Source organism: Kitasatospora sp. HPM-01-4, assembly GCF_051374625.1.
GTDB lineage: Bacteria > Actinomycetota > Actinomycetes > Streptomycetales > Streptomycetaceae > Kitasatospora.
In genome coordinates, this window is sequence record NZ_JBPQGP010000005.1 from 2,749,133 (window position 1) to 2,806,803 (window position 57,671).

Here is a 57,671-nt window from a genome sequence, read left to right on the forward strand (position 1 = left end):
GAGAGCCGAGTCTGGGCGTGCATCGTGAGGAGAGCGCAGCGGCGCTGCGCGCGACGAGGGATGTGCGTTCAGGCGAGAGCTGTCGGCACGCGACGCCGCGGGCCCTATTGCCGGTCGGTCTAAGTGCACTGGAACCCCGGCTGCGCGGGCACCGCGCGGCCGGGGTTCTCCCTTGCCCGGGGTGCGTCCGGTCCCGGCTCCGGCGCCGCTGCCCGTCTGAGAGACTGATCTTCTGTCAGGGGCGGGAGAGAGGACCACGGTGGCACGGCGACGCAGCTCGGGGGTACTGGCGGTTCTGGCCGAGGCGCAGCGCCAGCAGGCCAGGCAGCGGGAGGAGCAGCGCCGGGCCGCGGTGGCCGCCCAGCGGCAGTACGAGCGCGAGCAGCGCGAGGCCCAGCGGGCCGCCGCGCAGGGGCAGAAGGAGGCGCTGCGGGCGTACCAGCAGGGCCGCGAGGCGGACGCCGCCCGGCGCACCGCCGAGCTGGAGGAGCGGGTGGCCGCGCTGCGCGGGGTGCTCCGGAGCGGGCTCGGCGGGCCGGTGTTCGCGCTGACGGACCTGCAACGCCCGGTCGTGGTACCGCCGTTCGACCCCGGCCCGCTCGGGAACCCGGTCCCGATGCCGGACCGCTCCCGCTACCTGGTGCCGCCGCTGACGGGCGTGCAGGCCCTCAACCCGACCGCCCGGCGCCAGTACGACGAGCAGGTCGCCCATGCGCAGACCAGGTTCGAGCAGGACTGGCACGCCGCCCAGGCCGCCGAGGAGCAGCGGCGGCGGCAGCTCGACCGGTACCGGGCGCAGTACGAGGCCTGGGCCGCCGAGCGCCGCCGGGCCTCGGCCGGCCACGCCGAGCAGGCCGCCCGGCTGGCCGCCGAACTGCGCGGCGGCTCGGCGGACGCGGTGGCCGAGTTCTTCGAGACCGCGCTGGGCTGGCGCGAGGACTGGCCCGAGGGGTTCCCGCAGGACTGTGCGGCCGCCTGGGACGAGGCCGCGGGCCAGCTCGTCGTGGACTGGCGGCTGCCGGGCTTCGAGGTGGTCCCCGAGGTCGCCAGGTACCGCTACGTGAAGTCCACCGACCAGGAGAGCGAGGTCGCCAGGTCCGCCACCGAGCGCAGGGCGGTCTACCGCGAGGTGCTGGCGCAGTGCGCGCTGCGGGTGCTCGCCGAGCTGTTCCTGGCGGACGCCGGCGAGCGCCTCGCCTCGGTGGTGTTCAACGGCTACCTGGAGGCGGTCGACCCGGCCACCGGGCGCCAGGAGCAGCGCTACCTGGTCTCGGTGGCGGTCGAGCGGGCGGTCTTCGGCGCGGTCGCGCTCGACCGGGTCGATCCCGTCGAGTGCCTGGAGCACGGTCTGCGCGGCCGTCTCTCGCCCCGGCCGGAGAAGTCGGAGCCGGTACGGACCGAACGGCTCACCGAGGAGGTCGGCACCTTCCGGGCGGACGCCTCCGCGGAGGATCCCGACCTCTTCGAGATGGACCCGCTGGACTTCGAGAAGCTGCTCGCCGAGCTGTTCCGGCGGCTCGGCTACCAGACCCGCACCACCGAGCGCAGCGGGGACGACGGCGTGGACGTCATCGCCGAGAACCCTGACCCGATCACCGGCGGCCTGTACGTGATCCAGGCGAAGCGCTACCGCAAGACGGTCAGCCCGACCGCCGTCCGCGACCTGGACGCGACCATGGCCCACTTCGGCGCCAACAAGGGCATCCTGGTGACCACCTCGGGCTTCGGCCCCGGATCGCGCCGCTGGGTCGAGGGCAAGCCGCTGACCCTGATCGACGGACCGATGCTGGTCCAGCTGCTCAGGGAGAACGGCCTGCCGGGGCGGCTCGGCCCCGCCACGGTGTCCGTTCCGGCGCAGCCCGTACCGGCCCGGGCCGGGGCCGCCGCCGAACCGGTACTGCTCGCGCCCGGCGCGAACGTGGTCCTGCCGGCCGCCGAACTCGCCGAGCTGTCGGTGCGGTTCGGCTCCGCCGGAGCCGAGGCCGACCTCACGCTGCTCCTGCTCACCGCCCAGGGCACGGTCCGCGGCGACGGGGACTTCGTCTTCTACCACCAGCCCAGCGCCGAGCGCGGTGCCGTGGCGCTGCTTCCCAGGCAGGCCTCGGACGGCCGGAGCACCGAGGGTGCCACCGTCCGGCTGCCCTCGCTGCCGGCGGCGGTCCACCGGGTGGCGGTGTCGGTGAACATGGACACCGACTCGGGCGTCACCTGCGCCGAGCTGCGTGACGCGCTGCTGGAGGTGCACGGGGCCGGCGGCTCGGCCTGGGCCTTCCGGCCGCCGGCCGACCCGGCGGTCTCGGCCATGATCGTCGCCGAGCTGTACCGCTACCGGGCGGGCACGCCGGACGAGGTCTGGAAGCTCCGCGCGGTCGGCCAGGGCTGGGCCGACGGCCTGGCCGGCCTCGTCCGCGCCCATGGCGTGGACGTCTCCTGAGCCGGGCCCCGGCGCCGCGGAAGCACTACCCCTCCAGGTCCCTGACGTACTTCCACTCGCTCGCGCAGCGCTGGTACCCCAGCCAGGTGTTGATCGCGAGCATCGGCGCGTTGGTGGCGTCGTTGTTGGTGTAGGCGTCGGTGCAGCCGGCCGCGAGGGCGCGGTGCAGGGAGTGGGTCTTGGCGAGCTTGGCCAGGCCGCGGCCCCGGTACTCGGGGGCGGTGGTGGTGAAGGCGGACCAGTAGCGCCGGGCGCCGTCGGTCTGGACAGCCACCAGGGCGGCCGGCCTGCCGTGCAGGACGGCGACGGTGGTGAGGCCGCGGTCGAGGTCGGGGCGGTTCCAGAACTCGGCGAGCCAGTCCCGGTAGCCGCGGTCGGCCGCGCCCAGGTCGCCGGGCTCGTCACGGCCGCCCTCGATGTCCAGCAGGTAGAGCGGGTGCGGGTCGTCCACGTAGTCCTCGCCCGTGCGCAGTTCGACACCCGGCGGCGTCCCGGGGACGGGGCGCAGGCCGGCGGTGAGGTCGAGGTGGCCGAAGTGCGCGGTGCGTCCGGCCCGGTAGCCGCGGCGCTCGGCGAAACGGCGCGCGCCGGGCTCGTCGTCCACCCAGGCGTGGACCCGGGTCACCCCGTGTGCCGTCAGATGCCCTTCCGCCGCCGTGAGCAGGGCCCCGCCCGCACCCCGGCCCCGGTACTCGGGCAGCACGCTGATGTTGGCGCCGCCCTGGCCCTTCACGTCGGCGTCCGCGTGCACCGTGCAGCGGGCGGCGCCGACCACCCGGCCGTCCAGTTCGGCGAGCAGCAGCCGGTAGTGCCGGTCGGGGGCGGCCTCGGCGACGACCCAGCGGACGGCCTCGGGGGTCATCAGCAGGTGCGGGCGGCCCGCGCTGTACGCGGCGGAGGCCGCCTCGGCGTCCTCGCTTCGGAAGTCACGTATCGTCAGAGTCATAGGAGACCGAAGCTAGCCGGTGGACCGGCTCGGCGCCGCTGAATTTCCGCGGCCCCGAAAAGCTCAAGTTCAGCTCTGAGTTGGCGGGTTACGGGTTGGCAGCGGCCCCGCGGGGATAGACCCTCAGCAATGAGGCGCGGGAGCGCGACGACGCGCTCCCCGGTCCGATGACACGTACCGCTCATTCCACTGTTCCGCCTTTTCCCGTCTTTCCCACCTTTCCTGATCCCCACATTTCCGTCCGACGCTGTTCGGCGAGCCCTCCGAAGGGGGCGGATCCTTATGACGTCTGCTGCACGTACCTTTCCCCGGCTGGGAGTCGGCATCGGTTGGCGGGCCGAGATCGACACCGTGGTGGAGCGGCTGCCCGGCCTCGACTGGGTCGAGGTGGTCGCCGAGAACCTCTGCCCCGACCACCTGCGTGCCGGTGAACCGCCCGAGTCCCTGCGGGTGTTGAGGGAGCGCGGGGTGACCGTGGTCCCGCACGGGGTGGCGCTCGGCCTCGGCGGTGCCGAACCGCCCGACGCCGAGCGGCTGTCGCGGCTGGCCACGGCGGCCGAGGCCCTGGGCGCGCCGCTGGTCAGCGAGCACCTGGCGTTCGTCCGGGCGGGCGGCACCGAGGCGGGGCACCTGCTCCCGGTGCCGCGCACCAGGGACTCGCTGCGGGTGATCGCGGAGAACATCCGGATCGCCCAGTGCGAACTCCCGGTACCGCTGGTGCTGGAGAACATCGCGGCCCATCTCAGCTGGCCCGAGAACGAGTTCACCGAGGGCGAGTTCCTGGCCGAACTGGTCGAGCTGACCGGCGTCCGGCTGCTGCTCGACGTCGCCAACCTGCACACCAACCGGGTCAACCTGGGCCTGGACGTCGCCGCCGAACTCGACCGGCTGCCACTGGAGGCCGTCGCCTACGTCCATGTGGCGGGCGGGATCGAGCGGGACGGGGTCTGGCACGACACCCACGCCCACCCGGTGACCGAGCCCGTACTGGAGGTCCTGGCCCGGCTCTGCGCGCGGGCGGTGCCGCCCGGCGTCCTGCTGGAACGGGACGACCGCTACCCGCCGCCGGCCGAGCTCGCGGGCGAGCTCGCCGCGATCCGCGCCGTACTGGAAGGGGCCTTGCAGCATGTCTGAACACTTCGAGTACCTGGTCAGGGCGGGCGATCCGGAGCTGGTGGTGGCCCGGGCGCGGCTGGCGCGGCGGCAGGCCGAGCTGCTGTCCGCACTGGTCGCGGGCGGCCCGGTGCCGGAGGGCTTCGACCAGGAGCGGATACGCGTCCAGTCCCAGGTCCTGCTCGCCAAGCGCCGCGACACCGTGGCCAGGGTGGCGCCCGAGGTCGCCCGGCTCCTCGGTGACCAGTACCAGCCGCTGTTCCGCAGGTACGCACAGCAGGGCCCGGCCCTCGGGGGCCACCGGGCGGACGCGCGGGCCTTCGCCGAGTGGGCGGTCGACTGGGCCGCGGTCGGCGTCCCGAACTCGCCCTGGCGGCCCGCCCTGGAGCGCTGGCTGCGGCCCGCCGAACCGCCCCGCCGCCGCTGGCGCCGCTTCCACGGCTGACCGGCACCGACCGGACGGACTCCGCCCGGTGGTTCAACTCGACTACGGGGGAACAGAGATGTGGTACACCGAGTTCGCCGCCGCCACCATCCTGACGGTCGGCGCCGGCCTGTGGACGTCCGGCGCGCTGCAGCGGATGCGCCGGGTGCCGAATCCGCAGGGGCTGCCCGGTCGCGGCCTGCCGCTGCCGGAGACCGCCTTCCTCGCGGGCGGACCGGCCAGGGTGGCGGAGGTGGTGATCGTCCGGATGCAGCAGGAGGGCCGGCTGATCGTCTCCCGGGACGGCCTGGCCACCGTGACCGACGCCGAACCCACAGACCCGGCCGAAGCCGTGCTGATCGGGGCCGCCGGTCCCGGCCGGCAGCGCGAACTGGCCGTACTGCGCCGGGCGGTGATGCGTTCCGCGGAGATCCAGCGGATCGGCGACCGGCTGGCGGAGCGGGGGCTGATGCGGCGCCCCGAGCTGTACCGCGCCGCCGTCCGGGCCCGGCGGTTCCTGCAACTGTCGCTGCTGACGACCCTGGTACTGACCGTACTGACCACCGCGCTCTGGGCCTCCCAGCCCGGGACGGCGCGGGACACGAGCACACCGCCGTTCTTCGCCTTCCTCGGGCTGCTGCTGCTCGGAGCGGTCTGGCTGACCGCGACCAAGCCGGGCAGCGACCGGGTCACTCCGGCCGGACTGCGGCAGCTGAGCCTGATGAAGACCGGTTCCTCACCGTGGCGGCCGGCCGTCGTGGGAGCCGGCGTGGCCACCGCCGTGGTGCTGGGCGCGCTCGCGCTGGAGGGCGTGGAGTCCCTGGAGGACGAGGAGTTGCGCAGGGCCCTCAAGGAGCAGGCCCGCTCGTCGGTCGGCGGCGGTGCGGACGGCTCCGGTGCGGGCTTCGGATCCGACGCGGGCGCGGCGGCGGTCGCCTGGTGCTCGTCCTCCTCGCCCGACGGCGGTCCTGACGGCTCCCACGGCCCGTCCGGCGGCTCGCACGGCTCGTCCTGCGGATCGTCGAGCGGCGGCGGCTCCTCCCCGGGACACGGCGGCGCCTTCGGCCACAGCTGCTCCTCGGGCCACGGTTCGGGGCACGGCGGCTGCTCGTCGGGGCACAGCGGCTGCTCCTCCAGCGGCTGCTCCTCCAGCAGCTGTTCGTCCAGCAGTTGCGGTTCCGGCTGCGGTTCCTAACCATCGGATCGGTCACAGTTCGGTATCGCGAACCGGAAATTCACTTCCGCGAACGGCTCGTCAGGTCTAGAAACAGCCCCATGTGGTTGCTCTTGCTGATACCCGCTTGCCTCGCCGCCGCGCTCTCCTGCTTCCGGCTGGTCAGGGTCGCGGCAACCGCGGACGCGCTCTCCGGGGCCGAGACCGGCCGGCCCGGCGACGCCACCGGGATCGGGCTGTACGAGACCGCGTATCTGGCCGGAGGCCCGGCCCGGGTGGTCGATCTCGCCCTGGTGCTGATGGCCGCCCAGGGCCGCCTGCACCTGGCACACACCGGCTGGACCAGCGTGGTCGACCCGCAGGGCCGCGACCGGCTGGAGCGCGCGCTGATCGAGTGCATCGGCCCCGAGGGGCAGTGCCGGACCTCCGAGCTCCGCGAGCAACTCGCCGTCCACCCGGCCGTGCTGGAGATCGGCGGCCGGCTGGTGCTGGCCGGGCTCGCCACCCCGGCGGTCGTCCAGGAGGCCACGTCAGCGGCGGTCCGGCAGGTGCGGCAGGCACTGCTGCTGAGTCTGCTGCTGCTCGGGGTGTCCATGGCGCTGGCGCCCGACAGCGCGGACGCGGGGGCCGCCGTCGCCTGGTTCGCCCTGCCGCTGGTGCTCACCAGCGGCACTCTGCTGATGGCCCGGGTCGACGTCCACCCCTACACCCGCTGGGCCACCCAGGCCGGCCAGGAGGTGCTCCACGCGGTCCGGCCCGACCCCGCCGGCACCGAGCGGGAACTGCTCACCGCCGTCGCCATGGTCGGCCCGGCCGCCCTTCAGGACGCCCGCCTCCGCGCCGCCCTGCGCAACTGAGCCGCCACCGGCGGCTGCCGCAAGGCGCGGGGCCCTGCCTGGGCGACGGTGTGCACGACCGGCACACCGCGATCACATGATCGCTCAGGCAGGGCCCCGCGCCCCGGACGAACCGCTCAGACCAGGCCGCCGAGCAGCTCGGCGACCGGCTTGCGGCGGCCGGTGAAGAACGGGACCTCCTCGCGGACGTGCAGCCGGGCCCGGGACGGCCGCAGGTCGCGCATCAGGTCCACGATCCGGTGCAGCTCGTCCGCCTCGAAGGCGAGCAGCCACTCGTAGTCGCCGAGCGCGAACGAGGCGACCGTGTTGGCCCGCACGTCGGGGTAGCCACGGGCCATCTGGCCGTGCTCGGCCAGCATCGCCCGCCGCTCCTCGTCGGGCAGCAGGTACCACTCATAGGAACGCACGAACGGGTAGACGCAGACGTACTCGCGGGCCTGCTCGTCGGCGAGGAACGCCGGGATGTGCGACTTGTTGAACTCGGCCGGACGGTGCAGCGCCATGTTGGACCAGACCGGCTCCAGGGCCCGGCCGAAGCCCGTGCGACGGAAGCGGTTGTACGCCTCCTGCAGGTTGTCCGAGTCACCGGAGTGCCACCAGATCATCACGTCGGCGTCGGCGCGCAGGCCGGACACGTCGTAGGTGCCGCGCACCGTGACGTCCTTCGCGGCCAGCTGCTCGAAGAGCTCCTCGACCTCGGCCGCCAGCGCGGCGCGGTCCTCGGGCAGCTCGCTCTTGAGCTTGAACACCGACCACATGGTGTAGCGGATGACCTTGTTGAGGTCGCGGGCCTTCATCTTCGCGGGCTGCTGTTCAGCGGACTCAGTCATGCGCCCATTGTCCCTTCCGTAACGTGTGTGCCGGTCGCGGGGGTCAGTACCTGGTCGACCGCCCGACGTGCGTCGGCGATGCAGGCGGGGATCCCCACCCCGCCGTAGGCGGCGCCGCAGACCGCGAGGCCGCCGACCCGGGCCACCTGCGCGCGGATCCGCTCCACCCGGTCCAGGTGCCCCACCGGGTACTGCGGCAGACCGCCTCGCCAGCGGGTCACCGCACTGTCGTACGGCCGTGCGCGCAGGCCGACCGCCTCGCCGAGGTCGGCCAGCGAGCGGGCGACGAGCTCCTCGTCCGGCAGGTCGAGCGCCTCCTCCTCGCGGTGGCGGCCCAGTGAGGTGCGCAGTACGAAGGTGTCCGGTGCGGAGCGGTCCAGCCAGCCCCACTTGTTGGTGGAGAAGGTGGAAGCCTTGATCGACCGGCCGTCGGCCGGCGGCACCAGGAAGCCGCTGCCGGTCAGCGACCCGGTCAGGTCGGCGCGGCGGAAGGCCAGCGTGACCAGGGCCATGCCCGCGTACTCGACGGCCTCCAGTTCGGCCGCCGCGCCCGGGACGTCAGCGCGCAGCAGCCGGGCGGCCTGCGGCGCGGGGACGGCCAGCACCACCGCGTCGGCGTGCAGCACCTCGCCGCCGGTGACGACCCGCCAGCCCTCGGGGGTGCGGCGCAGCTCGTCCACCGGGCTGTCACGACGCAGGTCGGCGCCGGCCTTGCGGCAGGCGTCGGCGACCGCTTCGGGGAGCCTGCCGATACCGCCCTCGATCCCCTGGAACACCGGTCCGGTGGCGGTGGACCGCGCGGTCAGCTCATGTACCCCGTCGAGCAGCGAACCGCCGCCGCGGGCGATGGGCAGCAGCGCGGGGACGGCGGCGCGCAGCGAGATCTCGTCGGCGTGCCCGGCGTAGACCCCGCCGAGCAGCGGCTCCACCAGCCGGTCCACCACCTCGCGGCCGAGCCGGGCCGCGACGTACTCGCCGATCGAGACGTCCGACTCGACCGGGGCCGTGGCCGGCTCGTGCCTGACCCGGTCCAGGCCCGGCTCGGAGAGCACCCCGGAGACGGCCAGCGCGTCCAGGTCGCCGGGGACGCCCATCACCTGGCCGGCGGGCAGCGGCCGCAGCGCCCCCCTGGTCCAGATCGCGGCCTTCGCCGTGGTCGGCGGCTCCAGCGCCTCGGTGAGGCCGACCTGCCGGGCCAGTTCCACCGCTTCGGGGCGCCGGGCGAGCATCGACTCGGCGCCGAGGTCGACCCGTACTCCGCCGACCTCACCGGCCCGCAGCTTCCCGCCGAGCCGCCCGGACGCCTCCAGCAGCGTGACCTGGGCCTTGGCGCTCGCCGCGTAGGCGGCCGTCAGCCCGGCGATCCCGCCGCCGATCACCACGACATGAGGTTCAACCATGCTCGCAGTCTCGCAGAGCTTTACACCGGGGCCCTCAACCGGTGCGGCACAGCGGCTTGTCGAGCCGGTCGAGATCGATCTTCACTGGAAACGGCACGGGCCGATCGAGCGTCCCCCGGAAGATCCCGGCCGGTGCATAGGCCGAAGTCGACCTTTCGAGCTCGTGGACGTGAGCGACGGGAAGGCCCTTCTCCTCTCCGATGAGCCAGTAGTGCGGGACACCCGCCTCGGCGTACTTCCGCAGCTTCACGGTCCGATCCCGGTGGGCGGACTCCGGCGACGCCACCTCGACTACCAGAACCACCTCGTGTGGACCGAACCAGGTCCGGTCAGGCTCGAACGGGCCCGTGGTCACCACCAGGTCGGGCTCCGGGCGATTCCGCTTGTCGAGGCGGATGGTCATCTCCCGGCCGACTCTCATGCCTTCGGGGGTCTGAGCTTTGAGAGCAACGGCCAGCTCCGTGACCACCTCACCGTGCCACCAACGCTGCGAGGACATCCTGAACACGAGCGCCCCGTCGATCAGTTCGGTGTGCTGAGGAGCTTCGGTCAGCCGATCCAGGTCCTCGGCGAACCAGCCCTCCTCACGGGGCGGATACATCCAGTCGGGCAGCTCGCTCATGGCTCCAAGCTATCCGCCGGCGCCGGTCCGCTGCCACGGAATCACCTCGGGACCACCGGTGGAGAAACCGTCCGGGCGGAACTGTCACATCCGACCGCCCTGCCCCGTCCCCTTCCGGTAGAAGCCGTACGACGCGGGGAGACAGAGCGATGGAGAACACGGTGCTGGTGACCGGGGCGACCGGGGTGCTGGGGCGCGAGGTGGTGCGGCGACTGCGCGGGACCGGGGTGCCGGTACGGGCGCTGACCCGGCGGACGGCACCGCCCGAGGATTCCGAGGTCACCTGGTTCACCGGCGACCTGGCGGCCGGCACCGGACTGGACGCGGCACTCGACGGTGTCCGTACGGTCGTCCACTGCGCGAGCGACGCCCGGCACTTCAAGCAGGACGTCCCCGCGATGGAGAACCTGATCGCGGCGGCGGAGCGCGCCGGGGTCGCACACGTCGTCAACATCTCGATCGTCGGCGTCGACCGGATCCCCTACCCCTACTACGCGGTCAAGCTGCGGGGCGAGCGGATGCTGGCGGCGTCCGGGCTCGGCTGGACCAATCTGCGGGCCACCCAGTTCCCCGAGCTGCTCAACGCGGCGTTCGGGGTGCTGTCCAGGCTCCCGGTGGTCCCGGTGCCGTCGGGGACCGTATGCCAGCCGATGGACCAGGGTGAAGTGGCCGACCGGCTGGTCGAGTTGGCGCTCGGCGCACCGGCGGGCCGGGTGCCGGACCTGGCCGGACCCCGGGTGTACCCGGTGGCCGGGCTGGCCCGGAGCTGGCTGCGGGCGGCGGGCAGGCGCCGCCCGGTGCTGGCGGTGCGCATCCCGGGAAGGACCGGCGCGGCCTTCCGCTCCGGCGCGCACACCGCGCCGGACCGCGCGGTCGGCCGGCGCACCTGGGAGCAGTACCTGACCGACCGGGTCGCCCGCTAGGACGAGCGGGTCGGGCAGGCGCTCGGTGCGCGCCTGCCCGACCGCACGGAGAGGAGCTACCGCGCGCTGGTCTCGTGGACGAACTCGACCAGCCTGGTGAGGGCGTCCGGGTCCATGTTCGGCATGACGCCGTGGCCGAGGTTGAAGATGTGGCCGCTGCCGCCGAGGGCCTGGGCGGCGTGCAGCACCTCACGGGCCTTGGTCTCGACCACGCGGGTGGGTGCGAAGAGGACGGCCGGGTCGAGGTTGCCCTGGAGGGCCTTGCCCGGGCCGACCCGCTCGGCGGCGACGTTCAGCGGTACCCGCCAGTCCACCCCGACCACGTCCGCACCGGCCTGCCCCATCAGGTGCAGCAGTTCACCGGTGCCCACGCCGAAGTGGATCCGCGGCACGCCGTACGGGGCGACGGCCTCGAAGACCTTGGTGCTGGCGGGCATCACCGAGCGGCGGTAGTCGTCCGGTGCGAGCGCCCCGACCCAGGAGTCGAAGAGCTGGATCGCCGAGGCGCCCGCCTCGATCTGGATCTTCAGGAAGGCGGAGGTGATGTCGGCCAGCCGGTCGACCAGCGCGGCCCACAGCTCGGGCTGGCCGTACATCATGGCCTTGGTCTGCTCGTGGCTCTTCGACGGCCCGCCCTCGACCAGGTAGCTGGCCAGGGTGAAGGGGGCACCGGCGAAGCCGATCAGCGGGGTGGAACCGAGCTCCTCCACCAGCATGCCGACGGCCTCGGTGATGTACGGCATGTCGTCCGGCTCCAGCGGGCGCAGCCGCTGCAGGTCGTCGAAGGTGCGGATCGGGTCGGCGATCACCGGGCCGATCTTGGGCACGATGTCGACGTCCACACCGATGGCCTTCAGCGGCACCACGATGTCACTGAAGAAGATCGCCGCGTCCACCTTGTGCCGCCGCACCGGCTGGAGGGTGATCTCCTTCACCAGCTCGGGCCGGGTGCAGGACTCCAGCATCGGGATGCCCTCGCGTACCTTGAGGTACTCCGGCAGCGAGCGGCCGGCCTGGCGCATGAACCACACGGGCGTGTGCGGCACCGGCTCACGGCGCGCGGCACGCAGGAGTGCGGAGTCGTACGCCGCGCCCCGGCGCGCGGGGGTCTGCTGACCGGTCTGGGCTGGCGGGGTCGCCGCGGAAGTCTCACTCACGGTGCAAATCTTCGCATGTGCCCCGGACTGTGCCCCCGGCGGCGAGTCGTGCGTTCCTCCAAGATCTTCGAATGGACCGGATCCGGCGCGCCGCAGGTGCGAAATATGCTCGGATTGCGGCGCCGACCGACCTAGGCTTCCGCTCATGGCAGCGGTCGGCGGGCACCCCGCACAAGGTGGTGGAACGGGCAAGGAGTCGGCGCCGATCGAGTTCCGCGCAGCGGTCGAGGCACTCGGCACGGCGCGGCTGCGGCCCGAGGTACGGCTCTCGCCCACCCCGGCGCCCCGGCGGCTGGCCCCGTACTCGTACGCGCTCACCGCCACCGTCGAGGTGGAGGGCGAGGAGCTGGCGGACGGCCGCCTGGTGCTGCTGCACGACCCGGCCGGCCAGGAGGCCTGGCACGGCGACTTCCGGGTGGTCACCATGACCCGGGCGGAGCTGGAGCCCGAGATCGCCGACGACCCGATGCTCTCCGAGGTGGGCTGGTCCTGGCTGCTGGACTCGCTGCAGGCGCACGGCGCCGGGTACGCGGAGCCGGGCGGCACGGTGACCCACGCCTCCTCGCACTACTTCGGTGCGCTCTCCGACCGGGAGCCGTCCACCGAGATCGAGATCCGGGCGTCCTGGACCCCGGCGGACGGCCGGTTCGAGCGGCACCTGGCGGCCTGGGGCGATCTGCTCTGCGCCTGCGCCGGTCTGCCGCCGAGCGCGGTGGCACCGCTGCCGGACACCCAGTCACTCGGCGGGGTGGTCCCGATGCCCGCGAGGCGGCGCCCGCGGTCCCACTGAGGGGCGACGCGCGGCCCGTTCGGGGCCGGTACGGGGCAATGCCACCCGCAGGACTGACGGGGCGTGGCTTCGACCCCGGTCTGCGTCAATTCGCTGCCCGGTCCTGATCGGTGAGCGTCGATTCTGATCGATTCCGTGCGATTTCGGGGCATGTCGCATCAGTCACCTGCGCGATTTGTCCGTATTGTTACTCACTAGATCGTGATCTTTCGCTAAAGCCGGGCACGGTTGATGCCGAAGGTGTCTGTGACCCTTTCCAAGCGCGGAACACTCCGACCGCCCCCTCGGGGTTCCGTCCGCCACTCCCCGCAGGAGGCCCCTGGTGTCGGTCCTTCTTGAGCACCCCGCAAACGTGGTCGCATACCGTCCGACCAAGCCCACCGCGATGGTGGTCATCGCCGATCCCCGCGTCCGAAACACCGTCACCCGGCACCTGTGGGCGCTCGGCGTCCGCGATGTCATCGAGGTCTCCTCGATCGCCGAGGCCCGCCCCCGGGTCGCCACCCCGCGCGACATCTGCGTCGCCGACGTCCACCTCCCCGACGGCTCCGGACTGACCATCCTGGCCGAGACCCGCGCGGCGGGCTGGCCCAACGGCCTGGCGCTCTCCGCCGCCGACGACATCGGCGCGGTCCGCAGCGCGCTCGCGGGCGGCGTCAAGGGCTACGTGGTCACCGGCACCCGGACCAACATCGCCATGCCCGGTCGTCCCGGACTGCCGCTCGGTGCCGCCGGGCTGGGCGGCCGGATGCGGCGGCCCGGGATGCCGGGCATGCCCGGTGCGGTCGGTGCCCCGGGTGCGCCCGGCGCCCCCGGCGCTCCCGGGGTGCAGCCCGCCGCCTACCGCGAGCTGTCCGGCCGGGAGGTGGAGGTGCTGCGGCTGGTCGCCGAGGGCCAGTCCAACAAGGCGATCGGCGTCGCGATGGGCCTGTCCGCGCTGACGGTGAAGAGCCACCTGGCCCGGATCGCCCGCAAGCTGGGCACCGGCGACCGGGCGGGGATGGTCGCGGTCGCCCTGCGGACCGGCATCATCCACTGAGCCCCGCCGGTATCCGCGTGCCCGTCCAGCGGCCGACAGCAGCAGACCGATCGAGTGGCAGCCCGGAGGAACGTTTCCTCCGGGCTGCCGGTTTTCCCAGGCCCCCGGGTCAGGTCCGTCCGGGCGGGGGGCCATCCGGGGGAACTTGGGCGCGTCGTTGAGCGTGTCGGCTGGGCAGGCATATGTCCGAATACCGTCTGACCAGTCCGACAACCCTCCCGGTCGCAGGCGCCGTCGTACTCTTGGGGGGTGACCGACGCCGTAGCAGCCATCCCAGAAGAGACAGCCCCGGTCCCGCTCCTTGAACCCAGGGAGGGACTCCCACCCGTAGTGGTGGACGAGAGGGTGCTCGCCGAGACGATCGCCGCCTTCGGCGCGGGCAGCGGCCCGGTCGCCGTCGACGCCGAGCGGGCCTCCGGCTACCGCTACGGACAGCGGGCGTACCTGATCCAGCTGCGGCGCGCCGGCGCCGGTACCGCGCTGATCGACCCGATCGCCTGCCCTGACCTGAGCGCGCTCGGCACCGCGCTGGCCGACACCGAGTGGGTGGTGCACGCCGCCACCCAGGACCTGCCGTGTCTGGCCGAGGTCGGCATGCGGCCGCGCCGCCTGTTCGACACCGAGCTGGCCGGCCGGATCGCCGGCTTCCCCCGGGTCGGGCTCGGCCCGATGACCGAGAGCGTGCTCGGCCTCTCGCTGGCCAAGGAGCACTCGGCGGTGGACTGGTCCACCCGTCCGCTGCCGGAGCCCTGGCTGCGGTACGCCGCTCTGGACGTCGAGGTGCTGGTCGAGCTGCGGGACGCACTCGAACAGGAGCTGGACGCCCAGGGCAAGCTCGACTGGGCCCTGGAGGAGTTCGCTGCCATCGCCGACGCGCCGAGGCCGGCCCCCCGGGTCGACCCGTGGCGCCGCACCTCCCAGCTGCACAAGGTGCGCCGCCGACGCCAGCTGGCCGCCGTCCGGGAGCTCTGGCAGACCCGGGACCGGATCGCGCGGGAGCGGGACGTCTCGCCCGGGCGGGTGCTGCCGGACGCGGCGATCGTCAACGCCGCGCTGGCGATGCCGCAGAGCGTTCCGGCGCTGCAGGCGGTGCAGGGGTTCGGTCCCCGGGTGAACCGGCGGCAGCTGGAGCAGTGGCTGGCCGCACTGGCCCGGGCCCGGGAGATCCCGGAGGCCGAGCTGCCGCCGGCGGCGGCGCCGCACGACGGGCCGCCGCCGCCGCGGGCCTGGGCGGAGAAGGACCCGGTGGCCGCGGCGCGGCTCTCCGGCGCTCGGGCGGCGATCACCGAACTGGCCGAGACCAGGCGGCTTCCGGCCGAGAACCTGATCACTCCGGACCTGGTGCGGCGGGTCTCCTGGGAGCCGCCCACCCTGCTCACGGTGGAGGCGGTCGGGGCGGCGCTGCGGGCGCTGGGCGCCCGCCAGTGGCAGGTCGACCAGGTGGCTCCGGTGATCTCGGCGGCGTTCGTCAAGGCCGCCAACGGGGTGGTCAAGGGCGGCTGAGAGTCCGGGCCCTCGGGCAGCCGGTGTACGAACAGGGGCGCGGGGAGCCGCGCGAAGCAGAAAGCGGCGGTGCTCTGCTTCACGCGGCCCCCGCGCCCCTGTGGCGCACCCGGTCGCCCTGACGGCCTCCCCGGCCGTGTTCGACCGTCCGGCTGTCCGCTTGCCGGTGACGACGTGGTGCGGGACACATGGGGTGATCCGGGCGCTGCCCCTGGGCAAGGTAGTTACCGGCGGGTAGCATGGCCGTGAAGCAGCGCCGCTCCATCTGTGACGTCGACTGCGCTAAACGTCATGTCCCCTGGGAGGAGAGCCCCCGTGCCTCGTACCTCACGGGACGTCGTCTTCGTCGACGGCGTCCGCACCCCGTTCGGCAAGGCCGGCCCGAAGGGCATCTACCACGAGACCCGTGCCGACGACCTGGTCGTCAAGTGCATCCGTGAGCTCGTGCGCCGCAACCCGAACCTGCCCGTCGAGCGCATCGACGAGGTCGCCATCGCCGCGACCACGCAGATCGGCGACCAGGGCCTGACCATCGGCCGCACCGCCGGGCTGCTCGCCGGCCTGCCGAAGTCGGTTCCCGGCTACGCCATCGACCGGATGTGCGCCGGCGCGATGACCGCCGTCACCACCACCGCGGGCGGTATCGCCTTCGGCGCGTACGACATCGTCGTCGCCGGTGGCGTCGAGCACATGGGCCGCCACCCGATGGGCGAGGGCGTCGACCCGAACCCGCGCTTCGTCTCCGAGAAGCTGGTCGACGAGTCCGCCCTGTTCATGGGCATGACGGCGGAGAACCTGCACGACCGCTTCCCGCACATCACCAAGGAGCGCTGCGACGCCTACGCCGTGCGCTCCCAGGAGAAGGCCGCCAAGGCGTACGCCAACGGCGACATCCAGCCCGACCTGGTGCCGATCGCGGTCCGCAACACCAACCCCGAGGTCGGCGAGACCGGTTGGGGCCTGTCGACGGTCGACGAGCCGATGCGCCCGGGCACCACGATGGAGTCGCTGGCGGGCCTCAAGACCCCGTTCCGCCCGCACGGCAACATCACCGCGGGCAACGCGGCCGGTCTGAACGACGGTGCCACCGCCTCGCTGCTGGCCGCCGAGGACGTCGCCGAGGAGCTCGGCCTTCCGGTCAAGATGCGCCTGGTCTCCTACGCCTTCGCGGGTGTCGAGCCCGAGGTCATGGGCATCGGCCCGGTTCCGGCGACCGAGAAGGCCCTGGCCAAGGCCGGCCTGACGATCGAGGACATCGGCGCGTTCGAGATCAACGAGGCCTTCGCCGTCCAGGTGCTGGCCATGCTCGACCACTTCGGCATCGCCGACGACGACGAGCGCGTCAACCCGTACGGTGGCGCGATCGCCTTCGGCCACCCGCTGGCCTCCTCCGGCGTCCGTCTGATGACCCAGCTGGCCCGGCGCTTCGAGCAGCGCCCGGACGTCCGCTACGGTCTGACCTCCATGTGCATCGGCTTCGGCATGGGCGGAACGGTCATCTGGGAGAACCCCCACTGGAGCGGCGCGACCGACTCTGCCGAGTTCGAGGGTGGTAAGTGACGATGACGAGCACCACTGAGCTGCTGACCCGCGGCGCCGAGCTGTTCCCCGCCGAGGTCGTCACCACCGCGCACGTCCGCCACCTCGACCTGCCGCTGCAGGCCGGCAAGCTGGCTCTGATCACCCTGGACAACGGCTTCGACCACACCAAGCCGACCACCTTCGGCCCGGGCTCGCTGCTGAAGCTGTCCGCCGCGCTGGACCAGGTCGAGGCCGAGGCCGCCGAGCAGAAGATCGTCGCGGTCGCCGTCACCGGCAAGCCGTTCATCTTCGCGGTCGGCGCCGACCTCAAGGGCGTCGAGATCCTCAAGGAGCGAGAGGACGCGCTGGCCATCGGCAAGGGCGGCCACGAGGTCTTCAAGCGGATCGCCGCGCTGCCCGTCCCGAGCTTCGCCTTCTACAACGGCGCGGCGATGGGCGGCGGTGTCGAGGTCGGTCTGCACTGCACCTACCGCACCATCAGCTCGGGCGTCCCGGCGTTCTCGCTCCCCGAGGTCTTCCTGGGCCTGGTCCCGGGCTGGGGCGGCTGCACCATCCTGCCGAACCTGATCGGTCCGGCCAAGGCCGTCAAGGTCATCGTCGAGAACTCGATGGCCCAGAACAAGCAGCTCAAGGGCAAGGACGTCTTCGAGCTGGGCATCGCCGACGCGATCTTCGAGCCGGCCGACTTCCTGGAGCAGTCGCTGCTCTGGGCGGCCAAGGTGCTCAAGGGCGAGACCGTCGTCGAGCGCGAGGAGATCGACCGCGGCAAGGCCTGGGACGACGCCGTCGCCTGGGGCCGGATGGTCGCCGACGCCAAGGTGCACGGCGCCGCCCCGGCCGCGTACAAGGCGCTGGACATCATCCAGCAGGTCAAGGACCAGGACCTGCAGGCGGGCTTCGACGCCGAGGACGTGGCGCTGGCCGACCTCATCATGAGCGGCGAGCTGCGCAGCGGCATCTACGCGTTCAACCTGGTGCAGCGCCGGGCCAAGAAGCCCTTCGGTGCCCCGGACAAGTCGCTGGCCCGCCCGGTCACCAAGGTCGGCGTCGTGGGCGCGGGCCTGATGGCCTCGCAGCTGGCGCTGCTGTTCGCCCGCCGTCTGGAGGTGCCGGTGGTTCTCACCGACATCGACCAGGAGCGCATCGACAAGGGCGTCGGCTACGTCCACGGCGAGATCGACAAGCTGCTGGACAAGGGTCGGATCGGCAAGGACAAGGCCAACAAGCTCAAGGGCCTGGTCTCCGGCCACCTGGACAAGGCCGTTGCCTTCGGCGACGCGGACTTCGTGATCGAGGCCGTGTTCGAGGAGATGGGCGTCAAGCAGAACGTCTTCGCCGAGCTGGAGGCCGTGGTCTCGCCGACCACGATCCTGGCCACCAACACCTCCTCGCTGTCGGTCACCGAGATGGCCTCCAAGCTCCAGTACCCGGAGCGCGTGGTCGGCTTCCACTTCTTCAACCCGGTCGCGATCCTGCCGCTGCTGGAGATCGTCCGCGCGGAGAAGACCGACGACGCCTCGCTGGCCACCGCCTTCGCGGTCGCCAAGAAGCTGAAGAAGACCGCCGTCCTGGTCAAGGACGCCCCGGCGTTCGTGGTGAACCGGATCCTGACCCGCTTCATGGGCGAGATCCAGAACATCATCGACGAGGGCACCCCGATCGAGCAGGTGGAGAAGGCCGTTCTGCCGCTCGGCCTGCCGATGTCCCCGATCGTGCTCCTCGAGCTGGTCGGCCCGGCCATCGCGCTGCACGTCTCGGAGACCCTGCACGGCGCCTTCCCGGAGCGGTTCACCGTCTCGGAGAACCTCGGCAAGGTGGTCAAGGCCGGCAAGCGCGGCTTCTACACCTGGGTGGACGGCCAGCAGGTCCTCGACCCCGAGGTGCTGGCGCTGCTCTCCTTCGGCGACAGTGTGCTGACCGAGGAGCAGGTCCGCGAGCGGGCGCTGAACGCGGTCGCCGAGGAGATCGGCCTGATGTTGGACGAGGGCGTCGTCGGCGAGGCGCAGGACATCGACCTGTGCATGATCACCGGCGCCGGCTGGCCCTTCCACCTGGGCGGGATCACCCCGTACCTGGACCGTGAGGGCGTCTCGGAGCGCGTCAACGGCAAGCGCTTCCTGGCGCCGGGCGTGGCCTCCGTGCCGACCGCCTGAGCCGGACGGGCACCCTGGCGCGAGCCGAAGGGCAATCGAGGCCGGGCGCGCCCGGAGGCTGGTGAGGAACACCCCCTCGCGAGCCGAAGGGCGCGCCGGTGCCGAAAGCGACGAGCGCCGGGTCGAGAGCGCCCGGAGGCGAGTGAGGAAAACCCAGGGCCGGGGCCGCAGTTGCGGTCCCGGCCCGGTGGCGTCCCCGGGGCCGGAACCGAACTCATGGACGGTCAGTCGGCATTCGGTTAGGGTTGACCGTCCGTTTGCCCAGTCTCGACCAACCCGCAGAGGAATTCGGTATGCAGTACGGAGCGCCCCGCCGCCCCAGGGTTTTTCTGGCGGGTGACTCCGGTGTGGCGGACCACCCGGCCGGCCGCATTCCGGTGACCGGCTGGGGCCAGACCATGCGGCTGTTCCTGCATCCCGAGATCGAGGTGGTGAACTGCGCCCACCCCGACGCCAGTTCCAGGAGCTTCAGCGACCACGGCCGGCTGCAGTGGATCCTCGACCAACTGATGCCCGGTGACTACCTGTTGGTCTCCTTCGCGCTCGCGGACAAGAAGACCGACGCCGAGCTGCACACCAAGCCCTTCGGCTCGTACCAGGACTACCTGCGCCTGTACGTCGAGGGGGCGCGGGACCGGCTGGCCCACCCCGTGCTGGTGACCTGCTACGAGCGGCGGACCTTCGACCGGCACGGGAACCTGCGCTGGTCGCTGGGTGAGTACGCGATGGCCGTGCGCGAGCTGGCGGCCCAGACCTGCACCCCGCTGGTCGACCTGCACGCCCAGAGCCTGGACTGGTGGAACCAGCTGGGTGCCGAGGGCGCCAAGCAGATCTTCCTCCACCTGGCCCCGGGCGAGCACCAGAACTACCCCGAGGGCATCGCGGACGACGCCCGGCTGCGCCCGGTGGGCGCTGTCGAGTGCTCGCGCTTCGTCGCCAGGTCGCTGGCCGAGCAGGGCATCGTGCCGCCGCAGTGGGTGGTCAACCTGGAGCAGCCCCAGTTCCCGCCGGAGCTGCTGGGGTGGCTCGACGACGCCACGTACGAGGCCCTGGCGCACGGCCGTACCGCACCGACCGGGCCCACCCGGTGAGCGCCCGCCCCGCCCCGGCTCCGATCCGAGGAGAGTCCCGCTGATGGAGCATCTGATAGCCCGCGTCCAGGCGGCCCATCAGTCCCGCCCGGAGCTGTCGATGACGGTCGACCTGACCTCGGCGGCCGATCCGGCCGTTCCGCTGCTCCCCGGCCAGCAGCTGGACCTCACCCTGACGATCAACCCGGTCGGCAACGGCTACCGCTACTACGCCTACCTGATGGAGGAGCAGCTCACCGGGGTCGCCTCGGTGACGGCACACCGCGGGTTCGGGCACATGGAGAAGGCGAAGAAGTACGGCACCTACACCCCGGCGAACAGCCCGCGTACGCTGACCTTCTCGGTCCGGGTCAACGACGCCGTGCCCGGCGACGGCGTGCTGATGCCCACCGTCTCCGCCGGGGTGATCGCGGCAGAGGGCCAGAAGCTGAGCGGCTGCCCTCCGATCGTGCAGCGCGGGTACCGGGTCGTGTCGGCCTACGCCCCGCCGAAGCTGCTGGTGGTCGCGCCCGGGACGAACGGGATGCTGCCCGGTCTCGCTCATGAGCTGGGCCCGGACGCCCGGCTGGTCGGCGTCTCCCCGCCGAGGCGCGGCATGGTCGGCATCGGTCCCGACGGCACCGTCACCTACTACCCCGACCAGGGCTTCGTCGGCTACGACCGGCTCTTCTACACCGTGGAGAACGGCTCGCGCGGGATCGCCCGCGGCGAGATCACCGTCGTGGTGGGGCAGCCGTACGAGATGCCCGGAGTGCTCGCGGCCCCGACCGGACAGCTCTGGCCCGGGGCCATGGCGCAGCCCGGGACCATGGCGAGGTAGGAAGCACCCGTACGTGACCACCCAACGCGGCCGGATCGCCGTGGCCGCCGTCGCGGTCGCACTGGCGGTCCTCTGTGCCTATCTCGGTGTCCGGTACTCCGGCGGCTCCAAGGCGGCCGAGTGCGCGGACGGCTCCTTCTGCCTCTACGGCGGCAAGGACTCCCGCGGACCGGTGCTCTCCGGCGGCCCGCTCCAGGCCGGTGAGGAGCGGAGCGGGTCCGGCGGGCGCGCCGTCCGCTCCGTGCTCAACCGCGGCAAGTACTGGGCCTGCCTGTACGAGAAGGCGGCCTACGGCGGGGCGGTGAAGACCTTCGCGCCCGGGGCCGGGGAGGACTGGGACGGCTTCGCCGGGTCCCCCGGCGGCTTCGGCTCGGTCAAACCCGCCAAGTCCCAGGGCGGTTGCTTCAACGGCTACGAGCGCTGCCCCGAGCGCTCGCTCTGCCTGTTCCAGGACGTCAGCGGGCGCGGCGCGGTGAAGTCCTGGGCCGGCACCGTCTCCGGGTACGGGGCGGACTGGCCCGGGCACGCGGCCTCGGTCTGGAACCGCACGGTCCTCACCGCCTGTCTCTACCGCAGTGCGGGCTACACCGGCCGGTGGACGGTGGACGGGAAGCCGTACGCCGCCTTCGTCGTCCCGCCCGGCAGCAGTCTCACCCTCACCGGCCCGTACGCCCAGGCGGTGGGCTCGCACCGGCTGGTCGAAGACCCGGCCGCCTGCTGACCCGCGGCAGATTGGGATCCGATGAGTACGCACTCTCCTACCGGGCTGCGCAGGGGCGCCGGGCTGCGCCGGCTCGCCGTGGCCGGTGCCGCGGTGGCGCTGGCCGGGGCACTGCCGCCGCCGGCCTCGGCGGCGGGGATCGAGGATCTGCTGGGCCGGCCGTCCGCCGTCATCGCCGTGGCCCCGGGGATCACCCGGACCGTCTACCCTGGCGGTGACCACAGCTGGCTGGCCGTCAACGTGCTGCGGATCGACCCGGACGCGGCACCGCTCACCCTGCGCACCACGGTGGGCGAGTCCGCCGGCAGCGCCGAGCCGGTGAGCAAGCAGCTCACCCGGCCCGCTCTGGACCCGCCCGCGATCGCCGGGGTGAACGGCAGCTTCTTCGACTCCGACCTGCTGAAGCAGTACGACCTGCCCGAGGGCGACCCGGAGGGGATCTCGATCCAGGGCGGGAGGCTGCTGAGCGAGGCCAGCGGGGGCGGGGTGCTGCTGCTGCAGCACGGCCGCCCGTACATCACCACGGTGAGGACCGACATCACGCTGGCCGCGCCCGGGGCGACCACCGAGGTGCACGGCATCAACCGGCACCCCGGCCGGATCCCCTGGGAGATGTCGGTCGACCGCAGGAGCGACGGCCGGGCGGTCGGCTTCCAGGGGGACCTGGAGAGCGAGCCCGGCAGCCAGGTCTTCGCCAACGACGACGAGATCGTGCTGTTCACCCCGGAGTACGGCATTCCCACCCCGGATCCGCTGCCGGGCTCGGAGGTGCCGGCCGCCGCCGAGCCGGGCGTGGAGGTGGTGGTGGACCGGGGCGGCGTGGTGCGCTCCGTCCGTCAGGGGCGCGGCGGCACCACGGTCCCGGACGGGGGCGAGGTGTTCCAGGGCATCGGCAAGGGCGCCGAGTGGCTGACCGAGCACGCCCGGGTGGGTACGGTGCTCAGGCTCGACGAGAAGGTGACCGACGTCCGCTTCGGCGACGAGATCCCGCTCAGCCGCTCGCTGTTCGCCGTCTCGGGCCGACTGATCATGCGCCAGGACGGCAGGAACGCCTACACCGGCTCCGGCGGCGACCAGCACGCCAGGACGGTGGCCGGGGTGGACGGTACGGGCAAGGTCCTGATCGCCACCGTGGACGCCGACGACCAGCACCCCGGGATGGACTACAAGCAGCTCGGCGCCCTGCTGGCGGCTCTGGACGCGACGGACGCGCTGAACATCGACGGCGGCGGCTCGACCACCCTGGTGGTGAACGGCACTCTGGTGAACAAGCCCTCGGACGGTGTCGAACGCCCGGTCGCCGACTCGGTCTACGTCGGTCCCGGCGGTTACGGGGTCCCCGCGTGACCCGATCGGGGTGTCAACCGCCGCAGTTGGTATGCGGATTCCAGGCTCGACCCTGAGAGCGGGCGCTGGTTAGACTTCTCGGGCTTCCCCGGGGGAGGCGGACATCTACCAGGGGCAGGCCGGCGAATTCCATGACCTCAGCACTTCCCACACCCGTGCCGAATCTGGCGACCGTCGACCGGCGCGCGGTAGTCACCGGGACAGACACCTCAGGTCCGGTTCCGGTGGAGTACAAGTTCCGCCCCGCCGACGGCGACGCCCGGCATCTGATCGTCGTCTTCTCCGGTTTCAACGCCCCGAACGGCTACCACTTCGCCGGCCGCTCACTGAACGATCTGCGCGCCAACATCCTCTGGATCCGCGACCACTTCGACGAGCACTACAGCTACTACATGTGCCGGAACATGTCGTTCGACATCGAGTTCTCGGTGCTGAACCTCATCGAGCGGACGCTGGCCGGACTCGGTCTGACCCGTGACCAGGCCAGCCTGCTGGGCGTCTCCAAGGGCGGCAGCGCGGCCCTCTACTACGGGCTGAAACACGGTTTCCGGAACATCCTCACCGTCGTTCCGCAGTTCCTGGTCGGCGACTACGTCCGGGACCGTCCGGTAACCGGCCGCTACATGATGGGCGACGATATGCCGCAGCAGCATATCGACGCCCTCAACGGCGCGATCACCGAACTGCTGAAGGCGTACGGCGCGCAGGGGCACAACGTCTATCTGTTCACCTCCGAGGCGGACGAGCAGTATCCGATCGAGATCAGCCCCCACCTCAACCTGTTCTGGAACTGCGCCAATTTCAATCTGATCCGGACCGATTCCCCGATGGTCCGCCAGCACGGCGAGGTGTCCGGCTACAACCTGCCGATCATCTGCGGTGTGCTGGCCGCCCTCACCGACGGGGCCCAGCCGCGGATCGGCTTCCTGGAGAACGGCGACCAGTCCGTCGACGAGGGCGGCCGCCGCCACTTCCTCGGTGAACTGCGGCGCTCCGAGGCGCTGCTGGCGGTGCTGCACAAGCAGGACATCCGCGGCAACCACCTGCAGCTCAGCGGACACGCCTTCATCCCCGGCGACGCGGGCTACGGGCCGACCCAGAGCGTGAAGCAGCTGGTCCTGGAGAGCGGCAGCCGGGTGATCGAGCTCCCGCTCGCGTCGGCCGAGGCCAAGTACACCTACAGCCGCTACTACGACCGCTACGCCTGCGACTACCCCGACGCCGGGTTCGAGCCCGAGCAGAAGGCCGGGATACCGATGACCGGGATACCCGGCGGCTCGTACGAGCTGTCGATCCGGATCACCAGTCCGGCGGAGGGGATCGACCGGCGCACCCCGCTGGTCGCCCAGCGGCCGTTCGACCTGCGGCGCCCGGTGGGCGGGGTGGAGGTCTGCCTGGTCGGGGACGAGCAGGGCGTACGGCTGCTGCGCCGGCCGATCGTGGGCCACCTCTCCTCGGAGACCGCCTTCTCGGTGGAGAACTCCTGGCAGAAGGAGCGGGTCTTCCACGTGGAGGGGGTCTTCTTCGTCCACGGCCTGGAGGCCGCCGAGCGCGCGCACTCCTCGTACTACCTGGTGCTGCGGAACGCCCGGGCGACGTACTCGTACCGGCTCGGGATCTCGCGGAAGCCGGGCGCGGTGCGGGGGCATGTGCGGCGCGGGGACTTCGGCAACTACGAGTTCGGGTACTTCGCGACCTCGGGCTACAAGGGGATCGACCTGAAGAACGCGGCCGCCGGCGAGTACGAGGTGCTGATCTCGATGAGCCGAGGGGGCTCGCTCTTCTCGGCCGCCGCGGGGACGGTCACCCTCGGCTGAACCGACGGGGCGCGGGGGAGCCCGCCGCGACGGTGCGCCGGCTCCCCGCGCCCCTGACCGCCTACCCGCGGTCGAGTGCCTCGACGGCGTTGAAGACGCGTTCGCTGTTGCGGGTGTCGCGGGGCCCGAAGAAGGCCTCCACCCGCTCGCGGTAGGGGCTCCGCATCACGAAGCCGCCCGCCATCGAGGCGATCACCTCGTCGACCGCGTGCTCGACCGTGCGGCAGGCGGGGCCGAATCCGTCGGTGAGGATGTTCAGGTACCCGAGGCGGTAGTGCTTGCTGTAGAACTCCTCGAAGTCGAACGGGACGTAGATCAGCGGCGTCCCCATGTAGACCACGTCGAAGAACACCGACGAGTAGTCGGTGACCATCAGCGAGCACTCCTTGAGGGCGTCCTGGACGTCCCGGGTCGCCGGGTCGGCCACCTCGACCAGGGGGTGGCTGGTGCCGAAGTGGTGCAGGTAGGGCCGGATCTCGTAGTGCGGGAAGAACTCCAGCGTCACACCGAAGTGTTCGAGTGCCGCGAGCAGGCGCGGGTGCTTGATGAACTCGGAGAAGAAGCGGTAGTACTCCGAGGAGGCGAACGGGATCCTGGGTTGGGCCGCCCGGTTGTAGGAGGGGGCCACGATGTCCCGGCGCCAGGTGGGCATCAGCAGGATCCGCCGGTCCTTGCGGACCTGTTCCAGGGCGTCGAAGCGCGGCAGACCGGTCTGCGCCATCCGCCTCATGCCGTAGCCGAACTCCTCGGCGATGTAGCGGTTCTCGGCGGCGGCGGAGGTGACGAACATGTCCACGCTGGTCACGTGCCGCTGGGCGGACTGCGAGACGTCGTTGTAGATGACGCCGTGCTGCAGGAAGACCCGCTTGTAGCGCAGCAGGTCGCCGTAGGTGGCCAGGTAGGCGCGCTTGTGGGTGCCGCGCGGGGTGAGGTAGGCCTCCAGGTCGTACGGGCTGATCAGCTTGGTGGCGTGCAGCATGTAGAGCCGGTGCCGGGTGGAGCCGTGTGCCAGCACGTTGCCGTACTTCTTGACCTTGCCCCAGTCCGGGCTGGTCCGCTCGATCACGTAGTAGGCGTTGCGGCGCTTCCTGTTCGTCCGCATCCAGCGGAAGAAGTGCAGGCCGTTGTCCTGTGCGGTGTCCTGGCGCTCGCCGATGAGCCAGATGTCGCGGCCGTGCAGCAGCGGGTACGTCAGCCAGTAGCCGAGCCTGGTGCGCCAGCCCGTGCGGCCCGGCAGGCTCCGGCGGAGCTGGCGGGCACCGCGCCGCAGGGCGCCGCGGATCCGGCCGAAGGCCGACCGGGCGAGCACGTCCAGCCGGACGGTGCCGTGCGCGTCCACGGTCAGTTCGTAGCCGCGCCGCTCGATCCGGTGGACGCCCTTGTAGCGGTGCAGCGACATCCGCGCGGTGACCGGGATGTCCACCCGGTGCTCGCCGTCGTCGATCCGGACGAACAGCTCCTGCCGCCCCTGGCCCGCCTGGGCGAGGTGGCTGTCCCGCAGGCGGGCGTGGAAGCCCGCGTACAGGTCCTTCTCCTTGCGGACGTGCCAGCGGTCGCGCCGGTACGCCTGCTCCAGCGGAGCCGTGACCTCGCCGCGGGCCGAACGCAGCACCAGCTCAAGGCGGTTGTGCAGGGGTTCGGCGAGGTCCACGCCGGTCATCGAGAGCAGGCCCTCGAAGTGCAGCTCCCCGTCGAGGACCTCGGCCGCCTCCAGGTTCGCGCTCTGCTTGTCGACCCGCAGCAGACTGGACTCGGCCTGGGAGCCGGTGAGTTGGCGGTAGAGCCCGTCGGCGTCCGCGTAGAGCTGCGGACGGTCCGCCGGCGGTTCGCTCGGATCGCAGAAGACGTCCAGCAGGCCGGTCTTGGCGGCGTAGTGCAGCAGCCGGGACTGCGGCTGGACCGCGTACTGCCGGATCAGTTCGTCGGGGATCGGCGCGTACTGGGCGCAGACCGCCGGGAAGAGCTCGGCCAGGGCCGGCCGGCTCATGATCCGGTGCAGGCTGCGCAGGTACGGCTGGTAGTTGCGGACCACCATCCGGAAGACCGTCTCGCGGACCTTCGGCTCGTCCTGCTCGGTGAACGCCAGCAGGCCCAGGTGGAGTTGGAGCAGGTCGCGGGAGCGCTGCGGGTGGTTCCACGGCGAGTCCAGGAAGGAGCCGCGCTTCTCCTCCACCCGCTCCAGGTAGACCGTCTGGTCCACCAGGCTGATCTTGCGGGCCCGCAGCAGCGCGGGCAGGGCCAGCCAGGCCTCGTCGAAGTGCAGGCCCTCGCCGAAGCGCAGCCCGTACTCGGCCAGTTTGAGGGTCTTGAAGAGCTTGCCGCCGATGCCGTCGGCGAAGAGCAGGAAGGGGGTGTCGGTCAGGCTCCTGATCACCCGGTCGCCGTTGCCGAAGTAGCGCTGCCACGGCGGCGGGGTGGTGGACTGCACCGGGAACTGCGCCGTGTCGCCCATGACCACGTCGGCGACGTCCTGGCGGGCGGCCATCAGCAGGGTGTGCAGGGCGTTCCTGGCGAGGACGTCGTCGGCGTCCACGAACATCACCCAGGGCGCGCTGACCTTGCCGAGGCCGGCGTTGCGGGCCGCGCCGGCGCCCTGGCGGGCCTGGCTGATCACCGTGACGTTGGACCGGTACGCGGCGAAGGCCTCCAGGATCCCGGCCGTGCCGTCGGTGGAGCCGTCGTCGACCAGGATGACCTGGGTCCGTTCGATCCCGCGCTGCACGCCGATCGACCAGAGGCAGTCCAGCAGGGTGGCCTCGGCGTTGTGGCAGGGCACCACGACGGCCGCGGTGTACCGCTCCGGCTCCTGGGGCACCGCGGGGACGCCCGGCTCCCGGGTGTACCACTGCCAGTCCACGGTCGAGCGCTTGCGGGCCGCGACCAGCTCCAGGTGCTCGGCGGCGGTGCGCATGCAGAGGTTGCCGCTGACCGTCTCGTACGCCTCGAACAGGGCCTTGCCGACCTCGAAGCGGTACTCGTCGAGCTCGTGCCCGCGGATGCACAGCGCGGTGGTGTGGCGCTTGCCGTCCCACAGCACCTGCATCAGGAAGTTCCACCGGCCGCCGGCCTTCAGTGCCCGGCCGACCTCGTCGATGTCGACGACGGCCCGGTAGCGGATCACCCGCGAGTCGACCGAGACCAGCTCGACCGGGTACTCGTGGGCGACGCCCTTGCCCTTGCGGACCACGCCCTTGAGGGTCAGCTGGTCCTTGGCGCCGATCCGGCCGAACTGGTTGAGGATCTCCCCCGCCAGCTCGATCCGCTGGCCGTCCACCTGGAAGTACGCCACCTGGTTGAACAGCTTGGCGTCGGCGAACGCCGCGGTGTGCAGGCCGAGCAGGGTGGCGTCCAAGTGGTGCTCGGCGTCCGGCAGATGCAGCCCGGCGGCGCTCCAGTAGACCTTGCCGTCGCGCTCCACCACGTCGCTGGAGACCACCGCGCGGCGCTGGATGTAGTCGGCGGTGGCCACCGCCGCGTCCAGCAGCCCGTACCGCAGGCAGTAGGCCCGGATCCGCTCGATCACCCCGCAGCGCTCGTAAGCCTCCGGACTGAGGGTCTCCAGGTACTCGGCGGTGATCCGCTGGAAGGCGTCCCGGTACTCGGCGTCACCGCTGCGCAGCACGCCCATGTAGAGCTTCAGGTCGTGCGAGAGGAACTTCAGGTCCTTGCGGATCTTCAGGTCGTAGGCGCCGTGGGCGAGCAGGAACTCGTCCGCCTTGCGGTGCACCCAGACGCGGTCGGCGATGCTGCGGATCTCGCCGAGCCGCCGGGTGATCGAAGGGGTCTCGGAGCCGGTCTCGTACAGCCAGCGGTAGACCGGCCTCGGGATGATGACGATGCCGTTGGCGCAGGTGTACGCCACCGTGGAGAAGAGGGTGTCCTCGTAGAACACGCCCTCGGGGAAGCGGACGTTGCAGCGCAGCAGGTACTCGCGGCGGTACAGCTTGGCGGCGGCGATCGGGTCGGTGAGCAGGTCCGGGTAGTCCCTGATGCCGGAGAAGTGCCGCTCCTCGGGGTCGGCGTGCAGGTCCGCGGCCCAGACCTTGGGCTCGCCGGTCTCCACGTTGACCCGCACCGCGCGGCCGACGGTGAGGTCGGCGCCGGTGCGCAGCGCGGACTCCAGCAGGTCCTCGCAGGCCTTGTTGGGCAGCTCGTCGTCGGCGTCCAGGAACATCACGTAGGCGCCGGCGGCCGCCGCGACGCCGTCGTTGCGGGGCGCGCCGACGCCGCCGCTGTTGGCCTGGCGGGATATCAGCCGGATCCGCGGGTCGGCCTGGGCGAAGCCCTGGACCAGTTCGACGGTGTTGTCCGCCGAGTGGTCGTCGACCACCAGGATCTCGATCGCGTCGAGGGTCTGCAGCTGGGCCGACTGGATCGCGCGTCCGACCGTGCCCGCCGCGTTGTAGGCGGCGATCACCACCGAGACGGCCGGGGCGGGGGACGTCACGTACTCAGCTCTGCTGTGCAAGATGGCTCACCGGATGGTACGGAGGGACACGGTCGGGACGTCCTGTTCCGCCTGGAACGACCGGACGGGCTGCCTGTCCCGCTCCTGCTCGGTCCGGTCCGGCCGGCGCAGGCCCGCGGCGATCTCCAGGTCCCGGCGGCGCTTGCGCAGGGCCATGTCCGCCATGGTCCGCTCGAAGTCCTTGGTGGAGAGCCAGAACTTGTAGAGGATGGCGAGCTCGAAGACCGCCAGGCCCACCGAGACCACCATGGTGACCAGACCGATCCGGCCGACCAGCGGGGCGACGATGAAGACGCCCATCTGGAACTCGATACCGCTGATCAGGTGGGTGCGGATGCGGTGCCGCTTGAGGAAGTTCCGGGCCCGCATGTACCAGGGGAAGTTCTTCCGGAAGCCCTGGTGCAGGTCGACGATCTCGGCTTCCTGGGTCTCCAGGAGCACCTGGGCCTGGACTATCTCGGGCTGGGCGGTGTCGAGTTCGGGGTTGTCGCGGAGCAGGTCCTCCATGAACAGCAGCGACTTGCCGGTGACCCCGTCGGTGCTGCCGCCGCTGACCGTCTCCAGCTTCTTCCGCATGCCCTGGCGCATCTTGTAGATCTGCAGCGCGTTCACGTAGCGGATCATGTCGAGGAAGATGACCAGGATGGCCAGCCAGAAGTACATCTCGTCCGGGTTGGCACGGAACTGGCCCACCATCAGGCAGAGCGCGCAGATGACGACCCGGATCCGGTCGAAGACGTAGTCGAGCCAGGCGCCGAAGATGCTGCCGTTGCCGGTGAGCCGGGCCAGCTTCCCGTCCATGCAGTCGAGGATGAAGCTGAGGTGGTAGAGGCCGGCGCCGAGCAGCAGGGAGGTGCGGTCGCCGAGGGCGAACAGCCAGGCCGAGCCGAGGCCGAGGAAGAGTGCGGCCCAGGTGATCTGGTTGGGGGTGATCCTGGTGTGGCGGGCGACCCAGCGGACGAGCGGAGTGGCCACCGGGTCCACCAGGACCACGGTCCACCAGGCGTCACGCTTCTTGAGCGTCCGGTCCTTGACCTCGCCGAGGGTCATGGTTCTGCGGTGCGAGCCCCGCCCCGCCACCCGCGCCTCCGAAGAGTCGTCGTTCATGTCACCGGCCAACGCCACCGCTTGCCACGGCCCCTTCCTAGAACTTGGTGCTGGCCCCGTGGGATCGCGGTGCGGGTCGCTGGGTCTGGCGCCATGAGTTCAGCATGATCTCATGAACAGATTACCCGGCGGCGATGTCCGCTTGAATACGGCATTGCCAAGGAAAGGTCACACGTCAGCGCCCGTAAACGGGCGATTCGTCACTTCTTCAGCCGGTAGATGACGGTGTCCGCGTTCACGGCCACCACCTCGTACCTGCTGTCCAGCAGACTCTCGATCCGCGGTACCAGCACCGGCTGGTAGGGCGCGCGGCCCGAGTCGTCCACGACCACCTCGGGCAGGCCCTTGGACAGCTCCTGATCGAAGGTCTGCCAGGCGTCGGCGACGCTGTACTGCTCGCCGACGTGCTGGGCGTTGTCCTTGCCGCCGCTGTAGTTGGTCAGGAAACCCGCCGTCAGGTAGCGGGTCACCGGCTTGCGGTCGGACAGCCAGTACAGCTCCGGGTGCATGCCCCAGACCAGGACCGTGTCCGTGGGCGTGGTCTGCTTGGCGATCGTGGTGGCGACCTCGGTGGTGTGGGTCATCTTCTGGCCCGGCCAGAACAGCGCCAGGCCCCAGAACACCGTCGCCGCGACCGTCGTGTACACCAGCACCGGCCGCCAGCGGATCCGCGCGGTGGACACCGCGCCGACCCCGAGCAGCACCAGCGGCGGCATCAGCTGCAGGTAGTAGTGGCCGTAGAAGTGGAAGCCGGTGCAGACCGCGACCACCGAGGAGAGCAGCCAGATCCACAGGTCGCCGGTCGAACCGTGCTCCTCGCCGCCGGGCGTCCGGGCCGGGCGGCCCCGGTACTTCAGCCAGAGCCGGCGGCCCACCGGGGCCAGGAAGCCGAGCGTGGCGGCCAGCAGGATGCCCGCGTTGCCGAAGGCCCGGCCGAGCATCTGCAGCCAGGCGCCGTCCAGCGAGGCGTAGTCCCCGCTGCCGGTGACCACCCAGAACAGGAAGCCCTTGGGCTTGGTGAGGATCACCGCGACCAGCGCTATCGGCAGCGCGAAGCCGAAGCCGACCTTGGCCAGCGCGGGTTTCCAGGCCACCGAGCGGTGCCGGGCGTCCTGCCAGAGCATCCAGAGCACGGGCAGCAGCACCGCTCCGCCGGTCTGCTTGGTGAGCGAGCAGAGCGCCACCGCGATGCCGGCCGCCAGCCAGCGCCGCCGTTCGGCGTACCGGAAGGCGGCCACCATGGCCGGGAGCATGAAGACCTCGAAGGTCGCCGCCTGGGTGTCCTCCGGGGAGAGCCCGATGGAGACCAGCAGGTAGAGCGCGCCGGCGAAGGCGCCGGGGCGGTTGCCCCAGCGGCCGCGGGCGAGCGAGGCCAGCAGGATCGCGGTGCCCAGGTGCGCCACGATCGCCAGGACCCGCAGCGGCCAGAGCGAGAGCGAGCCGAAGACCGCGAAGCAGGCCTCGTACAGCCAGGGCAGCAGCGGGGGCTTGCGGTCCACCACGGTGTCGTAGAGGACGCCGCCGCCCGCCAGCATCCGGGCCTGGGTGGCCAGGTAGCCCTCGTCGGGGCTCCAGACCGGCCGGATGAAGGAGGGGATGTGGGTGACCACCGCCAGCAGGGCCAGCACCGGGACGACTCTGGTCCAGTACCCCGTGCGGACGTGCCCGAGCAGCCGCCGGTGGTTCGGGCGGCCGGTCAGACGGGCGGGCGATGCCACACGAGTGGGGGAGTCGAGCACAGGTGACAAACTACCCGGCGGGACCGACCCGGGTGGTGTCGGTCCCGCCTTTGAGTCAGATCGTCTGACAGTCGTCCGGTATGCCCGCGCTCGATCGAGCGTCAGCGAACCAGCGCCGCTGTGCCCTTCGTCACACCACCGGACACCGTGCCGTCAGGCCCCGACGGTGACCTGGTCGAGCCGGGCCACCGCCTCGGTGACCTTGCGGGCGATGTCCGGGGCGGTCAGGCCGATCTCGGCCATGATCTCCTCGCGCTTGGCGTGGTCGAGGAACTCCTGCGGGATGCCGAAGTCGCGCAGCGGCAGGTCCACGCCCGCGTCGCGCAGCGCCTGGGCGATCATGCAGCCGACCCCGCCCGCGCGGCCGTTGTCCTCGACGGTGACGACCATCCGGTGCTCGGCGGCCAGGCCCGGCAGCGCCGCGTCCACCGGCTTGACCCAGCGCGGGTCCACCACGGTGGAGGTGATGCCCTGGGCGGCCAGCAGCTCGGCGGCCTCCAGGCAGATCGTGGCCATGGCGCCGACCGAGACGATCAGGACGTCGGCGCGCTTGTCGCCGCCCCCCTCGGCCGGGAAGTCGGACGGGAGGGGCTCGCGGAGGACGTCCATGCCGCCGATCCGGCCCAGCGACGGGACGGCGGGGCCGACCGTGCCCTTGGAGTAGCGGACCACGGTGGGCGCGTCCCCGACCTCGACGGCCTCGCGCAGCTGAGCGCGGACCTGGTCGGCGTCGCGCGGCGCGGCGAGCCGCAGGCCCGGGACGACCTGCAGGATCGACATGTCCCACATGCCGTTGTGCGAGGCGCCGTCGGTGCCGGTGACGCCCGCGCGGTCGAGGACGAAGGTGACGCCCAGCTTGTGCAGGGCGACGTCCATCAGCACCTGGTCGAAGGCCCGGTTCAGGAAGGTCGCGTACACCGCGACCACCGGGTGCAGGCCGTTGGTGGCCAGGCCCGCGGCGGAGACGGCGGCGTGCTGCTCGGCGATGCCGACGTCGAAGATCCGGTCCGGGTACGCCTTGGCGAACGGGGCCAGACCCACCGGGTGCAGCATCGCGGCGGTGATCGCCACGATGTCCTTGCGCTCGCGGCCGAGGGCGACCATCTCCTCGCCGAAGACCGAGGTCCAGTCCTTGCCCGAGCTCTTCACCGGCAGGCCGGTGTCCGGGTGGATCACGCCCACCGCGTGGAAGCGGTCCTCGTCGTTCTGCTCGGCGGCGTGGTAGCCGCGGCCCTTCTCGGTGATGCAGTGCACGATCACCGGACCGCCGAAGCCGCGCGCCTTGGTGAAGGCCGACTCCAGCGCCGCCAGGTCGTGGCCGTCGATCGGGCCGATGTACTTCAGGCCGAGGTCCTCGAACATGCCCTGCGGGGCGATGAAGTCCTTCAGGCCCTTCTTGGCGCCGTGCAGGGTGTCGAACAGCGACTGGCCGACCACGGGGGTGCGCTGCAGCGCCTCCTTGCCCCAGGTCAGGAAGCGCTCGTAGTTCTGGGTGGTGCGCAGCGTGGCGAGGTGGTTGGCCAGGCCGCCGATGGTCGGCGAGTACGAGCGCTCGTTGTCGTTGACGACGATGACGACCGGCAGGTCCCTGCAGTCCGCGATGTTGTTGAGCGCCTCCCAGGCCATGCCGCCGGTGAGCGCGCCGTCGCCGATCACGGCGACCACCGGGCGGTCCTTGTGGCCCTGGAGCTTGTTGGCCTTGGCCAGGCCGTCGGCGTAGCCGAGGACGGTGGAGGCGTGCGAGTTCTCGATCACGTCGTGCTCGGACTCGGCGCGCGACGGGTAGCCGGAGAGGCCGCCCTTCATCTTCAGCCGGGAGAAGTCCTGGCGGCCGGTGAGCAGCTTGTGGACGTAGCTCTGATGGCCGGTGTCGAAGAGGATGCGGTCGCGCGGGGAGTCGAAGACCCGGTGCATCGCGATGGTGAGCTCCACCACGCCCAGGTTCGGCCCGAGGTGGCCGCCCGTCTTGGAGACCTCTTCGACCAGGAAGCCGCGGATCTCCTGGGCCAGCGCGGTCAGCTGCGGCATGGTGAGCCGGTCGAGATCGCGCGGTCCCCGAATGCGGGTCAGCAGGGCCACCCGTTCCTCCTCGTTCAAAGGGTCTCAGGCCCGCTCGGGCCCGACGGGCCTCGCTGCCCGTTGTACCGGCGCACTCGGCGGCTACCGCCGCGTCCGGCTGGTCGAGTCTAATGTCCACAACTCGGACTTCTGCGACGGGCCGTGCACCTTCCGCGCTTCCGATCCGAAGCCGCCGATTTTACCGCTCCGCGGACCCCGGCCGCCCAGGCACCGTCCGGCACCGCCTCAGGGGGTGCGGGCGGCACCGCGCGCAGGGGCACGGCGCGGCCCGTCGCGGGAGGTCACCGGGAGGAAGTCACCGGGAGGAGCTCACCGGGAGGAGCTCACCGGGAGGAGCTCACCGGGAGGAGGTCACCGCGGAAAGGCCCGGCGGGCGCGCCAGGTGGTGTGCTCCCGGGAGACGGCCTCCTCGGCGTCGGCCGCCAGTTTGGCCCAGGTGGACTCGGAGTCCTCCGCGCCGAGGTCCATGGTGGAGAGCTGCCCGGAGACGATCTCCAGCTCCCTGGCCGCCAGCAGGTACGCGGCGGCGAGCGGCCGCAGCTGCTTGAGCTGGGTCCAGGCGATCACCGCCGCGGCCGCGGCCGCGCAGGCGCCGAAGGCCTGCACCGAGAGCGCGCCGGCCACCTGGGCCACCGCCGCCGCACCACCGACGATCATCAGCGCGACGGTGGCCAGCCCCCAGGCCGCCGCCTGCGACTCGCAGGCCTCGGCCCGCGAGCGGTACCAGACGCGCTGCCCGTCCACCCGCACCCGCAGGTACCTGGTCCGGCGCGCCGGGAGATCGGCGGCCCGCAACTGCCGCATCGCGTCGGTGATCTCCGCCTGGGTGCCCGGCGGCACGATCTCCGGATCCTCGAACGCCCGCAGTACGTCGGCCAGCTGGAGCTGGTAGCGGCTCTCCGCCTCCAGCGAGTCGGCGGGGCCTTCGAAGGGCTGCGCCCGGACCGCGTACTTCCAGGACAGGGTCTTCACCGACTCGGCGGCGGCCCTGGCCTCGTACCAGCGGCCCTGCGGGTTGGCGCCCCGCAGCCGGTACCAGAAGTAGCCCGCGCCCAGGAAGGCGGCGACCGAGACCAGCGGGGTGAAGTCCGTGCCGTGGCCCGATCCCGGCAGCACGCTGACCACCGCGGCCGCGACCAGCAGCAGGATCTGCCAGCGGTACCAGCGCAGGGCCCGTGCCTGCCCCTGGAGGGAGGCCCGGTCGGCCGTCCAGAAGGGCTCGGGAAGAAGTTCGGCCTCGCCGCTGCCCGGTGGATCCTGCTGCACCATCTGCCACTCCCCCCATACCCGTCAGCGGGCAGTATGCCCAGCCTCAACTCCCGTACACGCCATGGTTTTCGGACAGCAGAGCGAGAGAAAAGAGACGGGCCGCGGGTCGTTACGACCCGCGGCCCGTGGAGGGGAGCCCGCACGCTCCCCTCGGTTCAGCCTCGACCTGCGGACTTCTGCGTCCGCCGGGAGACCGAGTCCAGGACGACGGCGCCGAGCAGCACCGCACCCGTGATCATGTACTGGATGGACTGGTTGACGTGCACCAGGTCCAGGCCGGTGATGATCGACTGGATCACCAGGATGCCGAGCAGCGCCGACCAGGTCTTGCCGCGCCCGCCGAAGAGGCTGGTGCCGCCGATGACGACCGCCGCGATGGAGTTCATCAGGACGTTGCCGCTGCCCAGCAGCTTGTCGCCGGAGCCCTGCTGGGAGGCGATGAACAGACCGCCGAGCGCCGCCATGCCGGCCGAGACCATGTAGACCGAGATCCGCACCCAGGCCACGTTGATGCCCGCGCGGCGGGCCGCCTCGACGCCGCCGCCGACCGCGAAGACCTGCCGGCCGTAGCCGGTGCGGCGCAGCACGAAGTCGCCGATGACGACCACCGCGAGGAAGATCACCAGCGGCAGCGGCAGGCCCTGGTTCTGGTTCAGCACGTACGCCGCGACCAGGGAGATCACCGCGACCACGGCGGTGCGCAGCCAGATCTCGCTCATCGGGCGGGCCGGCAGCTGGGCCGCCGCGCGGCGGCGGTGGTCCAGCACCTGTCCGGCGGCGAACAGCACGGTGCCGAGGACGGCGAGCGCCCAGGCGTAGAAGACGTCGCCGTCGCCCAGGAAGTAGGTGTCCAGGTTGGCGATCACGCCGTCGTTGATCAGGTTGACGGTGCCCTTGTCGCCGAGCACGTACATCTGCAGACCGCTCCAGGTCAGCAGACCGGCCAGGGTGACCACGAAGGAGGGCACGCCGATCTTGGCGAAGAAGAAGCCGTGCAGGGCGCCCATACCGACGGCGGCGCCGATCGCGATCAGGATCGCCAGCCACTCGTTGATCCCGGAGCGGACCGAGAGCACCGAGGCGATGGCGGCCGAGACGCCGGCGACCGAGCCGAGCGAGAGGTCGATCTCGCCGAGCAGCAGGACGAAGACGATGCCCACCGCGATCAGACCGGGGCCGGCGATCCACTTGGTGATGTTGGTGAGGTTGTCCGGGTTGAGGAAGTTGCCGGTCAGGCCCTGGAAGATGGCCGCGATCAGGATCAGGCCGAGCACGACCGGGACGGAGCCCAGGTCGCCGCTCTTCATCCGGCGCTTGAACTCCTCGACGTAGCCGGCGAATCCGGCCTCGCGGACCAGCAGGCGCGGGTCGACCGCGGCGGGCGCGGTCTCGGTGGCCTCGGTGGCCTCGGTGGCCTCGGTGGTGGTGGTCGGGTCGGTGGTCACTTGGTCTCCTCCGCGAGCCGCGCCTGACGCCGGGTCACCGCGTTGTCGGTGGCGCCGGTGATGGCGGAGATGATCTCCTCGTGCGAGGTGCCGGCCACCTCGAACACGCCGTTGTTGCGGCCGAGCCGGAGCACCGCGACGGTGTCCGCGACGGCCTTGACGTCGGCCATGTTGTGGCTGATCAGGATCACGCCGAGGCCGCGCTCGCGCAGCCGCTCGACCAGGTCCAGCACCTGGGCGGTCTGCTCCACGCCGAGGGCGGCGGTGGGCTCGTCCAGGATGACGATCTTCGGGTCGCCGACCAGGGCGCGGGCGATGGCCACCACCTGGCGCTGGCCGCCGGAGAGCGCGGCGATCGGGATCCGCACGCTGGGGATGCGGATCGACAGGGTGTCGAGCAGCTCCTTGGCCCGCTTCTCCATCGCGACCTCGTCGAGCGTGCCGAAGCGGCGCAGCTCGCGGCCGAGGAAGAGGTTGCCGACCACATCGAGGTTGTCGCAGAGCGCGAGGTCCTGGTAGACGGTGGCGACGCCGAGCTGCTGGGCGTCCTGCGGCCGGTTGACGGAGACCGGCCTGCCCTCCCACTCGATCGCACCCTCGTCTATCGGGTGAACACCTGCGATGGTCTTCACCAGGGTGGACTTGCCTGCGCCGTTGTCGCCCACCAGGGCGACCACCTCACCGGCGTGCACCTCCAGGTGGACGTCGGTGAGCGCCTGGACCGCGCCGAAGCGCTTGGAGACCCCGCGCAACGCCAGTACGGGTGCGCCTGTCACGTGAACCAACTCCTTCGTTCCGTGCCGCTGGCTCTTTCGGTGGCGGTGGCACGGCCTGCCGCGCGCCGACCCGGGCGCGAAGGGGGTAGTGCGGGTAATGATCAGGGCGCGGCGGATGTTCTGCACGCCGCGCATTAGGCCGTGGGCGCCCCCGGAGGGGGTAGGGGGCGCCTACCGGGCCGCTGGTACCGCTACTGCGGAAGGATTACCGCGGAGGGACTACTGCAGGCCCGCGGCCTTGCAGGCCTCGGCGTAGTCCGCGGTGCAGATGTCGGAGGCCTTGTAGAGACCGTCGGCGATCACGGTGTCCTTGATGTTGGACTTGGTGACGACCTTGGCCTCCAGCAGCTTGGCCGGGATGCCCTTGTCGGTGTCGCTGTCCGCGGTGGCGGTGGCGACGGACTTGATGTCCTTGCCCTGCAGCAGGTCGACGGCCAGCTCGGCGGCGCTGTCGGCGAGCGGCTTGTACGCCTTGTAGATGGTGTAGGTCTGGTCACCCGCGACGATCCGCTGGATGGCGTCCAGGCCTGCGTCCTGGCCACCCACCGGAACGCTGATGCCGGCGGCCTTCAGCTGGGTGACGATCGCGGCGGCCATGCCGTCGTTGGCCGAGTAGACCGCCTGGAAGCCGTCCTTGCCCAGCTGGGTGATGGCGGCGCCGATCTTCTGGCCGGCCACGGTGGGCTTCCACTCACCGGACTGCTCGTAGACGATCTTCTTGACCTTGCTGTCCAGCACCTTGTGCGCGCCGGCCTTGAACTGACCGGCGTTCGGGTCGGCGTCATCGCCGTTGATCATCACGACGTTGGCGTCGGCGGCCTTGTCGCCGAGCGCGTCGACCAGGGCCTGGCCCTGCAGCTCGCCGACCTTCTCGTTGTCGAAGGAGACGTACGCGGAGACCGGGCCGGTGGCCAGCCGGTCGTAGGCGATGACCTTGACGCCCTTGTCCGCGGCCTCCTTCACCCACTGCTGGGTGGACTTGGCGTCGAAGGCGTCCAGGATGATGACCTTCACGCCCTGCGCGATCAGGGTGTCGAACTGCTGCTTCTGCTTGGCGGCGGAACCCTCGGCGTTGCTGTACTTGACCTCGCAGTCGGCGCACAGCTCCTTGACCTTCGCCGTGATGAACGGCTTGTCGAAGGACTCGTAGCGGGTCGAGGAGGCGTTCTCGGGAAGCAGCAGACCGATCGACTTGGTGTCGCCGGAGGAGGCGCTGTCCTTCTTGTCACCACCGGCCTTGCCGCAGGCGGACATGGTCAGAGCCATCGAGACAGCGGCGGTGCCGATTACCGCACGACGCGTCATTGCGTTCATGGTGGGGGGCCTCCCTGACAGAGCCGCAACGTTGCGGCGAGGTGTGGAGGAGTCAACCCGCCCTGATTGCTTGTCGTCAATAAGTAAAACCGGAAGACCGGAGATCCGAATCTTTTCGTTATCTTCCTGAAGGCTCAGCCGAGACCATTGACTCCGAGAAGACCCCCAGGAAGACCCCGGGAAGACCCCGGGACGGCTCGGACGGCCCCGGAGATGACCCCGGATTCGCCGGGATCATCCCGTCCGCCGCCTGAGGGGGGGCTCAGACGTGTACCCGCGACGAGGCCCCGGATTGCCGGATTGCGCCCGATTCGCCCATCTCGCTCATCACCAGGGCGAGCGCCCCGAGCACCTCCGCCCGGCCACCCAGCGTGCCCGGAACCACCGACAGGTGGCGCGCCGCACTCGGGATCGCGTACCGGGCCACCGAGTCCCGGATCGGGGAAAGCACCAGCTCACCGGCCTCGGCCAGGTCGCCGCCGAGGATGACCCGGCGCGGGTTGAGCAGGTTGCACAGAGTAGCGACCCCGCTGCCGATCTGCCGTCCGGCGTCGGCGATCACCCGGCGGCAGCCCAGGTCGCCCTGTTGGGCCAGTTGGACCACCTTGGTCAGCGTGAGTTCACCCGGATGATTGGCGTTCAAAAGATTGAGCAGGTAGCGGGAGCCGACGAAGGTCTCCAGACAGCCCCGGTTGCCGCAGCGGCAGACCGGGCCGGCCTCGTCCAGGGTGATGTGCCCGATCTCGCCCGCCGTGCCGCCCGGGCCGCGGTAGATCTGACCGTTGATCACCAGGCCGGCGCCGACACCGCTGGCCACCTTGATGTACGCCAGGTCGCCCAGTCCCCGCCCGGCGCCCCAGACCAGCTCGCCCAGCGCGCCGAGGTTGGCGTCGTTGTCCACGTGCACCGGCACACCGAGCCGCTGGGACAGCTCCCGGCCGGGGGCGATGCCCGTCCAGCCGGGCAGGATCGCGGTGGAGCCGAGCGCCCCGGTCTCCACGTCGATCGGGCCCGGCACGCCCAGGCCGACCCCGATCACCTTGTCGGAGCGGAACCCGGCCTGGGCCAGCAGCCGCTCCACCATCGCCTCGGCCCGGTCGAAACCCTGCTGGGCTGAGACGTCCACGTCGATCGGCTCGCTCTCCTCGGCGAGCACCCGGTGCGCCAGGTTGCCCACGGCCACCCGCAGGTGGGTGTGGCCGAAGTCGACGCCCACCACGATCCCGGCGTCACCGCTGAGCGAGACGCTGCGGGCCCGGCGGCCGCCCGAGGAGGTGTCGGCGACCACCACGGTGCCGCTCTCCTTGAGCTCCCGGACGATGTTGGACACCGTGGCCGCCGACAGCCCCGTGCTGCGGGCGATCTCGGCCTGGGTCAGCGAGCCGGACATCCGGACCGCCCGCAGGACCCGTTCGAGGTTCGCCCGGTGCAGCGAGGACTGCGATCCCGGTGTGTCCATCGACATGATTCACCCTTCCAGGGCCCGGGGACCCGACCGTCCCCTTGCCCCTGCCGCGCCGTTGCGGCGGAGCTCCGTTGCGGCCATGGCGGGCCGCCACCCACAGGTGGCGGCGCCCCACCAGGCCCCACTTTCAACTTCTGAACCCTATGCTCGGCCCTCAGCCCGATATCGCGTCAAGGCCGAATACAGATCGTTAGAAAACCTCTGCTGAGCCGCTCCCAGCCTGCGAATATCCGCACGGGACCCGGACACCGGCATGGCAAGATGCCAGGCATCCATGCCTGACGAAGGAGTTCCGCGAGTGCCCGGCACAAACTTGACCCGCGAGGAGGCCCGCACCCGGGCCGCACTTCTCCACGTGGACGCGTACGACGTCGAGCTCGACCTGAGCTCGGCCCGCGAGGGCGGCACCTTCCGCTCCACCACCGTGGTCCGCTTCACCGCCGCCACCCCCGGCACCGACAGCTTCATCGACCTGGTCGCGCCGAGCGTCGCCGAGATCGTGCTGAACGGCGAGGCGCTGCCGCTGGAGAACTTCACCGACAGCCGGATCGCCCTGCCCGGGCTCAAGGCCGAGAACGAGCTGCGCGTCGTGGCCGACTGCGCCTACACCAACTCCGGCGAGGGCCTGCACCGCTTCGTCGACCCGGTGGACGGCGAGACCTACCTCTACACCCAGTTCGAGGTCCCGGACGCCCGCCGGGTCTTCGCCTCCTTCGAACAGCCCGATCTGAAGGCCGCGTTCAAGTTCACCGTGACCGCCCCCAAGGGCTGGGCGGTGGTCTCCAACTCCCCCACCCCGGCCCCGGTCGGCGAGGGGGACACCCAGGTCTGGCACTTCGAGCCGACCCCGCGGATCTCCTCCTACATCACCGCGCTGATCGCCGGCCCGTACGTCGGCGTCTTCGACACGTACGAGAAGGACGGCCGGAAGGTCCCGCTGGGCGTCTACTGCCGCCCCTCGCTGCGCGAGTTCCTGGACGCCGAGGCGATCTTCGAGGTCACCAAGCAGGGCTTCGACTACTTCCAGGAGAAGTTCGACTTCGCCTACCCCTTCGCCAAGTACGACCAGCTGTTCGTCCCGGAGTTCAACGCCGGCGCGATGGAGAACGCGGGCGCCGTCACCCTGCGCGACCAGTACGTCTTCCGGTCCAAGGTGACCGACGCGGCGTACGAGGCCCGGGCCTCGACGATCCTGCACGAGCTGGCCCACATGTGGTTCGGCGACCTGGTCACCATGGAGTGGTGGAACGACCTCTGGCTGAACGAGTCCTTCGCCACCTTCGCCGAGGCCGTCTGCCAGGCCGAGGCCCCCGGCTCCAGGTGGCCGGGCTCCTGGACCACCTTCGCCAACCAGATGAAGACCTGGGCGTACCGGCAGGACCAGCTGCCCTCCACCCACCCGATCATGGCGGAGATCAACGACCTGGAGGACGTCCAGGTCAACTTCGACGGCATCACCTACGCCAAGGGCGCCTCGGTGCTCAAGCAGCTGGTCGCCTACGTCGGCCAGGACGCCTTCTTCAAGGGCGTACAGGCCTACTTCAAGGCCCACGCCTGGGGCAACACCCGCCTCACCGACCTGCTCGGCGCCCTGGAGCAGGCCAGCGGCCGCGACCTGAAGACCTGGTCCAAGGCCTGGCTGGAGACCGCCGGCATCAACGTGCTGCGCCCCGAGATCACCCTCAACACCGACGGCCAGATCGAGTCCTTCGCGGTCATCCAGGAGGCCCCGGCGCTGCCCGCCGGCGCCAAGGGCGAGGCCGTGCTGCGTCCGCACCGGATCGCGATCGGCGCCTACGAGCTGACCGACGGCAAGCTGGTCCGCACCGACCGGATCGAGCTGGACGTCGACGGCCCGCGCACCGAGGTCCCGCAGCTGGTCGGCGCGCACCGGCCGGCCGTGCTGCTGCTCAACGACGACGACCTCTCCTACGCCAAGGTCCGCCTCGACGAGGACTCGCTCGCCGTCGTCACCGAGCACCTCGGCGGCTTCACCGACTCGCTGCCGCGCGCCCTGTGCTGGGCCGCCGCCTGGGACATGACCCGCGACGGCGAACTCGCCGCCCGCGACTACCTGTCGCTGGCCGTCTCGGGCCTGGCCAGGGAGACCGACATCGGCGTGGTCCAGTCGGTGCACCGCCAGGTCCAGCTGGCCCTGCAGGCCTACACCGACCCGTCCTGGCGCGAGCAGGGCCTGGCCCGCTGGGCCGAGGCCGCCGAGCAGCAGCTGCGCGCCGCCGCCCCCGGCAGCGACCACCAGCTCGCCTGGGCCCGCGCCCTGGCCTCGGTCGCCCGCACCGAAGGCCAACTCGCCCTGCTGGCCGGCCTGCTGGACGGCACCCGCACCCTGGACGGCCTGGCCGTCGACACCGAGCTGCGCTGGACGCTGCTCTCCCGCCTGGTCGCCACCGGCCGCACCGACGACAAGGCGATCGACGCCGAACTGGCCCGCGACAACACCGCCGCCGGGCAGGAGCACGCCGCGAGCTGCCGCGCCGGCCGGCCGACCGCCGAGGCCAAGGCCGAGGCCTGGGCCTCGGTGGTCGAGTCCGACAAGCTCACCAACTACGTCCAGGAAGCGATGATCAGCGGCTTCCAGCAGGCCGACCAGCGCGAACTCCTCGCCCCCTACCGCGCGAAGTACTTCGCCGCGGTCAAGGGCATCTGGGAGACCCGCAGCCACGAGATCTCGCAGCAGATCGTGACCGGGCTGTACCCCTCGCAGCTGGTCGACCAGGACACCCTGGACGAGACCGACGCCTGGCTGGCCGCCGCCGAGCCGGCGCCCGCCCTGCGGCGCATGGTGGTCGAGGCCCGTGCGGGCATCGAGCGTGCGCTCAAGGCCCAGGCCGTCGACCACGCGGCGGGGGCCCGGGCCCTGGGGCACTGACGCCCGAGCGGGTGACCGGGCGGTCCGGCGTCGCCGGACCGCCCGGTCACCCGCGGCCGGCTCCGCACCGCGGCAGGGCACTTGGGCGCGGTGTGGAGCCGCTCCGGCCGGCGGTGCGGCGTCCCCTCAGCGGGCGGGCAGCCGGACGGTGAAAGACGTACGGCCCGGGCGGGCCGTGAGTTCGACGGTGCCGTGGTGGGCGGTGATGACGGCGCGGACGATGGCCAGGCCGAGTCCGGTGCTGCCGGTGGTCCTGGCCCGGGCGAGGTCGCCGCGGACGAAGCGTTCGAAGATCCGTTCAGCCAGGGCGGGTTCGATACCGGGGCCGCTGTCGGTCACGGTGAGCAGCACCAGGCCCCCGCCGCCGGAACCGGCCGAGAGCGCGAGCGTCACCCGGGTGCCCTCGGGGGTGTGCACCCGGGCGTTGGCGAGGAGGTTGGCCACCACCTGCCGCAGCCGGTCCGCGTCGCCCGTGACCAGCACCGGCTCCTCGGGGAGTTCCAGCTGCCAGCGGTGGTCCGGGCCGGCGGCGCTGGCGTCGGCGGCGCAGTCCAGCGCCACCCGGGTCAGGTCCACCTCCTCGGCGGCGAGCGGCCGCCCCGCGTCCAGCCGGGCCAGCAGCAGCAGGTCCTCGACGATCGCGCCCATCCGCTGCGCCTCGGCCTCGATCCGGCCCAGCGAGTGCCGTACCCCGGCCGGCACCGGGCCCGGGTGCCGCAGTGCCAGTTCGGCGTGGCCGCGGACCGCCGCCACCGGGTTGCGCAGTTCGTGGCTGGCATCGGCCGCGAAGGTCCGCAGCCGTTCCTCGACCGACTGGCGGCGGGCGAGCGCGTCCTCGACATGGCCCAGCATCCGGTTGAGCGCGGCGCCCACCCGGCCGACCTCGGTGCCCAGGTCGTCGTCGGGCACCCGGACCGGCACCACGGCCTCACCACTGGCCAGCGGCAGGCCGCTCACCCGCTCGGCCGCGCCGACCACCCGGTCCAGCGGGCGGAGCGAGACCCGGACCCAGAGCGCCCCCGCGAAGCCCGTCGCGGCCAGCGCCACCGCGAACACCACCAGCTCGATCATGACCAGCCGGTGCACCGCGTCCTCCACCGGGTGCAGCGGCAGCCCGGTCACCAGGACGTCGCCGTCCCGCCCGGCGGTCGCCCGCAGCCGGTAGCCGGCCAGGCCGGACAGCTTGACGCTGCGGCTCTGGCCGTCGACCGGCAGGGCGGCCAGGGCCCGGCGGTCGGCGGCGGTCAGCGAGACCATGTCGTCGGTGTCGGCGGCCACCGTCCCCTCGGCCACCTCCGGGTCGTCCGCGTCGCCGTCCACCACACGGGCGGCGGTGACCGTACCGTTCAGCAGCCGGGCCCCGAAGGTCCCCGGGGCCTGGGCCCTGGTGTCGCCACGGGCGTCACCGTAGGCCTCCGGCCCTTCCGAGTGCTCCAGGCTGGCCGCGTAGCGGCCGCCGGTGTCGGCGAGCTGCTGGTCGAGCCGGTCGACCAGGAAGTGCCGCAGCGCCTGGGCGGTGGCCAGCCCGACGCCCGCGCAGGTGAGCAGCAGCAGGGCGAGCAGTCCGGCGATCAGCCGCGCCCGCAGGGTGCGCGGGGCCAGCCGGCCGAGTGCGCCCGAAGCCCGGCGGATCACCGGGGCGCCTTGATCACGTAGCCCGAGCCCCGGACCGTGTGGATCATCGGGGCACGGCCGAGGTCCACCTTCTTGCGCAGGTAGCTGATGTAGAGCTCGACCACGTGGGCCTGCCCGCCGAAGTCGTACGACCAGACCGCGTCGAGGATCTGCGCCTTGCTCACCACCTGCCGGGGGTGCTGCATCAGAAAGCGCAGCAGGGCGAACTCGGTGGGGCTGAGCTCCACCGCCTCGCCGGCCCTGGAAACCTCCCGGGCCCGCTCGTCGAGCACCAGGTCGCCCAGCACCAGGGCGCCGTCCGGCACCTCGGGTCCGACGGGCCGGGCGCGCCGGAGCAGACTGCGCAGCCGGACCACCACCTCGGCCAGGCTGAACGGCTTGGTGACGTAGTCGTCGCCGCCGGCGGCCAGGCCCGCGATCCGGTCCTCGACGGCGTCCCTGGCCGTCAGGAAGAGCACCCTGATCTCCGGCTGGGCGGCGTGGATCCGGCGCAGTACCTCCATCCCGTCGAAGTCCGGCAGCATCATGTCGAGGACCACGGCGTCCGGCCGCCAGTCGTCCGCCGCCTCGACGGCCGCCTGCCCCGCGGTGGCGCCGCGCGCCTCCCAGCCCTCGTAGCGGAGCGCCCCGCAGACCACCTCGACCAAATCGGGTTCGTCGTCGACGACCAGGATCCGCCACGGTCGCCGCTCGGGCTTGGCTGGGTGGTCCATGAGCCCTTCCTGGGGAGTCGTTCCGGTACCGGGAACTGCCATCCTGCCTGCTCGCGATGAGAATGCGGTGAGATCCACAACTCGCCCGTAGACCGGTACGTGCCCGCTGACCTGGTAAAACAGTGGTTTTCCGACTGTCGGGTGGCCATCGTTTCAGAGCTGACTGAGAGCTTGCGATGCCAGGGTTGCCACCGAGCCGCCCGGATGGCGAGGAGGTACACCCGTGGCCGCACCCTCTCTCACCGACGCCAGACCGCGCCAGGCACCCGCCCGGCGGCGGCGCGTGCCCGAGCCCCGGCGGCTGCCGGACGGGCTGCTGCCGCTCGCCGCCCTGGCGGCGATCGGGGCCGGTGCCCTGGGCATACTCGCGCTCTGGTGGCGGGACACCCCCTGGGTCAACGGCACCGCCCAGTGGCTGACCGAGTCCGGCCGGATCACCGGTCTGCTGGCCGGGTACGCCGCCCCCGTCCTGCTGCTGCTGATGGCCCGCATCCCGCTGCTGGAGCGCGAGCTGGGCGCCGACCGGCTGGCCCGCTGGCACGCCATGGGCGGACGCTACCTGGTCGGGCTGGTCTCGCTGCACGTGGTGACGATCGTCTACGGCTACGCCCTCACGGACGGGCAGGGGCCGATCGGCGAGGGGGTCGAGATCGTCTTCCACTTCCCGGAGATGATCAAGGCCACCCTGGCCACCCTGATCGTGTTCGGCACCGGTGCGGTCTCCGCCCGGGCCGCGCGCCGCCGGCTGCGCCACGAGACCTGGTACTACCTGCACCTGGCCACCTACCTGGCCGTGGCGCTCGGCTTCGGCCACCAGCTGGCCACCGGCGCGAACCTCGGCGAGGGTCCGGGACGCGCCGCCTGGTACGCGCTGTACCTCGGCACGGCGGTCCTGCTCGGCTGGTACCGGCTGGCCGTGCCCTGGCTGCGGGACCGGCGGCACCGGCTGCGGGTCGCCGAGGTGCGCCCGGAAGGACCGGGGGTGGTGTCGGTCTTCCTGACCGGCGAGCGGCTGGAGGAGCTGCGGGCGGAGTCCGGGCAGTTCTTCCGGCTGCAGTTCCAGGCACCCGGCCTGCGCTGGGCCTCCAACCCGTACTCGCTCTCCGCTCCCCCGCTCCACGGCTTCCTGCGCTTCACCGTCAAGAACCTCGGCGACCACAGCGCGGCGGTGGCCGGCCTCCGGCCGGGCACCAGGGTCCGCGCCGAAGGGCCGTACGGCGCGTTCACGGCACGGCGGCGGCGCGGGCGCAGGGCCCTGCTGCTGGGGGTCGGGGTGGGGATCACCCCGCTGCGCGCGCTGTTCGAGACGCTGCCCGGCGAGCCGGTGCTGGTGCAGCGCGCCCGGCGGGCCGAGGACCTGCTGTTCCGCGCGGAACTGGCCGCCGTGGCCCACGCCAGGGGCGCCAGGTACCACGAGCTGATCGGCAGCCGGGAGCAGGTCGGCGACCTGGGTGCCGCGCTCCGGCGGCTGGTGCCCGACCTGGCCCGCCACGAGGTCTACCTGTGCGGGCCCGAGGGCCTCGCCGAGGAGGCCGTCCGGGCGCTGCGGGCCGTCGGAGTGCGGCGTTCCCGGATCCACCACGAGTCCTTCATCCTCTGATTCCGCTCAGGAGACCCACCGTGCGACGAGCCATCGTCACCAGTACCGCCACCGTGGCAGGGGTGATCCTGCTGCTCTCGCTCAAACCCCACGGCGGTACCCACGCCGCCGGTACCCAGGTGATCAGCACCGGTGCCGGATCCGGCACGGGCCCGGTCTCCGGTGCCGGGCCCGCGCCCGGCCCGAGTACGGGCTCAGGGAGCTCAGCCGGCTCGGGAAGCACAGCGAGCTCGGGAAGCTCAGGGGGCTCGGGGAGTGTCACGGGCGATGCCGTCGACACCCGCTACGGCCCGGTGCAGGTGCGGCTGTCCATGAGCGGCGGACGGATCAGCCGGATCGACGTCCTGCAGTACCCGGACAGCAGCGGCCATGACCGGCGGATCAACGCCGACGCCCTGCCCACGCTCAACCAGGAGGCCATCGCCGCCCAGAGCGCGCAGATCGACGCGGTCTCCGGCGCGACGTACACCAGCGAGGGCTACACCCGCTCGCTGCAGAGCGCGCTCGACAAGGCCGGTGTGCGGTGATCCGGCACGCCGAGCACGTGATGGGGACGGTCTTCTCCTTCGCCCTCCGCGACCCCGGGCCCGAGGTGACCGAGGCGCTCGGGCGGGTGCTCCGCCGGCTGCACCGGATCGACGAGGTGTTCTCGACCTACCGGCCCCAGAGCGACATCAGCCGGCTGGGACGCGGGGAGCTGGCGCTCGGACAGTGCGATCCGGCGGTCGCCGAGGTGCTGGAGCGGTGCCGCGAGGTCGCCGCCGAGACCGACGGCTGGTTCACCGAACGGCCCGGCGGACGGCTGGACCCGAGCGGGTGGGTCAAGGGATGGGCGGTCGAGGAGGCGTCCGAGTCGCTCCGGGCGGCCGGCTCCGGGCACCACCTGGTCTCCGGCGGCGGTGACGTGCAGACCTGCGGCGGGCCCTGGCGGATCGGGATCGCCGACCCCCTGCGGCCGGGTGCCGTCGCCGCGGTGGTGGCGGGCCGGGACCTCGCCGTCGCCACCTCGGGTACCACCGAGCGCGGCGCCCACATCCTCGATCCGCACACCGGCGAGCCGGCCACCGGCCTCGCCTCGCTCACCCTGGTCGGCCGCCACCTGGCCCGGACCGACGCCTGGGCCACCGCCGCCTTCGCCATGGGCCCCGACCTCGGCCTCGCCTGGGCCGCCGCCCGGCCCGAGGTCGAGGCACTCGCCGTCCTCCCCGACGGCACCCGGCGCCGGACGCCCGGTTTCCCCGACGCGGAAGCCGTCTGACGGCGGCGGGAGACCCGGCCGCCCGGTCGACCGCGCGGGACCAGGGGTACGAGGAGCCGCGCGACCGGTCGGGCACCGAGGCACGGCGTCGGTCGCGCGGCCGGTCGCGCTCGCACCGTGCTCCGCCGTCGCGGAGCCGGCCGTCCCGTCAGGCCGGCCGGGCCGCGCCCTGGCGGCGCGCCCGGCGGGAATCGTCGGTCACGCCCTGGCCGCACCGGGATGCCGGGCCACCGCGGGTACGCCGAAACGCCGTCGGGGATACCCCGCGACGGCGTCGGCGATCCGCTGGTCCGGCTGTGCCGCGGTTACTTCTTCTTGGCCTTGGGCGACAGCACCATGACCAGCCCGGCGATGATCGCGAAGAGCACCAGCGGGGTCACCACGAAGAGCCCGATGGTCTGGGCCATGCCCATACCGGGGCCCGGGTCGTCACCGTCGTCCCGGACCAGAGCCATGGCGGGCGACGACATCAGCATCATCAGCGTGGCCGCTGCGGTGACCGCACCAGCGCGCAAAGCGTTCCTCTTGTCCACCTTTCCAAGGTACCGGCCCCTTACCGGATCATGTGCGCCGGGGTGCACCTCCTGCCCACGGCGCACCTGCCGTGCTTGGACCGACCGGCAATGGGGAGCGTGGATCGAGAAGGGGGTCCCCCCGCCCGATGGCGGGCAAGGAGGGAGAGAGAGCTATCGGCACGCGACGCCGCGGGCCCTATTGCCGGTCGGTCGTAGCGCCGCCACCAGCCGGGCGGTGCCGGGGGCCGCGGCCAGCTCGTCCAGGGTGACCGGCCGGCCGTCCCGGTCGGCCACCGGCAGGCGCCAGTTGGGGTACTGGTCCCAGGTGCCGGGCAGGTTCTGCGGGCGCGGGTCGCCGACGGTGTCCGGCAGCCAGACGCCGACCAGTGCGGCGGGGGTGGCGAGCAGGAAGGCGTACAGCGCCTCGGGGGTCAGGGCGTCCGTCTCGGCGAGCAGCCCGGCCCGGACCAGCTCGGCCCGCCACTCGGCCAGCTCGCGCGCCGCCTCGGCCTGCTCCTCGCCGAACGGCCGGGCCAGCAGCCCGAGCCGGTGCCGCAGCTCCACGTGCTCGCCGCTGAGCCGGGCCGCGGTGCTCGGCAGGTCGTGGGTGGCGAGGGTGGCCAGGCAGTCGGCCCGCCAGCGTTCGGGCGGCAGGACGGCGCCCCCGTGCCGCCAGTCCCGCTCGAACCAGAGCACCGAGGTGCCGAGGATCCCGCGCGTCGCCAGCTCCTCCCGCACACCCGGCTCGACCGTCCCCAGGTCCTCGCCGATCACCCGGGTACCGGCCCGGTGCGCCTCCAGCGCGAGCACCCCGAGCATCGCCTCCGCGTCGTAGCGGACGTACGCGCCCTGGGTCGGCGGGTGCCCGGCCGGCACCCACCAGAGCCGGAACAGGCCCATCACATGGTCGATCCGCAGCGCCCCCGCGTGCCGGGCGGCCGCCCGCAGCAGCTCCGCGTACGGGGCGTAGCCGCTCGCCGCCAGCGCGTCCGGGCGCCACGGCGGCAGGCCCCAGTCCTGGCCGTGCGGGCTGAACGCGTCCGGTGGGGCGCCGACCGAGATGCCCTCGGCCAGCACGTCCTGCAGCACCCAGGCGTCCGCGCCCTCCGGGTGCACCCCCACCGCGAGATCGTGGATCAGCCCGATCGGCATGCCCGCCCGCTCGGCCGCCCCCTGGGCGGCGCCGAGCTGCTCGTCCACCAGCCAGGCCAGCCAGCGGTGGAACTCGATCCCGGCGGCGTGCTCGGCCCGCGCGGCGGCCACCTGCGGGCTGTCCGGCCGGCGCAGGCCCTTCGGCCAGCCGCGCCAGTCGCTGCCGTGGACGTCGGCCAGCGCGCACCAGGTGGCGTACTGCTCCAGCCACTCGCCCTCGCGCCGGACGAACGCGCGGTACGCCGCCTCCCGGCCGGCCCCGCGCCCCACCCGGTGCAGCAGCTCCAGTGCCTGGCGCTTGAGCGCCCAGACCTCGTCCCGGTCGATCAGCCCGTCGTGCCGCAGTACCTCCTCGCGCAACCGGGCTGCCTGGGCGGGGAGTTCACCGAGGTCCGCGTAGGCGTACTCGGGGACGGCCTCGATCCGCAGGTGCACCGGGTCGGCGAAGCGGCGCGAGGACGGACGGTAGGGCGAGGGGTCACAGGGCGCCCCGGGACGTCCCGCGTGCAGCGGGTTGATCTGCAGGAAGCCCGCCCCCAGCTCGCTGCCCGACCAGCTCGCCAGCTCCGCGAGGTCCCCGAGGTCGCCCATCCCCCACGAGCGTTCCGACAGCACCGAGTACAGCTGCGCCAGGAAGCCCCAGCTCCGGCCCTCGGTGGCGGGCACCCGCAGCGGTGCCACGATCAGCGCGGCGCTCTGCTCCCGGCCCTCCAGCCGTACCGTCAACCGGTGCCGCCCGAGCGGGAGGTCGGCGGGCAGCCAGTGCGAACGCCCGGCGGGCAGCGTCCACTTCCCGCCGTCCTCCAGGGCGAGGCTCAGCCGTGCCTGTGCCGGCACGTCCAGCGCGGTCCGCCGCCCGGACCGCACCACCACGCACGGCGGCAGCAACCGCTCCGCCAGCTCCGCCCGGTGGCGCTCCGTCGCCTCGCGCACCGCCTCGGGCGAGTGCGCGTCCACCCCGAGCGCGGCCAGCACCGCCACCAGCGTGTGCGCCGCCACCGGCACCGGCCCGCTGCCCGGGTCGTACGTACTGTCCACCCCGTACGCATGCGCCAGCGCCACCAACTCCGGCGGCGGGGGCGGCGCGTCCTCGGCGGGGGCCTGCGTGCTGCCGGCTGCTTCGGCACGGTCCAGATATGCGGCCACTGATGCACTCCTGCGGGTCCAGAAGGCGGTACGGGACTCCCCAGTCCTACCCGCGCCCACTCCGCCCGACCCCGTACGACACGACCGGCCCCGGTCACCGGACGGGTGAACTTCACCTCGCGGCAAGGGTGCGGACGACCGGTGCCGGGCTCCCGTCGGCGGGCACGGACGGACGGACACCGGTCTGCTGGCCGGAGGGAATGCACGGCACATATCATCGGTAGCCATCAGCCACGTTGACACCGGACCAGGTAGCTGGTGGGCTGTGCCGCGGGTGGGTCGAAGGTGACGATGCCGGCTGGGGGTCGCGGGCGCCCGGGCCGGTGAACTGGGGTTTCGGGTGCGAGGAGGCTGCTGTGCAGGCGCGGGTTTCGGAATTCGCGGGGCGGCGGCTGAGACAGCAGATCGATCACAGCGCCGCACTGCGTGAGGTGTTGCAGCATCCGGCCGCACAGGCCGCGCGCCGGGCGACGGCGCGGACCGCTCGGCAGCTGGCGCCCAAGTCGGCGGACCGGCTGATCGCGGATCTCAAGGGGACCGAACCGCTGCTCGCCTCGGTGCGGGCCGAGCGGCGGGCCACCGGCTCCGGTTACCGCCGGACCGCGCTGCAGCTCGCGGCCACGCTGTCGGCCGCCGCCGTGGTGAGCGGCCTGCTGGCGGGCCCGCCCGCGTACGCCGGTGCCCCGCTGGGGCAGGCCGCGGTCAGCACCCAGCAGGACCAGCAGGACCAGCAGGGACGCCTGGGCTCGCTGACCGATCCTCAGGTGTACCCGCGTCCGCAGGAACTGCGCACCGCGGGGCGCCCCGTCAGCGTCCCCTCGAACGTGGTCCTGGTCCCCGCGGCCGATGCCGACGGAGCGGCCCTGGACGCCGTACGGGAGGTGCTCACCGCCGCCGGCGCCACCCGGATCACCACCGTGGCACCGTCGGTCCCGGACGCCGGTTCGCTGGTGGTGTACGTGGGCGGCCCCGCCGAGGGCGCGGGCGGCGCGACCGACCGGGTGCTGAGCGAACTCGCCGAGGCCGGGGCGGCGGACAAGGGCGCGACCGCCCCGTCCCTCAACGGGCTGCCGAGCGGCGGCTACCTGCTGACGATCGGCCAGCTGCCGGCCAGCGGCGGGACGTACGGCGCGGTGGTGCTCGCCGGAATAGACAGGACCGGTACGTTCAACGCCGCGCAGAGCCTGCGCCAGCTGCTCTCCCCGGTGCCCTCCGGGCAGGGGCAGAGCGGGCCGGCCCGGAGCGGGCAGGGCGGCGGCGACAAGGGCTTCCCCGGCGTCAGCATCCGGGACTGGTCGAGCGGCGCGCCCGTCCGCGGCGTCGCCGAGTCCTTCTACGGCACCCCGTGGACCACCGAACAGCGGCTGAGCCAGCTGGACTTCCTCGGCCGCACCAAGCAGAACTTCTACCTCTACGCGCCCGGCGGCGACCCGTACCGGCTCTCCTCCTGGCGTGAGGCGTACCCCGAGACGCAGGCCGCCGACCTGCGGCAGCTGGCGGACCGGGCCCGGCGCAACCACGTCACCCTCGGGTACTCGATCGACCCGGGCCAGTCGTTCTGCTTCAGCTCGGACCGCGACGTGGACGCGCTGGTGGCCAAGCTGGACAAGCTGCGCGAGATCGGGTTCGGCGCCTTCCAGCTGCAGTTCCTGGACATCAGCTACGACGAGTGGCACTGCACCCTGGACCGGAAGAACTTCGGCAAGGGCCCGGCGGCCGCCGCCAAGGCGCAGGCCCAGGTGGTCGCCAAGGTGCAGGACCGGCTGATCTCCAAGCACCCCGAGCTGGCGCCGCTGTCGATCGTCCCGACCGAGTACCAGCGGGCGGGCGGCAGCCCGTACCGTTCGGCGCTGGCGGCGGCGCTGCCGCAGGGCGTCCAGATCGCCTGGAGCGGTGGCGCGGTGATCCCCGCGAAGATCACGGACACCCAGACCGCACAGGCCGCCGACCAGGCGGACGGCCACCCGCTGATGACGCTGGACAGCTACCCGGTCAACGACTCCACCCCGGACCGGCTCTACCTCGGCGGCTACACCGGGCGCGACCCGGGCGTGGCGAGCCGGTCGGCCGTGCTGCTGACCTCCGCGATGAGCCAGCCGCTGGTCTCCCGGATCCCGCTGGCGACCGCGGCCGACTTCGGCTGGAACCCGTCCGGCTACCGCCCGGCCGACTCCTGGCAGGCCGCGCTGCGCCCGCTGACCGGCGACGGCCCCGGGCTCGCGGCGCTCACCGCGCTGGCGGGCAACAGCCAGTCCTCCCCGCTGGCGAAGACCGAGTCCGGGTACCTGACACCGCTGCTGGAGAAGTTCTGGTCGGCGCTGGAGCCGAGCGCGGGCAGCCCGCCCGACCTGGCGAAGCTGCACGACGCGGCGGCGCCGGTCCGGGACGCGTTCACCACCATGGCCGGTGCCCAGCGCGCGCTCGCCAAGGACGCGGTCGGCAGCGAGGCCGCGCCCTGGCTGACCCAGCTGAGCACCTACGGCCGGGCCGGGCAGGCCGCGGTGGACATGCTGCTCGCTCAGCGCGGCGGGGACGGTTCGGCCGCCTGGCAGGCCAGGACCGAGCTGCGGCAGCTGCGCCAGCAGCTGACCCAGGGCGGGGCGACGGTCGGGGCGGGCGTGCTGGACCCCTTCCTGGACCGGGCGCTGCAGGCGGCGGACAACTGGACGGGGGTCAGCGCGGGCTCACTCACGCCGACCACCACGCTGGGCACCGCGCACGACCACGGCCCCGCGCTGATGGTGGACGGTGCGGCGGACACCTTCTACTGGAGCTCCGCTCCGCCGCAGGTCGGCGACTCGGTCGGGGTCAACCTCGGTGCCGGGCGGGCGATCGGCCAGGTCACGGTGCTGATGGGGGCCTGGGGCGACGACCCCGACGCCAAGAGCGCGGCCGACGACTACCTGCACGACGGCGTCCTGGAGTACTCCACCGGCGACGGCGTCTGGAAGCAGCTGGCCAAGGTGCACGAGCAGAGGACGGTCACCGTCACGGCGCCGGCCGGCACGGTCGCCAAGGCCGTCAGGCTGCGGGCCACCACCGCGCAGAAGACGGCGGTGGCGGTGCGCGAGTTCACCGTGGGGGCGCCGGGCGACACCCCGGCGACGGTCACCGGCGGTCCGGCCGCCGCCCCCGGCTCCTCGCCCTCGTCGGTACTGGACGGCAACCCGGACACCGCGTTCCGTGCCGCGACCGCGCCGACCGCCGACGACGCCCCGCTCACCATCGAGCTGGGCACCTCCCGGCCGATGGACCGGGTGACGGTGCTGACCGACCCGACCGTCCGGGCCACCGCCACCGTCGAGGTGCGGCGGGCGGACGGCTGGGCGGCCATCGGCAGCGCGCAGCCCGGCTACAACGAGCTGCCGGCCGGCGGCCAGAGCGCGGACGCCATCCGGCTGACCTGGGCCCCCGGCGGCGAGCCGCCCGTGGTGAACCAGGTCATCCCCTGGTACACCGACGTCCCGGCGGCCCGGCTCAGCCTGGCCGACGGCTCCCTCGACGTGGTCGCGGGAGCTCCGGTGCCCGCGCAGACCCAGGCGGTGGTCGAGTCCGGCCGCCCGGAGGGCGCCACCGGCGACCTCAAGACCGAGGTCCCGGCGGCGGCGAAGGGGCTGACGGTCACTCCGGCGGCCGCCGTCAACGTGCCGCGCGGGGGCCGGGTGGGGACCCCGCTGCTGGTCACGGCCACCAAGGACACCCCCTCGGGGACGTACCAGGTGCCGGTGACCTTCACCGCGGGCGGGGCGACGGTCCATCAGGTGCTCCAGGTGCGCGTGGTGCCGGCCACCGCCGGAGCCGACCTGGCGCGCACCGCCACGGCGACCTCGTCGGGCGACGAGACGCCGGACTTCCCGGCCTCGGCGGTCAACGACGGGGATCCGGGGACCAGGTGGTCCTCGCCCGCGCGGGACGACGCCTGGGTGCAGCTGGCGCTGCCGCAGGCCGTCCGGCTCGGTTCGGCGGTGCTGCACTGGCAGGACGCCTACGCCTCGGCCTACAAACTGCAGACCTCCCCGGACGGGGTCAACTGGACCACGGTCGCCTCGGTGAGCACCGGGAAGGGCGGCACCGAGACGGTGCGGTTCGACGCTCCGGGGACGAAGTACCTGCGGATGCAGGGCGTCTCACGGGCGACCAAGTACGGGTACTCGCTGTACGGGATCGAGCTGTACGCCGTCGCTCCCTGAGCGGGGCCGGCCGGGCCGGAAACGGCGGGCCGCCGACGCTCCCGCTGAGGGGTGCGCCGGCGGCCCATGAGGCGTACCGGTCGGTGTGACGGGCAGGCCCGTGTCGGTCAGGCGGAGAGCGGCTCCGGTGAGGGGCGATCGCCGCGGTGGACGGGGTGGGTGTGGCCGAGCGGTGCCGGAAGTGCTCCGTTCGACTCGGTATGGTCGTGGTGCTCGTACTCGTGGAACTGCTCGAGGGCGCCGTACGGCTCCAGGTAGGGCCGCCAGCGCGGGTCCCTGATGCCGGTGCCGATGACGCGCCAGGCCAGGCCGCTGGGCGGGGCCGGGGGACGCTTCATCCGCCAGCCGAGTTCGGTCAGGTGGCGGTCGGCCTTGGTGTGGTTGCAGCGGCGGCAGGCCGCCACCACGTTGTCCCAGCGGTGCTGGCCGCCCCGGCTGCGCGGGATGACGTGGTCGACGCTGGTGGCGGTGGCACCGCAGTAGACGCAGCGCCCGTGGTCACGGGCGAACAGCGCGCGGCGGGTGAGCGGGACGGGACCTCGGAACGGAACCCGGACGAACCGGGTCAGGCGGACGACGGACGGCGCCGTTACGGCGCTGGTGGCGCTGTGCATAGTGACTCCCGAGTCCTCCAGGCTGACCGCCTTGTGGTTGAGGACCAGGATGAGCGCCCGGCGCATGGAGACCACGCCGAGCGGCTCGTAGGACGCGTTGAGGACCAGGACATGCGGCACGGAGGCCTCCTTGGACGCCTGCGGCGCGTGGCTCGCGCCGGGACGAGCGGGTGATCGCGCCGGTTTCCGCAACGCGATCTCCACCAGTGTCGCCTTACGCCGTGGTAGGGCGCCACCACTCCTGTGTAACGGGTCTGATGTGGGTTCCGTCATAGCGGGTATGCCCGCGGCGCGGCGCCGATGCACCGCGGGGCCGCTGGTCGGGGCCCGCCGGAGGCCGTGGCGGGGGCTCGCGGGGGCGCTGATGGAGCGTCCGTCCGGGTGGCGCGCGACGGCTACGCTGGTCAGGACCACCGACCCCTGTTGGAAAGAGGCTCAGCACGTGTTCCGGTCCGGTGTCACCGGCCTTCTCGCCAGCGCGGCCCCCGCGGCCACCCCTTCCGCCCCGTCCTCGTCCGACCCGCTGCCGGGGCTCGACCTCAAGCTGCCGACGAGTGCGAACGAGGTCTCGGCCAGCACCCGGCAGGCGGCGAACTGGCTGGACGCCAACTGGCAGGGGTGGGTCGAGGGCGCGCTGCGGATCGTCTTCCTGGTGCTGCTGGCGCTGGTGCTGCGAGCCGTGGTGCGCAAGCTGATCACGCAGCTGATAGGGCGGATGACCCGCCACCACGAGCACGACTCGGACTACGGCCGGCTCGGCGGGCTGCTGGCCAACCACGGGGTGGTGAACCCGGAGCGCCGCCAGCAGCGGGCGGAGGCCATCGGCTCGGTGCTGCGCAGTGTGGCCTCCTTCAGCATCCTGGGTACGGCCGCGCTGATGGTGCTGTCCGCGCTCGGGGTGAACCTGGCGCCGCTGCTGGCCAGTGCCGGTGTCGCCGGTGTGGCGATCGGTTTCGGCGCGCGGAACCTGGTGACGGACTTCCTCTCCGGGGTCTTCATGATCATGGAGGACCAGTACGGCGTCGGGGACGAGATCGACGCCGGGGTGGCCACCGGCACCGTGCTCGAGGTGGGCCTGCGGGTCACCAAGCTGCGCGGGAATAACGGTGAGATCTGGTACATCCGCAACGGCGAGGTCAAGCGGATCGCCAACATGAGCCAGGGCTGGGGCACCGCCACGGTGGACGTGCAGATCGCCTACCGGGAGGACCTGGAGCGGGTCAGGGAGCTCATCGAGGAGGCCGCCGAGCAGCTGGGCAAGGAGGCCCCGTACGACGAGCTGATCTGGGGCCGGGCCAAGGTGCTGGGCGTGGAGTCGGTGGCGGCCGACTCGCTGGTGCTGCGGGTCGAGGCCAGGACCACGCCGGGCGAGTCGGCGAAGGTCGGCCGGGCGCTGCGGCAGCGGCTGAAGCTCGCCTTCGACGAGGCCGGGGTGAAGCTGAAGGAGGAGCCGGCGCCGGTGGTGGCCGCACCCGCGGTGGAGACCGCCGCGCCCTCGGCGCTGGCCGATCCGAGCTCGGCGCGGTCGCTGGCCGCCAAGCCGATCCCGCTGCCGACCGACTGAGGCCGCCCGGCTGAGGCCGACCAACTGAG

The 57,671-nt window shown here is 72.3% G+C and carries 39 protein-coding genes and 1 pseudogene; 21 read left to right on the plus strand and 19 right to left on the minus strand.

Annotation, left to right across the window (positions count from 1 at the left end):
- The first annotated feature begins 259 nt into the window (after window positions 1-259).
- Window positions 260-2,434 carry a restriction endonuclease gene (locus ACSMTC_RS11700; RefSeq protein WP_436559605.1) on the plus strand — a complete coding sequence of 725 codons (2,175 nt, stop codon included), beginning with the start codon at window positions 260-262 and terminating at the stop codon, window positions 2,432-2,434.
- Between the two features lie 25 nt (window positions 2,435-2,459).
- Here ACSMTC_RS11700 and ACSMTC_RS11705 read toward each other — a convergent pair whose 3' ends face one another.
- On the minus strand, window positions 2,460-3,380 hold the full coding sequence (locus ACSMTC_RS11705) for a GNAT family N-acetyltransferase (RefSeq protein ID WP_436559606.1): 921 nt from the start codon (window positions 3,378-3,380) through the stop codon (window positions 2,460-2,462).
- 282 nt (window positions 3,381-3,662) lie between these two features.
- On the opposite strand from ACSMTC_RS11705, the pseudogene ACSMTC_RS11710 reads away from it, so the two are divergent.
- The 3 genes and pseudogenes from ACSMTC_RS11710 to ACSMTC_RS11720 all read left to right on the plus strand — a co-directional run bounded on the left by ACSMTC_RS11710 (window position 3,663) and on the right by ACSMTC_RS11720 (window position 6,948).
- Window positions 3,663-4,938, plus strand: a pseudogene (locus ACSMTC_RS11710) (MbnB/TglH/ChrH family RiPP precursor modification enzyme).
- Window positions 4,939-4,996: 58 nt separating this feature from the next.
- Window positions 4,997-6,112, plus strand: coding sequence for a TIGR04222 domain-containing membrane protein (locus ACSMTC_RS11715; protein WP_436559607.1), 1,116 nt, complete (start codon window positions 4,997-4,999; stop codon window positions 6,110-6,112).
- A gap of 80 nt (window positions 6,113-6,192) precedes the next feature.
- A complete protein-coding gene (locus ACSMTC_RS11720; protein ID WP_436559608.1) occupies window positions 6,193-6,948 on the plus strand; it encodes a TIGR04222 domain-containing membrane protein in 756 nt (251 codons plus the stop codon).
- Between the two features lie 116 nt (window positions 6,949-7,064).
- Here the strand turns inward: ACSMTC_RS11720 and hemQ are convergent, their stop codons facing one another.
- Genes hemQ through ACSMTC_RS11735 form a run of 3 tightly spaced genes read right to left on the minus strand, consistent with a single transcriptional unit; the run spans window position 7,065 to window position 9,800 of the window.
- Entirely contained in the window at window positions 7,065-7,778 is a 714-nt protein-coding gene (gene hemQ / locus ACSMTC_RS11725; protein WP_436559609.1) for a hydrogen peroxide-dependent heme synthase, read from the minus strand.
- Window positions 7,775-9,178: a protoporphyrinogen oxidase gene (gene hemG / locus ACSMTC_RS11730; protein ID WP_436559610.1), complete on the minus strand. Its 1,404-nt coding sequence runs from the start codon at window positions 9,176-9,178 to the stop codon at window positions 7,775-7,777. Before hemG ends, hemQ begins: the two co-directional genes overlap by 4 nt.
- Window positions 9,179-9,212: 34 nt before the next feature.
- A complete protein-coding gene (locus tag ACSMTC_RS11735; protein WP_436559611.1) occupies window positions 9,213-9,800 on the minus strand; it encodes a Uma2 family endonuclease in 588 nt (195 codons plus the stop codon).
- A 149-nt stretch (window positions 9,801-9,949) separates the two neighbouring features.
- Here ACSMTC_RS11735 and ACSMTC_RS11740 point away from each other — a divergent pair, with 149 nt between their 5' ends.
- The gene (locus ACSMTC_RS11740) at window positions 9,950-10,723 is read left to right on the plus strand and encodes an SDR family oxidoreductase (protein WP_436559612.1); all 774 of its coding nucleotides are present in this window, start codon (window positions 9,950-9,952) and stop codon (window positions 10,721-10,723) included.
- A gap of 56 nt (window positions 10,724-10,779) precedes the next feature.
- On the opposite strand, the gene hemE is transcribed toward ACSMTC_RS11740, so the two are convergent.
- Window positions 10,780-11,880: a uroporphyrinogen decarboxylase gene (gene hemE / locus ACSMTC_RS11745; protein ID WP_436559613.1), complete on the minus strand. Its 1,101-nt coding sequence runs from the start codon at window positions 11,878-11,880 to the stop codon at window positions 10,780-10,782.
- 145 nt (window positions 11,881-12,025) lie between these two features.
- On the opposite strand from hemE, the gene ACSMTC_RS11750 reads away from it, so the two are divergent.
- The 10 genes from ACSMTC_RS11750 (at window position 12,026) to ACSMTC_RS11795 (ending at window position 24,703) form a co-directional block, all read left to right on the plus strand.
- Window positions 12,026-12,670: a DUF3000 domain-containing protein gene (locus ACSMTC_RS11750; protein WP_436559614.1), complete on the plus strand. Its 645-nt coding sequence runs from the start codon at window positions 12,026-12,028 to the stop codon at window positions 12,668-12,670.
- 322 nt (window positions 12,671-12,992) lie between these two features.
- The gene (locus ACSMTC_RS11755; RefSeq protein WP_344635188.1) at window positions 12,993-13,709 is read left to right on the plus strand and encodes a helix-turn-helix transcriptional regulator; all 717 of its coding nucleotides are present in this window, start codon (window positions 12,993-12,995) and stop codon (window positions 13,707-13,709) included.
- Between the two features lie 249 nt (window positions 13,710-13,958).
- Entirely contained in the window at window positions 13,959-15,212 is a 1,254-nt protein-coding gene (locus tag ACSMTC_RS11760) for a ribonuclease D (RefSeq protein ID WP_436559615.1), read from the plus strand.
- A 315-nt stretch (window positions 15,213-15,527) separates the two neighbouring features.
- Complete coding sequence (locus ACSMTC_RS11765; protein ID WP_436559616.1) at window positions 15,528-16,772, plus strand: thiolase family protein; 1,245 nt, start codon at window positions 15,528-15,530, stop codon at window positions 16,770-16,772.
- 2 nt (window positions 16,773-16,774) lie between these two features.
- Window positions 16,775-18,907 (plus strand): 3-hydroxyacyl-CoA dehydrogenase NAD-binding domain-containing protein, encoded by a 2,133-nt coding sequence (locus tag ACSMTC_RS11770; RefSeq protein WP_436559617.1) that lies wholly within the window; start codon window positions 16,775-16,777, stop codon window positions 18,905-18,907.
- Window positions 18,908-19,200: 293 nt separating this feature from the next.
- Window positions 19,201-19,998, plus strand: a complete 798-nt coding sequence (locus tag ACSMTC_RS11775) for a rhamnogalacturonan acetylesterase (RefSeq protein WP_436559618.1) — start codon at window positions 19,201-19,203, stop codon at window positions 19,996-19,998.
- 43 nt (window positions 19,999-20,041) lie between these two features.
- A complete protein-coding gene (locus ACSMTC_RS11780) occupies window positions 20,042-20,818 on the plus strand; it encodes an Ig-like domain-containing protein (protein ID WP_436559619.1) in 777 nt (258 codons plus the stop codon).
- A 13-nt stretch (window positions 20,819-20,831) separates the two neighbouring features.
- A complete protein-coding gene (locus tag ACSMTC_RS11785; protein WP_436559620.1) occupies window positions 20,832-21,539 on the plus strand; it encodes a peptidase inhibitor family I36 protein in 708 nt (235 codons plus the stop codon).
- Window positions 21,540-21,560: 21 nt separating this feature from the next.
- Window positions 21,561-22,886, plus strand: a complete 1,326-nt coding sequence (locus ACSMTC_RS11790) for a phosphodiester glycosidase family protein (RefSeq protein ID WP_436559621.1) — start codon at window positions 21,561-21,563, stop codon at window positions 22,884-22,886.
- Window positions 22,887-23,110: 224 nt separating this feature from the next.
- Entirely contained in the window at window positions 23,111-24,703 is a 1,593-nt protein-coding gene (locus tag ACSMTC_RS11795) for a hypothetical protein (RefSeq protein ID WP_436559622.1), read from the plus strand.
- 61 nt (window positions 24,704-24,764) lie between these two features.
- Here the strand turns inward: ACSMTC_RS11795 and ACSMTC_RS11800 are convergent, their stop codons facing one another.
- From ACSMTC_RS11800 to ACSMTC_RS11840, 9 genes are all read right to left on the minus strand, one after another.
- The gene (locus ACSMTC_RS11800) at window positions 24,765-29,171 is read right to left on the minus strand and encodes a bifunctional glycosyltransferase/CDP-glycerol:glycerophosphate glycerophosphotransferase (protein WP_436559623.1); all 4,407 of its coding nucleotides are present in this window, start codon (window positions 29,169-29,171) and stop codon (window positions 24,765-24,767) included.
- A gap of 6 nt (window positions 29,172-29,177) precedes the next feature.
- A complete protein-coding gene (locus ACSMTC_RS11805; RefSeq protein WP_436564657.1) occupies window positions 29,178-30,221 on the minus strand; it encodes a CDP-alcohol phosphatidyltransferase family protein in 1,044 nt (347 codons plus the stop codon).
- Between the two features lie 257 nt (window positions 30,222-30,478).
- Window positions 30,479-31,996 (minus strand): ArnT family glycosyltransferase, encoded by a 1,518-nt coding sequence (locus tag ACSMTC_RS11810; RefSeq protein ID WP_436559624.1) that lies wholly within the window; start codon window positions 31,994-31,996, stop codon window positions 30,479-30,481.
- Window positions 31,997-32,170: 174 nt separating this feature from the next.
- Entirely contained in the window at window positions 32,171-34,096 is a 1,926-nt protein-coding gene (dxs, locus tag ACSMTC_RS11815) for a 1-deoxy-D-xylulose-5-phosphate synthase (RefSeq protein WP_436559625.1), read from the minus strand.
- 351 nt (window positions 34,097-34,447) lie between these two features.
- Complete coding sequence (locus tag ACSMTC_RS11820) at window positions 34,448-35,365, minus strand: DUF4231 domain-containing protein (RefSeq protein ID WP_436559626.1); 918 nt, start codon at window positions 35,363-35,365, stop codon at window positions 34,448-34,450.
- A gap of 155 nt (window positions 35,366-35,520) precedes the next feature.
- Entirely contained in the window at window positions 35,521-36,810 is a 1,290-nt protein-coding gene (locus ACSMTC_RS11825; RefSeq protein WP_436559627.1) for a sugar ABC transporter permease, read from the minus strand.
- Complete coding sequence (locus ACSMTC_RS11830; RefSeq protein ID WP_436559628.1) at window positions 36,807-37,595, minus strand: ATP-binding cassette domain-containing protein; 789 nt, start codon at window positions 37,593-37,595, stop codon at window positions 36,807-36,809. The genes ACSMTC_RS11825 and ACSMTC_RS11830 overlap by 4 nt, the downstream gene beginning before the upstream one ends.
- A 210-nt stretch (window positions 37,596-37,805) precedes the next feature.
- Window positions 37,806-38,900, minus strand: a complete 1,095-nt coding sequence (locus tag ACSMTC_RS11835) for a sugar ABC transporter substrate-binding protein (RefSeq protein WP_436559629.1) — start codon at window positions 38,898-38,900, stop codon at window positions 37,806-37,808.
- A gap of 262 nt (window positions 38,901-39,162) precedes the next feature.
- On the minus strand, window positions 39,163-40,359 hold the full coding sequence (locus tag ACSMTC_RS11840; RefSeq protein WP_436559630.1) for an ROK family transcriptional regulator: 1,197 nt from the start codon (window positions 40,357-40,359) through the stop codon (window positions 39,163-39,165).
- Between the two features lie 304 nt (window positions 40,360-40,663).
- Here ACSMTC_RS11840 and pepN point away from each other — a divergent pair, with 304 nt between their 5' ends.
- Complete coding sequence (gene pepN, locus ACSMTC_RS11845) at window positions 40,664-43,255, plus strand: aminopeptidase N (protein ID WP_436559631.1); 2,592 nt, start codon at window positions 40,664-40,666, stop codon at window positions 43,253-43,255.
- 126 nt (window positions 43,256-43,381) lie between these two features.
- Here the strand turns inward: pepN and ACSMTC_RS11850 are convergent, their stop codons facing one another.
- Both ACSMTC_RS11850 and ACSMTC_RS11855 read right to left on the minus strand, forming a co-directional pair.
- Entirely contained in the window at window positions 43,382-44,890 is a 1,509-nt protein-coding gene (locus ACSMTC_RS11850) for a sensor histidine kinase (RefSeq protein ID WP_436559632.1), read from the minus strand.
- A complete protein-coding gene (locus ACSMTC_RS11855) occupies window positions 44,887-45,603 on the minus strand; it encodes a response regulator transcription factor (protein WP_436559633.1) in 717 nt (238 codons plus the stop codon). The genes ACSMTC_RS11850 and ACSMTC_RS11855 overlap by 4 nt, the downstream gene beginning before the upstream one ends.
- A gap of 223 nt (window positions 45,604-45,826) precedes the next feature.
- Between ACSMTC_RS11855 and ACSMTC_RS11860 the strand changes: the two genes are divergently transcribed.
- The 3 genes from ACSMTC_RS11860 to ACSMTC_RS11870 are packed head-to-tail and all read left to right on the plus strand — an operon-like array spanning window position 45,827 to window position 48,461.
- Window positions 45,827-47,203, plus strand: a complete 1,377-nt coding sequence (locus ACSMTC_RS11860) for a ferredoxin reductase family protein (RefSeq protein ID WP_436559634.1) — start codon at window positions 45,827-45,829, stop codon at window positions 47,201-47,203.
- A 20-nt stretch (window positions 47,204-47,223) separates the two neighbouring features.
- Window positions 47,224-47,730 carry an FMN-binding protein gene (locus tag ACSMTC_RS11865; RefSeq protein WP_436559635.1) on the plus strand — a complete coding sequence of 169 codons (507 nt, stop codon included), beginning with the start codon at window positions 47,224-47,226 and terminating at the stop codon, window positions 47,728-47,730.
- A gap of 20 nt (window positions 47,731-47,750) precedes the next feature.
- Window positions 47,751-48,461, plus strand: a complete 711-nt coding sequence (locus tag ACSMTC_RS11870) for an FAD:protein FMN transferase (RefSeq protein ID WP_436564658.1) — start codon at window positions 47,751-47,753, stop codon at window positions 48,459-48,461.
- A gap of 305 nt (window positions 48,462-48,766) precedes the next feature.
- Here the strand turns inward: ACSMTC_RS11870 and ACSMTC_RS11875 are convergent, their stop codons facing one another.
- Together ACSMTC_RS11875 and malQ are read right to left on the minus strand one after the other, a co-directional pair.
- A complete protein-coding gene (locus ACSMTC_RS11875; RefSeq protein WP_436559636.1) occupies window positions 48,767-48,994 on the minus strand; it encodes a hypothetical protein in 228 nt (75 codons plus the stop codon).
- Window positions 48,995-49,147: 153 nt separating this feature from the next.
- Complete coding sequence (malQ, locus tag ACSMTC_RS11880) at window positions 49,148-51,274, minus strand: 4-alpha-glucanotransferase (protein WP_436559637.1); 2,127 nt, start codon at window positions 51,272-51,274, stop codon at window positions 49,148-49,150.
- 356 nt (window positions 51,275-51,630) lie between these two features.
- Here malQ and ACSMTC_RS11885 point away from each other — a divergent pair, with 356 nt between their 5' ends.
- A complete protein-coding gene (locus ACSMTC_RS11885) occupies window positions 51,631-55,464 on the plus strand; it encodes a beta-N-acetylglucosaminidase domain-containing protein (RefSeq protein WP_436559638.1) in 3,834 nt (1,277 codons plus the stop codon).
- 107 nt (window positions 55,465-55,571) lie between these two features.
- On the opposite strand, the gene ACSMTC_RS11890 is transcribed toward ACSMTC_RS11885, so the two are convergent.
- Window positions 55,572-56,198, minus strand: coding sequence for an HNH endonuclease (locus ACSMTC_RS11890; protein WP_436559639.1), 627 nt, complete (start codon window positions 56,196-56,198; stop codon window positions 55,572-55,574).
- A gap of 322 nt (window positions 56,199-56,520) precedes the next feature.
- Between ACSMTC_RS11890 and ACSMTC_RS11895 the strand changes: the two genes are divergently transcribed.
- The gene (locus ACSMTC_RS11895; protein WP_436559640.1) at window positions 56,521-57,642 is read left to right on the plus strand and encodes a mechanosensitive ion channel family protein; all 1,122 of its coding nucleotides are present in this window, start codon (window positions 56,521-56,523) and stop codon (window positions 57,640-57,642) included.
- Window positions 57,643-57,671 lie beyond the last annotated feature (29 nt).

What these genes read in the sequence shown, in the direction of transcription:
- ACSMTC_RS11770 (WP_436559617.1), top strand. Translation starts at nt 16,775, where the DNA reads ATGACGAGCACCACTGAGCTGCTGACCCGCGGCGCCGAGCTGTTCCCC.
- ACSMTC_RS11715 (WP_436559607.1), top strand. Translation starts at nt 4,997, where the DNA reads ATGTGGTACACCGAGTTCGCCGCCGCCACCATCCTGACGGTCGGCGCC.
- ACSMTC_RS11805 (WP_436564657.1), bottom strand. Translation starts at nt 30,221, where the DNA reads ATGACCCTCGGCGAGGTCAAGGACCGGACGCTCAAGAAGCGTGACGCC.
- ACSMTC_RS11775 (WP_436559618.1), top strand. Translation starts at nt 19,201, where the DNA reads ATGCAGTACGGAGCGCCCCGCCGCCCCAGGGTTTTTCTGGCGGGTGAC.
- ACSMTC_RS11855 (WP_436559633.1), bottom strand. Translation starts at nt 45,603, where the DNA reads ATGGACCACCCAGCCAAGCCCGAGCGGCGACCGTGGCGGATCCTGGTC.
- ACSMTC_RS11820 (WP_436559626.1), bottom strand. Translation starts at nt 35,365, where the DNA reads ATGGTGCAGCAGGATCCACCGGGCAGCGGCGAGGCCGAACTTCTTCCC.
- ACSMTC_RS11835 (WP_436559629.1), bottom strand. Translation starts at nt 38,900, where the DNA reads ATGAACGCAATGACGCGTCGTGCGGTAATCGGCACCGCCGCTGTCTCG.
- ACSMTC_RS11780 (WP_436559619.1), top strand. Translation starts at nt 20,042, where the DNA reads ATGGAGCATCTGATAGCCCGCGTCCAGGCGGCCCATCAGTCCCGCCCG.
- ACSMTC_RS11750 (WP_436559614.1), top strand. Translation starts at nt 12,026, where the DNA reads ATGGCAGCGGTCGGCGGGCACCCCGCACAAGGTGGTGGAACGGGCAAG.
- ACSMTC_RS11840 (WP_436559630.1), bottom strand. Translation starts at nt 40,359, where the DNA reads ATGGACACACCGGGATCGCAGTCCTCGCTGCACCGGGCGAACCTCGAA.
- hemQ (WP_436559609.1), bottom strand. Translation starts at nt 7,778, where the DNA reads ATGACTGAGTCCGCTGAACAGCAGCCCGCGAAGATGAAGGCCCGCGAC.
- hemG (WP_436559610.1), bottom strand. Translation starts at nt 9,178, where the DNA reads ATGGTTGAACCTCATGTCGTGGTGATCGGCGGCGGGATCGCCGGGCTG.
- ACSMTC_RS11740 (WP_436559612.1), top strand. Translation starts at nt 9,950, where the DNA reads ATGGAGAACACGGTGCTGGTGACCGGGGCGACCGGGGTGCTGGGGCGC.
- ACSMTC_RS11870 (WP_436564658.1), top strand. Translation starts at nt 47,751, where the DNA reads ATGGGGACGGTCTTCTCCTTCGCCCTCCGCGACCCCGGGCCCGAGGTG.
- ACSMTC_RS11705 (WP_436559606.1), bottom strand. Translation starts at nt 3,380, where the DNA reads ATGACTCTGACGATACGTGACTTCCGAAGCGAGGACGCCGAGGCGGCC.
- ACSMTC_RS11720 (WP_436559608.1), top strand. Translation starts at nt 6,193, where the DNA reads ATGTGGTTGCTCTTGCTGATACCCGCTTGCCTCGCCGCCGCGCTCTCC.
- ACSMTC_RS11790 (WP_436559621.1), top strand. Translation starts at nt 21,561, where the DNA reads ATGAGTACGCACTCTCCTACCGGGCTGCGCAGGGGCGCCGGGCTGCGC.
- ACSMTC_RS11735 (WP_436559611.1), bottom strand. Translation starts at nt 9,800, where the DNA reads ATGAGCGAGCTGCCCGACTGGATGTATCCGCCCCGTGAGGAGGGCTGG.